The 57,671-nt window shown below is 68.2% G+C and carries 46 protein-coding genes (2 of these 46 only partly in view); 21 read left to right on the plus strand and 25 right to left on the minus strand.

Annotated features, from left to right (window positions below):
* Positions 1–259, minus strand: the start of a protein-coding gene (gene sapR, locus ACSHSS_RS10845; protein WP_012216865.1) for a sap1 transcriptional regulator SapR. It extends 617 nt beyond the left edge of the window; the window shows 259 of its 876 coding nt (coding positions 1–259); the start codon lies at positions 257–259; the stop codon falls past the left edge of the window.
* Positions 260–296: 37 nt separating this feature from the next.
* Here sapR and ACSHSS_RS10850 point away from each other — a divergent pair, with 37 nt between their 5' ends.
* Entirely contained in the window at positions 297–623 is a 327-nt protein-coding gene (locus tag ACSHSS_RS10850; protein WP_445544952.1) for a hypothetical protein, read from the plus strand.
* On the opposite strand, the gene ACSHSS_RS10855 is transcribed toward ACSHSS_RS10850, so the two are convergent.
* The 5 genes from ACSHSS_RS10855 to ACSHSS_RS10875 all read right to left on the minus strand — a co-directional run bounded on the left by ACSHSS_RS10855 (position 586) and on the right by ACSHSS_RS10875 (position 6,626).
* Positions 586–2,175, minus strand: a complete 1,590-nt coding sequence (locus tag ACSHSS_RS10855; RefSeq protein ID WP_006413448.1) for an ABC transporter substrate-binding protein — start codon at positions 2,173–2,175, stop codon at positions 586–588. The two genes, ACSHSS_RS10850 and ACSHSS_RS10855, sit on opposite strands and share 38 nt — an antisense overlap.
* Before the next feature lie 100 nt (positions 2,176–2,275).
* The gene (locus ACSHSS_RS10860; RefSeq protein ID WP_006396861.1) at positions 2,276–2,608 is read right to left on the minus strand and encodes a sugar ABC transporter ATPase; all 333 of its coding nucleotides are present in this window, start codon (positions 2,606–2,608) and stop codon (positions 2,276–2,278) included.
* A 253-nt stretch (positions 2,609–2,861) separates the two neighbouring features.
* Positions 2,862–3,191 carry a hypothetical protein gene (locus tag ACSHSS_RS10865; RefSeq protein WP_006413459.1) on the minus strand — a complete coding sequence of 110 codons (330 nt, stop codon included), beginning with the start codon at positions 3,189–3,191 and terminating at the stop codon, positions 2,862–2,864.
* A gap of 177 nt (positions 3,192–3,368) precedes the next feature.
* The gene (locus ACSHSS_RS10870) at positions 3,369–4,289 is read right to left on the minus strand and encodes a bestrophin family protein (RefSeq protein ID WP_105814607.1); all 921 of its coding nucleotides are present in this window, start codon (positions 4,287–4,289) and stop codon (positions 3,369–3,371) included.
* Between the two features lie 12 nt (positions 4,290–4,301).
* Complete coding sequence (locus tag ACSHSS_RS10875) at positions 4,302–6,626, minus strand: FdhF/YdeP family oxidoreductase (protein ID WP_445544953.1); 2,325 nt, start codon at positions 6,624–6,626, stop codon at positions 4,302–4,304.
* Between the two features lie 152 nt (positions 6,627–6,778).
* Between ACSHSS_RS10875 and ACSHSS_RS10880 the strand changes: the two genes are divergently transcribed.
* Positions 6,779–8,200 carry an aminotransferase-like domain-containing protein gene (locus ACSHSS_RS10880; RefSeq protein WP_217257305.1) on the plus strand — a complete coding sequence of 474 codons (1,422 nt, stop codon included), beginning with the start codon at positions 6,779–6,781 and terminating at the stop codon, positions 8,198–8,200.
* 25 nt (positions 8,201–8,225) lie between these two features.
* On the opposite strand, the gene ACSHSS_RS10885 is transcribed toward ACSHSS_RS10880, so the two are convergent.
* The 7 genes from ACSHSS_RS10885 to ACSHSS_RS10915 all read right to left on the minus strand — a co-directional run bounded on the left by ACSHSS_RS10885 (position 8,226) and on the right by ACSHSS_RS10915 (position 14,471).
* Positions 8,226–9,500 carry a mechanosensitive ion channel family protein gene (locus tag ACSHSS_RS10885; protein WP_445544954.1) on the minus strand — a complete coding sequence of 425 codons (1,275 nt, stop codon included), beginning with the start codon at positions 9,498–9,500 and terminating at the stop codon, positions 8,226–8,228.
* 341 nt (positions 9,501–9,841) lie between these two features.
* The gene (locus ACSHSS_RS10890; RefSeq protein WP_445544955.1) at positions 9,842–11,296 is read right to left on the minus strand and encodes a DHA2 family efflux MFS transporter permease subunit; all 1,455 of its coding nucleotides are present in this window, start codon (positions 11,294–11,296) and stop codon (positions 9,842–9,844) included.
* Positions 11,293–11,856, minus strand: coding sequence for an isochorismatase family protein (locus ACSHSS_RS10895; RefSeq protein WP_105802492.1), 564 nt, complete (start codon positions 11,854–11,856; stop codon positions 11,293–11,295). The genes ACSHSS_RS10890 and ACSHSS_RS10895 overlap by 4 nt, the downstream gene beginning before the upstream one ends.
* 74 nt (positions 11,857–11,930) lie before the next feature.
* Positions 11,931–12,374 (minus strand): MarR family winged helix-turn-helix transcriptional regulator, encoded by a 444-nt coding sequence (locus ACSHSS_RS10900; protein WP_006396871.1) that lies wholly within the window; start codon positions 12,372–12,374, stop codon positions 11,931–11,933.
* Positions 12,375–12,564: 190 nt separating this feature from the next.
* On the minus strand, positions 12,565–12,813 hold the full coding sequence (locus tag ACSHSS_RS10905; protein WP_445544956.1) for a DUF7661 family protein: 249 nt from the start codon (positions 12,811–12,813) through the stop codon (positions 12,565–12,567).
* Positions 12,814–12,854: 41 nt separating this feature from the next.
* Positions 12,855–13,949, minus strand: a complete 1,095-nt coding sequence (locus tag ACSHSS_RS10910; RefSeq protein ID WP_445544957.1) for a serine hydrolase — start codon at positions 13,947–13,949, stop codon at positions 12,855–12,857.
* Between the two features lie 240 nt (positions 13,950–14,189).
* Complete coding sequence (locus ACSHSS_RS10915; protein WP_176157720.1) at positions 14,190–14,471, minus strand: hypothetical protein; 282 nt, start codon at positions 14,469–14,471, stop codon at positions 14,190–14,192.
* A 51-nt stretch (positions 14,472–14,522) separates the two neighbouring features.
* On the opposite strand from ACSHSS_RS10915, the gene ACSHSS_RS10920 reads away from it, so the two are divergent.
* Positions 14,523–15,410: a LysR family transcriptional regulator gene (locus ACSHSS_RS10920; protein ID WP_039217634.1), complete on the plus strand. Its 888-nt coding sequence runs from the start codon at positions 14,523–14,525 to the stop codon at positions 15,408–15,410.
* 87 nt (positions 15,411–15,497) lie between these two features.
* The gene (locus ACSHSS_RS10925; protein WP_012216881.1) at positions 15,498–15,782 is read left to right on the plus strand and encodes a hypothetical protein; all 285 of its coding nucleotides are present in this window, start codon (positions 15,498–15,500) and stop codon (positions 15,780–15,782) included.
* A gap of 53 nt (positions 15,783–15,835) precedes the next feature.
* On the opposite strand, the gene ACSHSS_RS10930 is transcribed toward ACSHSS_RS10925, so the two are convergent.
* From ACSHSS_RS10930 to ACSHSS_RS10940, 3 genes are all read right to left on the minus strand, one after another.
* The gene (locus ACSHSS_RS10930) at positions 15,836–16,576 is read right to left on the minus strand and encodes a transporter (protein WP_217117813.1); all 741 of its coding nucleotides are present in this window, start codon (positions 16,574–16,576) and stop codon (positions 15,836–15,838) included.
* Between the two features lie 58 nt (positions 16,577–16,634).
* Positions 16,635–19,403, minus strand: a complete 2,769-nt coding sequence (gene mgtA / locus ACSHSS_RS10935; RefSeq protein WP_445544958.1) for a magnesium-translocating P-type ATPase — start codon at positions 19,401–19,403, stop codon at positions 16,635–16,637.
* Positions 19,404–20,069: 666 nt separating this feature from the next.
* Positions 20,070–21,719 carry a S8 family peptidase gene (locus tag ACSHSS_RS10940; RefSeq protein ID WP_445544959.1) on the minus strand — a complete coding sequence of 550 codons (1,650 nt, stop codon included), beginning with the start codon at positions 21,717–21,719 and terminating at the stop codon, positions 20,070–20,072.
* Between the two features lie 267 nt (positions 21,720–21,986).
* Here ACSHSS_RS10940 and ACSHSS_RS10945 point away from each other — a divergent pair, with 267 nt between their 5' ends.
* The 5 genes from ACSHSS_RS10945 to ACSHSS_RS10965 all read left to right on the plus strand — a co-directional run bounded on the left by ACSHSS_RS10945 (position 21,987) and on the right by ACSHSS_RS10965 (position 27,628).
* Entirely contained in the window at positions 21,987–22,883 is an 897-nt protein-coding gene (locus tag ACSHSS_RS10945; RefSeq protein WP_060151839.1) for a glutamate/aspartate ABC transporter substrate-binding protein, read from the plus strand.
* Between the two features lie 479 nt (positions 22,884–23,362).
* On the plus strand, positions 23,363–24,205 hold the full coding sequence (locus ACSHSS_RS10950; protein WP_006396886.1) for an ABC transporter substrate-binding protein: 843 nt from the start codon (positions 23,363–23,365) through the stop codon (positions 24,203–24,205).
* A gap of 94 nt (positions 24,206–24,299) precedes the next feature.
* Positions 24,300–25,802 (plus strand): amino acid ABC transporter permease/ATP-binding protein, encoded by a 1,503-nt coding sequence (locus ACSHSS_RS10955; protein WP_445544960.1) that lies wholly within the window; start codon positions 24,300–24,302, stop codon positions 25,800–25,802.
* Between the two features lie 19 nt (positions 25,803–25,821).
* Positions 25,822–27,168, plus strand: a complete 1,347-nt coding sequence (locus ACSHSS_RS10960) for an amidase family protein (protein ID WP_445544961.1) — start codon at positions 25,822–25,824, stop codon at positions 27,166–27,168.
* 61 nt (positions 27,169–27,229) lie between these two features.
* Complete coding sequence (locus ACSHSS_RS10965; RefSeq protein WP_006415710.1) at positions 27,230–27,628, plus strand: ectoine synthase; 399 nt, start codon at positions 27,230–27,232, stop codon at positions 27,626–27,628.
* A gap of 66 nt (positions 27,629–27,694) precedes the next feature.
* Here the strand turns inward: ACSHSS_RS10965 and ACSHSS_RS10970 are convergent, their stop codons facing one another.
* The 3 genes from ACSHSS_RS10970 to ACSHSS_RS10980 all read right to left on the minus strand — a co-directional run bounded on the left by ACSHSS_RS10970 (position 27,695) and on the right by ACSHSS_RS10980 (position 30,078).
* Complete coding sequence (locus ACSHSS_RS10970) at positions 27,695–28,369, minus strand: GntR family transcriptional regulator (protein ID WP_035956097.1); 675 nt, start codon at positions 28,367–28,369, stop codon at positions 27,695–27,697.
* Positions 28,370–28,442: 73 nt separating this feature from the next.
* Positions 28,443–29,303, minus strand: a complete 861-nt coding sequence (locus ACSHSS_RS10975; RefSeq protein ID WP_060094799.1) for an urea carboxylase-associated family protein — start codon at positions 29,301–29,303, stop codon at positions 28,443–28,445.
* Between the two features lie 250 nt (positions 29,304–29,553).
* Positions 29,554–30,078 carry a hypothetical protein gene (locus ACSHSS_RS10980; protein ID WP_006396892.1) on the minus strand — a complete coding sequence of 175 codons (525 nt, stop codon included), beginning with the start codon at positions 30,076–30,078 and terminating at the stop codon, positions 29,554–29,556.
* A gap of 339 nt (positions 30,079–30,417) precedes the next feature.
* Here ACSHSS_RS10980 and ACSHSS_RS10985 point away from each other — a divergent pair, with 339 nt between their 5' ends.
* On the plus strand, positions 30,418–31,665 hold the full coding sequence (locus ACSHSS_RS10985; RefSeq protein WP_012216891.1) for a multidrug effflux MFS transporter: 1,248 nt from the start codon (positions 30,418–30,420) through the stop codon (positions 31,663–31,665).
* 13 nt (positions 31,666–31,678) lie between these two features.
* Here ACSHSS_RS10985 and ACSHSS_RS10990 read toward each other — a convergent pair whose 3' ends face one another.
* The 3 genes from ACSHSS_RS10990 to ACSHSS_RS11000 form a co-directional block, all read right to left on the minus strand.
* On the minus strand, positions 31,679–32,368 hold the full coding sequence (locus ACSHSS_RS10990) for a hypothetical protein (RefSeq protein WP_445544962.1): 690 nt from the start codon (positions 32,366–32,368) through the stop codon (positions 31,679–31,681).
* Positions 32,369–32,688: 320 nt separating this feature from the next.
* The gene (gene pbpC, locus ACSHSS_RS10995; RefSeq protein ID WP_445544963.1) at positions 32,689–34,941 is read right to left on the minus strand and encodes a penicillin-binding protein 1C; all 2,253 of its coding nucleotides are present in this window, start codon (positions 34,939–34,941) and stop codon (positions 32,689–32,691) included.
* On the minus strand, positions 34,938–40,979 hold the full coding sequence (locus ACSHSS_RS11000) for an alpha-2-macroglobulin family protein (protein WP_445544964.1): 6,042 nt from the start codon (positions 40,977–40,979) through the stop codon (positions 34,938–34,940). Before ACSHSS_RS11000 ends, pbpC begins: the two co-directional genes overlap by 4 nt.
* 275 nt (positions 40,980–41,254) lie before the next feature.
* On the opposite strand from ACSHSS_RS11000, the gene ACSHSS_RS11005 reads away from it, so the two are divergent.
* The 5 genes from ACSHSS_RS11005 to ACSHSS_RS11025 all read left to right on the plus strand — a co-directional run bounded on the left by ACSHSS_RS11005 (position 41,255) and on the right by ACSHSS_RS11025 (position 46,414).
* Positions 41,255–41,761, plus strand: a complete 507-nt coding sequence (locus tag ACSHSS_RS11005; protein ID WP_006396897.1) for a sugar dehydrogenase complex small subunit — start codon at positions 41,255–41,257, stop codon at positions 41,759–41,761.
* Positions 41,761–43,380 (plus strand): GMC family oxidoreductase, encoded by a 1,620-nt coding sequence (locus ACSHSS_RS11010; RefSeq protein WP_006396898.1) that lies wholly within the window; start codon positions 41,761–41,763, stop codon positions 43,378–43,380. Before ACSHSS_RS11005 ends, ACSHSS_RS11010 begins: the two co-directional genes overlap by 1 nt.
* A gap of 2 nt (positions 43,381–43,382) precedes the next feature.
* Positions 43,383–44,660 carry a cytochrome c gene (locus tag ACSHSS_RS11015; protein WP_060151834.1) on the plus strand — a complete coding sequence of 426 codons (1,278 nt, stop codon included), beginning with the start codon at positions 43,383–43,385 and terminating at the stop codon, positions 44,658–44,660.
* Between the two features lie 174 nt (positions 44,661–44,834).
* The gene (locus ACSHSS_RS11020; protein WP_006412656.1) at positions 44,835–45,254 is read left to right on the plus strand and encodes a DoxX family protein; all 420 of its coding nucleotides are present in this window, start codon (positions 44,835–44,837) and stop codon (positions 45,252–45,254) included.
* Positions 45,255–45,310: 56 nt separating this feature from the next.
* Entirely contained in the window at positions 45,311–46,414 is a 1,104-nt protein-coding gene (locus ACSHSS_RS11025) for a porin (RefSeq protein ID WP_006396901.1), read from the plus strand.
* A gap of 109 nt (positions 46,415–46,523) precedes the next feature.
* Here ACSHSS_RS11025 and ACSHSS_RS11030 read toward each other — a convergent pair whose 3' ends face one another.
* Positions 46,524–47,837, minus strand: a complete 1,314-nt coding sequence (locus ACSHSS_RS11030; protein ID WP_445544965.1) for an MFS transporter — start codon at positions 47,835–47,837, stop codon at positions 46,524–46,526.
* A 41-nt stretch (positions 47,838–47,878) separates the two neighbouring features.
* Positions 47,879–49,063 (minus strand): M20 aminoacylase family protein, encoded by a 1,185-nt coding sequence (locus tag ACSHSS_RS11035; RefSeq protein WP_060146262.1) that lies wholly within the window; start codon positions 49,061–49,063, stop codon positions 47,879–47,881.
* 181 nt (positions 49,064–49,244) lie between these two features.
* On the opposite strand from ACSHSS_RS11035, the gene ACSHSS_RS11040 reads away from it, so the two are divergent.
* Together ACSHSS_RS11040 and ppnP are read left to right on the plus strand one after the other, a co-directional pair.
* Positions 49,245–50,147, plus strand: a complete 903-nt coding sequence (locus tag ACSHSS_RS11040; protein WP_006403396.1) for a LysR substrate-binding domain-containing protein — start codon at positions 49,245–49,247, stop codon at positions 50,145–50,147.
* Positions 50,148–50,280: 133 nt separating this feature from the next.
* Positions 50,281–50,601, plus strand: a complete 321-nt coding sequence (gene ppnP / locus ACSHSS_RS11045; RefSeq protein WP_048804665.1) for a pyrimidine/purine nucleoside phosphorylase — start codon at positions 50,281–50,283, stop codon at positions 50,599–50,601.
* 86 nt (positions 50,602–50,687) lie between these two features.
* On the opposite strand, the gene ACSHSS_RS11050 is transcribed toward ppnP, so the two are convergent.
* Complete coding sequence (locus ACSHSS_RS11050; RefSeq protein WP_012216902.1) at positions 50,688–51,014, minus strand: hypothetical protein; 327 nt, start codon at positions 51,012–51,014, stop codon at positions 50,688–50,690.
* Positions 51,015–51,351: 337 nt separating this feature from the next.
* On the opposite strand from ACSHSS_RS11050, the gene ACSHSS_RS11055 reads away from it, so the two are divergent.
* From ACSHSS_RS11055 to ACSHSS_RS11070, 4 genes are all read left to right on the plus strand, one after another.
* The gene (locus ACSHSS_RS11055) at positions 51,352–52,767 is read left to right on the plus strand and encodes a circularly permuted type 2 ATP-grasp protein (protein ID WP_035956093.1); all 1,416 of its coding nucleotides are present in this window, start codon (positions 51,352–51,354) and stop codon (positions 52,765–52,767) included.
* 69 nt (positions 52,768–52,836) lie between these two features.
* Positions 52,837–53,778, plus strand: a complete 942-nt coding sequence (locus ACSHSS_RS11060) for an alpha-E domain-containing protein (RefSeq protein WP_006396908.1) — start codon at positions 52,837–52,839, stop codon at positions 53,776–53,778.
* Positions 53,779–53,786: 8 nt separating this feature from the next.
* Positions 53,787–54,800 (plus strand): transglutaminase family protein, encoded by a 1,014-nt coding sequence (locus ACSHSS_RS11065; protein WP_445544966.1) that lies wholly within the window; start codon positions 53,787–53,789, stop codon positions 54,798–54,800.
* A gap of 87 nt (positions 54,801–54,887) precedes the next feature.
* A protein-coding gene (locus ACSHSS_RS11070) for a transglutaminase family protein (RefSeq protein ID WP_445544967.1) crosses the window boundary here: on the plus strand, positions 54,888–57,671 show its 5' portion. It continues 657 nt past the right edge of the window; 2,784 of the gene's 3,441 nt are visible here — the first part of the coding sequence; its start codon is at positions 54,888–54,890; the stop codon falls past the right edge of the window.

Here is a 57,671-nt window from a genome sequence, read left to right on the forward strand (position 1 = left end):
CGAGACGGTCGGTGATCATCCATGGCCGGTCGCTCGCGCCGCGCAGTTCGCGCTTCAGGTCGTCGAGATTGCGATAGCCGACGCTACGCAGAAAGCGGCCGACCGAGATGCCGCTCGTGCCGGTCTGTTGCGCGATCTGGTCGGCCGTTTCGAGGCCGAGCCGGTCGACGTTCGCGAGCATGTAGCTCGCGATACGCTTCGCGGTCGGCGTCAACTCGGCGAAGCGCGACTCCACGGTACGGACGAACGTGCAGGTCATCGGATGTTAGATCGTTGTCGTGTGGCGTTCGAATGTCATGCATCTAACAAAGCCAAAAACATTCGCGCTAGTGGACAAAAACTATCGAGGGGCGGGGGCGATAGGGGCGGTCGAGGTCGAGGACCGTGAGGCGGCGCAGGGGCCGAAGGCGCAGACGGCGTTGCCAGTGTGCAACGGCGGCTACGTGGAGAAGCGTCGCGGGCATGACGAGCAGCGCACCGGCCGGGCGGATCTCGTGTTTCTCGAGATATTGAATATCGTCCAGCTACGCGACGCGGCCCGCATGCGATCGGCCGCGCCGATCCACGCGAGCCGCGTCGCGCGCCTTACTTCGCGAGCGTCCGGTACGACACGAGATCGTTGATCGGCCCGATCTCCGGGCCCGTTACGCCCGGTCGCGTCGCGACCTGCACGACCTTCTCGAACATGATGACGAACGGCGAGTTCGCGAGGACGGCCTTCTGCAGCGCCTCGTAGCGCTGCGCGCGCTTCGCGGGCGAGGGCTCGACGAGCGCGGCCTCGGTGTCCTTCGTCAACTGCGGAATGTCCCAGCTGTTGCGCCACGCGAGCATCTTCGTCTTCGCCTGATCCGAATTGTCCGGATTCCACGCGAAGCCGCGCGCGTTGCTGTTCGGGTCCATGTAGTCGGGCGACCATTCGCCGATGAAGATGTCGTGCTGACGCGCGCGGTACTTGCCGATCGCCTGCTTCGCATCGCCGGCGATCAGCTTCACGCGGATCCCGCCTTGCGCGAAGTTCGCCTGCAGCGCCTGGGCGATCTCGATGTACGGATAGTCGTTCGGCATGTCCATCGTCACGTCGAAGCCGTTCGGCAGGCCGGCCTTCGCGAGCAGCGCCTTCGCCTTCGCGACGTCCTGCTTGTAGGGCCGCGCGTTGAGCGTGCCGAGGAAGCCCTCGGGCAGGAAAGTTTGATGGACCTTGTACGTCGTGCTGACGATGTTGCGCTGGATGCCGTCGTAATCGACGAGCCACTTCATCGCCTGCTGCACGTCCGGCTTCGCGAGATTCGGATTCTTCGTGTTCAGGCTCAGATACAGCAGCGCGGACACCGGCCACGCGGTGACCTTGATCTTGCCGGCCTTCGTCAGCGCGGCGAGGCTGTCGGGGCTCAGATTGCGCGCGGCGTCGACGTCGCCGTTCTCGAGCAGCAGCCGCTGCGCGGATGCCTCCGGCACGTGGCGCAGCACGACGCGCTTCATCGGATACGGCGTGCGGTACTGATCGAAGCGCTGCAGCACGATGCTTTCGTTCGGCGTCCACTTGACGAGCCGGTACGGGCCGGAGCCCGCATCGTTGGTCTTCAGCCAGCCGCTGCCGAAGTCGTCGCCCTGCTGGTGCGACAGCAGCAGCTTCTTGTCGAGCACCGATGCCGGGCACGCGCTCAGCACGTTCAGCACGAAGCTCGGCGCGTACGCACGGTCGGTCTCGAGCACGAAGGTTTGCGCGTCGAGCGCGCGCACCTTCTGCATGACGTTCGCCTTCGTCAGGCCGAGATCGGCGAGCACGCCGGCCGGCCCCTTGTCGAGCAGCACGGTGCGCTGCAGCGACCACGCGACGTCGTCGGCGGTCAAGGGATTGCCGGAGTGGAACGTGAGGCCGGGGCGCAGCTTGAAGGTGTAGGTGCGCCCGTCGGCGCCGACCGTCCACGACTGCGCGATCTGTCCGTTGAAGCGCGTCGGGTCTTTCAGGTCGACGCGCACGAGCCGTTCGTAGGTGTTCGCGACATACTCGGACGGCACGAGCTCGTAGATCTGGCTCGGATCGAGCGTCGTGAATTCGCCGAGCTGCGTGGCGACGACGAAGATGCCGGGCGGCGTCGCCGCGTCGGCCGGCAGCGCCGGAACGAGCGCGACGAGTGCGGCGCTGACGAACAGCCGGGACAGCAGATGCTTCATGCGGGCTCCATCGGAAGGGAATCGTCGTGCGATTCTCTCATCGACCGTAGCCCGGACGAAAGTATTCGATGCCGCGCGTCTCGCGCCGGCACGGGCGCGCTCAGATCACGCAGCGCGCGATCGCGAAGCGCATCGCTTCTTCGGCGGGCTCGCTGCCGGAGCCGCGCACGACCTTGACGACCGAGCCGCTGCCCGACGGCGTCAGCGTGACGAAGTACGCGCGCGAACCGACCGTGATGTCGGTCACGCCGTTGTGCTGCGACTGTTCGGTGCTCGACAGGCGGTTGTCGAGACAGCTCGCGATCGCATGGGCCGGGCGCTGCGACGACACGTAGATCATCGGCGCCGCGCCGGACGCGGCCGAGTCGGACGAGGGCGTCGAGCCGCAGGCGGCGAGCAGGGCGGCGGGCAGGAGCAGCAGGAATCGTTTCATGGTCGGATCGTCGTGTCTCTCGTGTCGAGGCTGGGGCGCGGGGTAGGCGAAACGCGAAGCTTCGCGACGAAACCGCGGCGCATCGCGCTTTTTTGAAGCGCGATGCGCGCGGTTGACGACGGAGTATACCCGCAGCATCCGGCATGGATCGCGGGCTGAAACGATTCGATACAACAAGCACCCGCTGCCGCACCGGGCAGCGGGCGTTCAGGCGATGGCGACTGGGGCGGATCGATCGGTTTGTCGTGGACGCTTATTGACCGATCCGGTTGCTGACCGCGTTTTCCTGCCGGTTCAGCACACGCTGTTCGCTCTTGGTGATGTGGCCGCGATCCTGCGCAGCCATGTCCCGCTCTTCCTGGCGGATTCTGCGGTCGTCACGGTGCAGGCGCGCGGCCTGTGCGTGCGACATCTCGCCCTCCCTCACTTCGCGATGGATGCGGCGATTCTGGTTCGCGAGGCGCTGGTTGACCTCTTCGCGGCGCGGATGCGCTTGCTGCCACGGCGTGTCGGCGAAGGCGGTGCCGGTCAGCACCGACATCAGCGTGGCGGCGATCGCGAGATGGCGGGTAAGGGCTCGCATGATGTTTCTCCTGTCGTTGCGCGCCCGAATCGTGGGCGCTTGACGAAAAAACGCGCGGCCGGCGCCGCCTGTTGACGCTCGAAATGTGTCGATTGCAAGCGTTTATTACGTCTGGCGAATGCCGGCCGGCACCGGTTTGCATGAACCGGCTCGCTGCAACGATCGCGCGGTGCCGCCTCAGCTGAGCCGATACGCCTTGACGGGCGTCACTTCCGCCGGCAGCGGCTCGCGGTTCAGTTCGAGCAGCGTGCGCTCGATCTGCCGCGTGATCGCATCGAGCGCGAGATGGTTCGGCCCGTCGCCGAACGGCTCGGCGATCGCATGCGCGATCGCGTCGAGTGCGATCAGCGTATAGGCGACGAATACCGTGACGAACGGCGTCGCCGCGCCGATCGAATCGACGAGGCCGAACGGCAGCAGCACGCAGTATGCGTAGATCGTCCGATGCAGCAGGACGTCGTAGGAGAACGGGATCGGCGTCGACGCGATGCGCTCGCAGCCGCTCACCATCGAGACGAGATCGTCGAGACGCGCATCGAGCATCCACAGCCGCGTCTCGGCGAGCTGACCCGCATCGGCGCGCGCGGCGAAGGCGGCGCGCAGCTCGTGCACGATCGCGACGGGACGAAACCGCGCGGCGGCGACGCGCGCGTGCGTCGCGTCGTCGAGCAGCGGGCGCAGATCGTCGGCCGGATCGGTGCCGCGCAACTGGTGCTTGAGCGCATAGACGAACGCGATGACGCGGCGCACGAACGCGCGGCGCTCATGCGCGTCGGTCGAAACCGCGCCGTAGCAGAGCGCCTGCGACGTCAGCGTGCGCGCGGCGGTCAGCACGCCGCCCCACAGCTGCCGCGCCTCGCGGTAGCGATCGTAGCTCGCGTTGTTGCGGAAGCCCGCAAAGATCGCGAGCGTCAGGCCGATCAGCGTAAACGGCGTCGGGTTCAGCGGCACCTTTTCGCCGAGCACGCGGCCGCCGCCCCAGACCGCGACGAGGCTGATGACGAGCGTCAGCACGAGCTGCGGCAGGATCGTCGGCAGCACCGAGCCATTCCACACCAGCAGCATGCGCAGCCAGTGCTCGCGCGGACGAACGATCATCGCAGCACTCCGTCACGCGGCGGCCGGGACCGGCGCGGCGGCGCGATGCAGCAGCACCGGAATCGATTTCGAGGTCGGCGTGTTGCAGACGTCGCCGACGCTGTCGAGCGGCACGAGCGGATTCGTTTCCGGGTAGTACGCGCCGATGCAGCCGCGCGGAATGTCGTATTCGACGAGCAGGAAGCCGTTCGCGCGCCGCTCGATGCCGTCGTGCCACACGGTTTCCATGTCGACCCAGTCGCCGGCCTTCAGGCCGAGCATCGCGAGATCGTCGCGGTGCGCGAACACGACGCGACGCTGGCCGAACACGCCGCGATAGCGGTCGTCGAGCCCGTAGACGGTCGTGTTGTACTGGTCGTGCGAGCGCGTGGTCATCAGCGTCATCAGCCGCTCGCCGTGCAGGGCGCGTGCGCGCTGGATCGGCGTGTCGCTCGGCAGCGCGTGCGCGATGAAGTTCGCCTTGCCGTTCGGCGTCAGCCACTCGCGGTCGCGCGACGCGACGCGCAAATGAAAGCCGCCGGGCCGCGCGATGCGCGCGTTGTAGTCGTAGAAGCCGTCGAGCGTCGCTTCGATCGCGTCGCGAATCTTCGCGTAGTCGTTCTTGTACGCGAGCCAGTCGACCTTGTCGCTGCCGAACAGCGCATGGCCGATATGCGCGACGATCGCGGGCTCCGACATCAGGTTCGGCGACGCGGGCCGGTTCATTCCGTACGAGACGTGCACCATGCTCATCGAATCCTCGACGGTGACGCCTTGCGGCACGTTGTCCTGCAGGTCGACCTCGGTGCGGCCGAGCGTCGGCAGGATCAGCGCGTCGCGGCCGTGGATCAGATGGCTGCGGTTCAGCTTCGTCGTGATGTGCACGGTCAGGTCGCAGCGGCGCATCCCTTCCCACGTGCGCGGCGTGTCGGGCGTCGCCATCGCGAAGTTGCCGCCGAGGCCGATCAGGACCTTCACGCGGCCGTCGAGCATCGCCTCGATCGTCTCGACGACGTCGTACCCGTGTTCGCGCGGCGGCTCGAAGTCGAACACGCGGCCGAGCCGTTCGAGGAACGACAGCGTCGGCTTTTCCTCGATGCCGACCGTGCGGTTGCCCTGCACGTTCGAATGGCCGCGCACCGGACACAGCCCCGCGCCGGGCCGGCCGATGTTGCCGCGCATCAGCATCAGGTTCGTCAGCATCTGCACGGTCGCGACCGAATGCTTGTGCTGCGTGATCCCCATGCCCCACGTCGCGATCACGCGCTCGCTGCGCGCGTAAAGCTGCGCGAGCGCGTCGATCTGCTCGTACGGCACGCCGCTTTCGGCGGTCAGCGCGGCCCAGTTTTCGGCGCGCAGATCGTCGGCGAACGCGTCGAAGCCGGCCGTGTGCGCGTCGATGAACGCGGTGTCGAGCACGCGCGGCGCACCGGCGGCGCGCGCCGCGTCGTCGAGCTCGAGCACGCGTTTCGCGACACCCTTGATCAGCGCGAAGTCGCCGCCGAGCGTCGGCTGGATGAAGGTCGAGGCGATCCGCGTGCCCGACATCGTCAGCATCTCGAGCGGGCTTTGCGGATCGGCGAAACGCTCCAGCCCGCGCTCCTTCAGCGGATTGATCGACACGATCGTCGCGCCGCGCTTCGCGCATTCGCGCAGTTCGCCGAGCATGCGCGGATGGTTGGTCGCCGGGTTCTGGCCGAAGATCAGCAGCGTGTCCGCATGCTCGAAATCGTCGAGCGTGACGGTGCCCTTGCCGACGCCGACCGACGCCGGCAGCCCGCGGCTCGTCGCCTCGTGGCACATGTTCGAGCAGTCGGGAAAGTTGTTGGTCCCGTACATCCGCACGAGCAGCTGATACAGGAACGCCGCTTCGTTGCTCGCGCGGCCGGACGTGTAGAACGCGGCCTGATTCGGGTCGGGCAGCGCGCGCAGATGCCGCGCGATCAGCGCGAACGCGTCGTCCCACGCGATCGGCACGTAGCGGTCGCTCTGCGCGTCATACACCATCGGATCGGTGAGCCGGCCGTGCTGCTCGAGTTCGAAGTCCGACTGTTCGAGCAGCTCGGTGACCGTGTGTTCGGCGAAGAACGCCGGCGTCACGCGCTTGCTCGTCGCTTCGGCCGCAACGGCCTTCACGCCGTTCTCGCAGAACTCGAACGTCGACGCGTGCTGGCGGTCGGGCCAGGCGCAGCCCGGGCAGTCGAAGCCGTCGGGCTGGTTCTGACGCAGCAGCGTGCGGTAGTTGCCGCCGGCGACCTTCTCCTTGATGAGGTTGATCGTGACGGCTTTCAGCGCGCCCCAGCCGGCGGCGGGGTGGGTGTACGGCTCGATGCGCGCGGTGGCGGATTTCTTTCTCATGATGCGTCTGTCGGGATCGATGCGTGCAGAGTACGCGCCGCACCGCATGCGCTGTGTGTACACCTGTTCACTTCAAAAAAGAGTACAGTTGCGGCGATTCGCACAGTGCGCATCGCAACTGTGTTGTCGAAGGCGGATTGAAAGGGAGGCGAGTGAAGCGTTACGAACAACTGGCCGACGATCTGCACGCGCAGATCGAACGCGGCGTCTATCGGCCCGGCGACCGGATTCCGTCGGTGCGGCACGCGAGCCGCCAGCACCGGCTCAGCGTGACGACCGTGCTGCGCGCGTATCTGCTGCTCGAAAGCCGCGGCCTGATCGAAAGCCGGCCGCAGTCGGGCTATTTCGTGCGCGCGCGTCTCGACGCGCCGGTGCAGGTCGAGCTGCATGCGTCGACGCCGGCCGCCGAGCCGTCGGCGGTCGACGTGAGCCGGCTCGTGCTGTCGACGCTGCGTTCGATCGCGCGCGACGATGCGGTGCCGCTCGGTTCGCCGTATCCCGACGCGTCGCAGTTTCCGGTGCAGCGGCTCGCGCGCTACGCGCAGGCGATCGGCCGGCGCCGCACGCGCTGGGGCGTGATCGACGATCTGCCGCCCGGCAACCAGGAACTGATCCGCCAGATCGCGCGCCGCTACGCGGAGCGCGGCATCGTTGTCGAGCCCGGCGAGATCGTGATGACGATCGGCGCGACCGAGGCGATCAACCTGTGCCTGCAGGCGGTCGCGAAGCCCGGCGACACGATCGCGGTCGAATCGCCGACGTTCTACGCGATGCTGCACGCGATCGAGCGGCTCGGCATGCGTGCGCTCGAAGTCGCGACGCATCCGGCAGACGGAATCGACATCGACGCGCTCGCGCGGATTCTCGAACGCGAGCCGGTGGCGGCCTGCATGGTGATGCCGAATTTCCAGAATCCGCTCGGCTTCCGGATGCCCGACGAGCGCAAGCGCGCGCTCGTCGAACTGCTCGCAAAGCACGGCGTGCCGGCGATCGAGAGCGACGTCTATCACGAGCTGTACTACGGCGACGCGGCGCCGAGCGCGCTGAAGTCGTTCGATCGCGAAGGGCTCGTGCTGCACTGCGCGTCGTTTACGAAGAGCCTGTCGCCGCGCTACCGGATCGGCTGGGCGATGCCGGGCCGCTATCGCGACCGCGTCGAGAAGCTCAAATTCCTGAATACGCTCGCGACACCCGCGATCGAGCAGCTGGCGATCGCCGAGTATCTGCAATACGACGGCTACGATTTCCATCTGCGACGCATGCGCAAGCACTACGCGCAGCAGGCGAACCTGATGAGCTCGATGGTGCGGCGATTCTTCCCGGACGGCACGCGGCTGTCGCAGCCGCAGGGCGGCTACGTGCTGTGGGTCGAGCTGCCGCCGCAAGTCGACGCGATGAAGCTGTACGCGCTCGCGCTCGCGCAGCGGATCACGGTCGGGCCCGGCCACATGTTCTCGGCGGGCGCCGACTACCGGCACTTCATCCGGCTCAACTACAGCTATCCGTGGTCGCGGCAGATGGAGGAGGCGCTGAAGGTGCTCGGGCGGCTCGCGGCCGAATGCGCGGCCGCGTGAGCACGCCGCGCGGCGCGGCTGCCCGCTAGGCGGCGATCGCGGTTTCCGGATCGTCGGTCGATTCGGCGGCGGCGTGCCGTGCATCGGCGCGCACGGCACCCGTCATCTCGCGCATGTCGAAGCCCGACGGATGCTGGTACACGCGCAGCCCGAACTCCGGCAGGATCGCGATCAGATGGTCGAACAGATCGGACTGGATCGCTTCATAGTCGACCCACGTCGTCGTGTCGGTGAAGCAGTACAGCTCGAGCGGAATGCCCTCGGCGGTGAGCGGCAGCTGGCGCGCCATGCAGGTCATGTCGCGGCGGATGCGCGGATGCCACTGCAGATAGTTCGCGACGTACGCGCGAAACGTGCCGAGGTTCGTCAGCTGGCGGCGGTTCGCCGGGCACTCGGCCGCCGGGCCGAGCGCGCCGTTCCATTGCGCGATCGCGTCGACCTTTTCGTCCAGATAATCCTTCAGCAGCGTGAGCCGTTCGAGCCGGGCGATCTCGTCGTTCGTCAGAAAGCGCACGCTCGTCGCGTCGATGAAGAGTGCGCGCTTGATCCGGCGGCCGCCGGCTTCGGTCATCCCGCGCCAGTTCTGGTAGCTCTCGGTGATGAGCTTCCAGGTCGGCACGGTGATGATCGTGTGATCGAAGTTCGCTACTTTTACCGTGTTCAGCGTGATGTCGATCACCGTGCCGTCCGCGCCGGCGGACGGCATCGTGATCCAGTCGCCGATCCGCAGCATGTCGTTCGACGACAGCTGCACGCCGGCCACGAGCCCGAGCAGCGTGTCCTTGAAGATCAGCATCAGCACCGCCGACATCGCGCCGATGCCGGACAGCAGCAGGCCGATCTGCTTGCCGGTCGCGTCGCCGATCACGACGAGCGCGGCCGTGATGAACATCACGAGCTTGACGAGCTGCATCGCGCCTTTCAGCGACAGGCGCGGCTGTTCGCGGCGCGTCGTGCGGTACGTATGCTCGAGCGCGGACAGCGTCGCGCTGATCGTCATCGTGACGACGAACACGATCAGCGCGAACAGCACCTTGTCGGCGGCCTGCGCGGCGGCGTCCGGCAGGCCGGGCACCGCGCCGAGCCCGAGCTTGATCACGACGAACGGGACAATGCGGTTCAGCCACTTGAACGCGCCGAACTGGAACAGCGCATCGTCGATGCGCGTGGCCGAGCGCCGCGCGAGCCGTGCGACGACGCGAAACAGCAGGAAATGGACGGCCGCGGTGACGACGCCGGCGGCAGCGAGCAGGATGAGCGTGCCGACGAGCGGCGCAAACCAGGATTCATTCAAAGTCATAGCGGGTGGTGCGGTCCTTCTGTTGCATTGGAATCGGCGCCGCAATGCGGCGCGTGCCCGCTGAAGGGCACTTGAAAGGGACAGCGATTGTGCCATCGGGTTCCGGGCGTGTGCGGCGACGGTTGCGGTGGGCCGCGACTGGCTGCCGCGGCGGCCGGCCGATGCTGGCATGAGACGCGACGTCCGAACATCGCGCGGCGGCCGGCCGCGGTGCGACGCGACCGTGCATCGGCTGCAGGGATTCGTCGGCGGGGATGGATGCTCTCGCACGACCCGAAGGGCTTGGCGATGACGCTCGGCGCGGCCGCACAGGCCGCGCGACGTGGCGCGACCTGGCGCGTTCAGCGCGAGCCGCTTGACGCCGGTGCCGCGCGGCGGCCGCCTGCGCCGGCGGACCACAGCGGCAGGCGCAGCGCAGTGACGAAACTCGACGCGTGCAGCACGCAGAGCAGGCCGAACGCCCAGGCGTAAGCGGTCCCGTGCGTGTCGCCGCCCGCCGCGTGATCGACCTGCAGCCGCCAGGCGAGAAACAGCGTGCAGAGCGTCGTCAACGTCGGCCCGCCGAGGCGCTGCACGATATTGAGCGACGTGGTCGCCATCGGCAGGTCGCGGCGTTCGACCGATGCATAAGCGGCCGTAATGGACGGCGCGCCGATCGCGCTCTGTCCCATCCCGCGCAGGAATAGGGCAGGCACGAGCACGACGGGATCGTAGCCGCGCAGCGCGAGATAGACGAACGGCAGCGTCGCGAGCAGCGCGAGCATCGCGCCCGCGGCGGCGAGCCGCCGCACGCCGAAGCGGCCCGTCAGCGCGCCCATCGACGGATAGGTGACGAGCATGCCGAGGCCCATCGGCGCGAGCAGCCAGCCCATCTCGCCGGGCGAACGGTCGCATGCCTGGATCAGGAATACCGGGATCAGCATCTGACCCGCGAACAGCGCGCCGTTCGACAGGAACTGCGTCGAGGCCGCCGCGCCGAACACCTTGCGGCGAAACAGCGCGAGATCGAGCAGCGCGCGATCGCCCTTGCGCGTTTCGACGCGCAGGAAGGCAACGAGCAGCAGCGCCGCGGCGGCGAGTGCCGCGAAGCCGAGCGCCTCGCCGATGCGCTCGACGCCGTACAGGAACAGCACGAGCCCCGGCGACAACAGCGACAGCCCGATCCAGTCGAGCGCTCGCGGCTGCGTTTCCTCGCGATCGCCGGGCAGGAACCAGGCAGCGAGCGCAAGCGCGAGCACGCCGACCGGCAGGTTCACGAGAAACAGCCAGCGCCACGACATGTGCTGCAGGATCGCGCCCGCGACGACGGGGCCGAGGATCGGCGCGAGCAGCACGGGCACGGCCGCATAGCCGATCACGCGCGCCATCTGCTGGCCCGCGACGCCCGCGATCATCATCTGCGCCATCGGGGCGAGCAGTCCGCCGCTCATGCCTTGCAACGCGCGAAACGCAATCAGCGACGGCGCGGACCACGCGAGCCCGCAGAGCGCCGACGTCAGCGTGAACGCGGAGAAGCACCACAAGTACAGCGCCTTTGCGCCAATCCGGTCGACGAGCCAGCCGTTCAGCGGCAGCACCAGCGTCAGTGCGAGCAGATAGCCGCTCGTGACCCACTGGATCGTCGACAGGCTTGTCTGCAGATCCGTCGCGAGGCTCGACAGCGACACGTTGACGATCGTCGCGTCGAGCTGCGACAGCAGCGAGCCGAGCATCGCCACCGCGCTGACCTTCCAGATCGACGGATCGAGTCCGCCACCCGCGCGGGCCGGCGCCGGTTGCGTACGTTCGTCGCTCACGCGCCGCGCCGGTCGAGCAGCGCGACGATGTCCTGCGTCGAACCCGTCTCGCCGAGGCGCGGGAACAGGCGCTCGACACTGTTCGCATGGGCGTCCGCGTTGAGGTCGGTCATCGCGTCGACGGCGAGCGTCACGTTGTAGCCGAGTTCGTGCGCCTGCCGCGCGGTCGATTCGACGCCGATGCTCGTCGCGACGCCGGCCAGCACGATCTGCGTGACGCCGGCCGCCTTCAGGTAAGCGTCGAGATCGGTGCCGGTGAACGCGCCCCAGGTTTTCTTCGTGACGAGATGGTCGCCGGGCTGGCGGTCGAGTTCGGCAATGAGTTCGGTCCAGTCGGCCGGCAGCGCGTCGAGGCGAACCTGCTGCTGCGTGCGGCCCGGTGCGCCGCCCGCGACGTTGACGAGCACGACCGGCAGGCCGCGGCTGCGGAATGCGTCGAGCAGTTTGCGCGTGCGCTCGATCACGCCGCCGACCGGATGCGCGGTGGGCAGCGCGACGATGCCTTTCTGCAGGTCGATGACGACCAGCGCCGTGTTTGTGTCGAGACGGGTTGCGCTCATGATGAGGACTCCATGGAACGGACGGGGGACGGGAAAGGCGCGCGAACGGATGCGGCCGCATCGCCGCGCGCGGGTCACTTGTCGCCGATCCGCCTGATCAGCGGGATCGCGGCGGCGAGCGTGCGGATTTCTTCGGGATCGAGTTGCTCGATCGCGGCGCCGAGCCAGCGGTGCTTGGCGGCGCTGCGCTTGCGGCGCGCCTCGCGCCCGGCCGCGGTCAGCAGGAACAGGATCTGGCGACCGTCGGTCGGATGCGGCTCGCGTTCGACGAGACCTTCCTCTTCGAGACTCGCGAGGATCGCCTTCATCGATTGCGGCTTCATCGACTCGGCGCGGGCGAGATCGGCGGTCGTCATCGGGCCGTTCGATTCGAGCCGCGCGAGCGCGCTCGTCTGCGACATGCCGAGCCCGTCGGACGCGAGTTCGGAGCGCAGCCGGCGGATCAGCTGTCCGACGGCGAGCGTCAGCTCGGTGGCAACGGCGTCGGCGGTAAGGTTCGGTTTGCGTGCGGCGTTCATGAGGCGGATCTTAGGACAAGACAGTTAGACTTGCAAGTTTGGCTGTCGAATTGTCGACGATACAGTTCAAATGCGCGTTGCGACGAAGGCATGCGGCAGACAGGCGGGTTCAGCGATTGAAGCGGTCAGGGGCGCGCAGACGTTGATCCATCGACGACTGCAACGACAGCGGGCGGGCGCCGCGATGCCTTCAGCCGGATTCGCCGTCGCGATCGGGCGGCGCGATCGGCACGACCTCGCTGTTGCGCGGCGTGGCGGCTTCATGCAGCGGGTCGCCGAGATACTGCGCGAGTTCGTCGGCGGCGAGCGTGGGCGGGATATGCAGGTCGGCCGGCCGCCGCTTGCCTTCGACGCCGAGATCGAACACGGCCCAGCGGTCGTTATGACGCGCGACGGCGAGACGGCGCCCGAATGCATTGAAGCGGTATTCATGCAGCATCGCATCGCTCCCGAAGATGCATGCGCCGGCCGCCTGCGCGCTTACTGGATCGAGCAGGCCAGCCAGCGGTGGATCCTGATCGCGTCGCTCGAGACGCCGGCGCGCGTCGGTGCGCCGAGCAGCACGACGGTCGTGCGGCGACCTTTCACGCGCATGCGCATCACGACGCCGTGACCCGATTCGTTGATGAAGCCGGTTTTCTGCAGGCGGATCGGCAGGCGGCGATAGCGGACGAGCGGATCGGAATTCACATACAGCAGTTCGCCGTCGCCGGGGCGCACGGTCGTGGACGTGTCGGTCGAGAAGTAGCGGATCAGCGGATCCCGTGCAGCCGCGTCGACGAGCCGCGCGAGATCCTCGGCCGTCGACACGTTGTGCGGCGACAACCCGGTCGGTTCCCTGAAATGCGTATGGCGCATGCCGAGCCGGCGCGCTTCGCGATTCATCGCCTTGACGAAGGCGGCGCGGCCGCCCGGATAGTCGCGGCTCAGCGCGGCGGCCGCGCGGTTCTCCGACGACATCAATGCGATATGGAACATGTCGCGGCGCGACAGCTCCGAGCCGACCTGCAAGCGGGAACCGGTGAACTTGATCGTGTCGCGATCGTTCGCGGTGACGCGCAACACGCCGTTCAACGGTCGATCGGCATCGCGTGCGACGACGGCCGTCATCAGTTTCGAGATCGACGCGATCGGCCGCACCGTGCGCGCATTCCGCGCCAGCAGCGGCGTGCCGGAATCGACGTCGAGCACGTAGGCGGCGCGCGAATGGAGCGATCGAACCGCGCGCGGGTTGTACCCGCAGCTCGCCAGCAGGCGCGGTTTCGCGGCCGGCTGCGGACGAGCGGCCGTCGTGCGTTTCGCGCGACGCTGCTGCGGAGCCGGTGCCGCGTGGCGCTGGATTGCGTGGTGCTTCACGCGCGGGCGGCGATGCTTGACGGCCTTTTTCTTGCGCTGCGCAGGCTTTTTCTTGACCGTTTTCTTGACGGCTTTCGCGTGCGGCACGGCATGCGCGGCACGCTGGGGCGGGTGGCGTTGCGCCGACGATGCGTTCGTCGCAAATGCGAACGTGAGGATCGACAACGCGATGAGCAGGGTGGTCCGGGCGAGAGGCAGGCGCGCGATGAGGCCGGTCAAGCGAAAAGCTCCTTTTCACGCGCGACGACGCAGCGTGGCATGGTTGAGCGGTCAGGGGAGCGGAAAATTATACGGTCGATCGCGGCGCGATGACGACGGACAGCGGGAAAACGCGGCGATTTTTCGCAGGGATCGGGCGTTTTTACTGCCGTGCGGAGGACGAGGGCGGCGCTATGCGGGCGAACGCGCGCGCGATATGGAGGCGCGCGACGCGATCGTGGTGCGATCGCGCGCCCGGCCTTAACGCGGCCAGTTGCGCCGCGACACGATCGCGAAGCTGACCGCAATCGATCCCGTCACGATGCGCGGCCGTGCCTCGTCCGGTGGTGCGTCGTCGAGGCGAAAGCGGCCGCGGCGTCCTTCAGCGCGCCGGGCTTCGCGCGCGGGCGCCGGCACATCGGGTGCGGTCGCGCATTCGTTCGCGACGATCGGCTCGCACGATTCATCGTTCGGGTACGCGGACGCAGGATGAAAGGTCATGACGGGATAGTCCGGAAAGGGATTGCCTCCATTGAACGTCAAGCGGTTCAATCAGTAAAATGAATATTTCGATCGTTACGATTCCCTTCAAGAATGGAACTGAAGCTGCTGAGAACGTTTCTGACCGTCACCGAGCTGAGCCATTTCAGTCGTGCGGCCGATGCGCTGCATATGAGCCAGCCGGCGCTGAGCAAGCAGATCGGCGCGCTCGAAGCGAGCCTCGGCGGCAAGCTGTTCGAGCGCGGGCGGCATGGCGCGGAGCTCACGCCGTTCGGCGAGCGCTTCCTGCCCGATGCACAGGCGCTCGTGCGCGATGCCGACGAGATCGTTGCGCGCGCAAGGGAAGCGGCGAGCGGGCAGCGCGGCCATCTGCGGCTCGGCATCTGTTTGTCGGTGCTGACGCTGGTGCCGCGGCTCGTGGCCGAGTTCCGGCGGCTGAATCCCGGCATTGCGGTGACGCTGAGCGACCTGTCGTCGGCCGAGCAGACGCGCCGCTTGCGCGCGGGCAAGCTCGACGCCGGTTTTCTGCGGCTGCCGGCCGACGACGGATTGTCGTCGTGCCGCGTGATCGACGAGTCGCTCGCGCTCGCGGTGCCGCCGCAGCTCGGCTTCAAGCGCGTGCCGGCCGATCTCGACGTGCTCAACGAACTCGGTTTCATCGCGTTGCAGCGCGCACGCGGGGCCGGGCTCGCCGCGCAGATCGACCGATGGTGCATGGCACGCCGTTTCGTGCCGCACGTGACGCAGCAGGCGGAAGACGTGCAGTCGGTGCTGACGTCGGTGGCGGCCGGTGTCGGCGTCGCGTTCATTCCGTCGGGCGCGCAGTATCTGCTGCGTGACGCGACGGTGCTGCCGCTCGACGGCCGCGACGCGAAATGGCGCGTCGGGCTCGCGTGGCTATCCGGGCGCGACGATCCCGTGACGACGCGTTTCGTCACGTTCATGCGCGCGGCGATCCAGCCGCCGCGCGGTCGCGTATGAACGAAGCGGTATAGTGTGCGCGACCGGCGCGAACCGGCCGGTCGCCTGCCGAACGACTTTGCCGGCCGCGCCGCCGCTCACGAACCGATGACTTCCGAATCCGACGACACCCCGCTCGACCCCGCATTCGTCGCGACGCTCGCGACGCTGAACGATGCCGCTGCCGATCCGTCCGGCAAGCGATGGTCGTTGCCGAAGATCGCGAAGCGCGCGCAATTGCCGATGAGCACGCTGCGCCGCGTGCTCACGCAGCTCGACGCGGCCGGCCTGACCGCGACCGACGTACACGACGACGGCACCGGCAGCGCCGCGCTGACCGACGAGGGGCGCGCGGTGTGCGCGCAGCTGTTCGGCGCGAACGACGCGCAATGAAGGGGCAGGCCGCACGCGCGGTCCGCGTGCGGCAGGGCGACGTCGCGCGCGCGTCACCAGCGAGCGGTCACGCCGGCCATCACCGCGTGCTCGGTCTGATCGTTCAGCCCGCGTCGATAGCCGATGTCGACATCGAGCCACGACGTCGGCGAATAGATCGCGCCGGCGATCGCGAACGCGGGATTCGCGCCGGCGCCACGCGTCGGATTGCGCGACGTGCCGACGTCGAGCGCGAGTTGCAGCCGGTCGGTCGCATGGTAGATGGCCGCACCGGACACGGCCCAGATCGACGCGAGGTCGTGCTCGCGCGTCGGCTGATACGTGAGCCCCGCGTTCGCGAGCAACGAGAACCGCGCGACGTCGACCTGCGCGAGTAACGTGGCGCCCGCGCCGAGGCGGTCGGTGCCGAGCCCGCGACGGCCGTTGCCGATCGGCACCGTGAACTTCGGCTTCAACGCGAGCGCGAACGGCCCGCGCTCGACGAAGCGCCATTTCATGCCGATTTCGACGTCGCCGAAACCGGAGCCGTTGTTGTCGGTGCGCGTCTCGAGATGCGTATAGGGCGCGTTGACGTAGACGTCGACGCGCTCGCCGAAGCCGCGCGTGAGCGTCGCGTTCCAGAGTTGCCGGTAGCCGGTATCGGCTTGTCGCGGCGTCTGCTCGGCATTCAATTCGAACTGCCAGTTCCCGTTGCCCTGCGTGCCGGGATCGTCGCTGACGAGCGGATGCGCGGCCATCGCGCCGAGCGGCGCGAGCAGGGCGCCCGCTGCCGCGTACGGAAGGATTCTTTTCATTGGAACACCTGTTAGGGGTGGCGGCCGGCGCCTGCCGGCCGCATCGATGCGAGGAAATTCAGAACCACTGCTTGTAGCGCCGCACGTAGATCGTCTTCACGATCTGCGCGAGCACGATGTAGCCGGCCATCGTCGCGGCGAGCCACAGCCAGTAACTGCCCGGCAGATGGATGAAGCCGAGCGCTTCGGCGAACGGAGAGAACGGCAGCCAGCAGCCGATCGCGATCGCCGTGATCGTCGACAGCAACACCGGCAGCGAAGCGGTGCTCTGCAGGAACGGGATCTTCTGCGTGCGCAGCAGATGCACGACGAGCGTCTGCGATACGAGGCTTTCGACGAACCAGCCGGAATTCATCACGATCTGGCCGCCGTCGCCGCCGTGCAGGTGATACATCGCGCCGGCGCCGAACACGGTCCACATCAGTACGTACGTCGTGATGTCGAACACCGATGAGGTCGGCCCGACCCACAGCATGAAGCGGCCGATGTTGCCTGCTTCCCACTTGCGCGGCTTCTTCAGGAACTCGGGATCCATCCGGTCCCACGGCAGCAGCATTTGCGACGTGTCGTAGATCAGGTTCAGCACGAGCAGCTGCGTCGCGAGCATCGGCTCCCACGGCAGGAAGGCACTGGCGACGAGCACCGAGAACACGTTGCCGAAGTTCGAGCTCGCGGTCATGTTCAGATACTTCAGGATGTTGCCGAACGTCTCGCGGCCCTTGATCACGCCTTCCTCGAGCACCATCAGGCTCTTCTCGAGCAGGATGATGTCGGCGGTTTCCTTCGCGATGTCGGCGCCGGTGTCGACCGAGATGCCGACGTCGGCGTCGCGCAGCGCCGGCGCGTCGTTGATGCCGTCGCCGAGAAAACCGACCGTATGGCCGTTCGCCTGCAGCGCCTTCACGATGCGCGCCTTCTGCAGCGGCGTGAGCTTCGCGAACACGGTCGTGCGTTCGACCGCATCGGCGAGCGCCGTGTCGTCGAGCGCATCGATCTGCGGGCCGAGCAGCGGCGTGCCGGGTGCGAGGCCGACCTGCCGGCAGACCTTCATCGTGACGATCGCGTTGTCGCCGGTCAGCACCTTCACCGCCACGCCGTTCTCGCGCAGCGCGGCGAGCGCCGGCGCGGCCGATTCCTTCGGCGGATCGAGGAAGGTCAGAAAGCCGCGCACGACGAGATCGCGTTCGTCGGCGGTGCGGTACTGGTCGCGTTCGTCGCCGCGCGCGATCGCGCGCGTCGCGAGCACGAGCACGCGAAAGCCGTCTTCGTTGTACGCGTTGGCCTGTTCGATGAGCCGCCGGCGCGCGGCGCTGTCGAGCGGACGCAGGCCGTGTTCGTCCTGCACGTGCGTCGATACCGCGAGCATTTCGTCGACCGCGCCCTTGCAGATCAGCAGATGGGCGCCGTGCGCGTCCGCGACGACGACCGACAGCCGGCGGCGCACGAAGTCGAACGGCAGCTCGTCGATCTTGCGGTAGCCGTGCGGCTTCACGCTGTCGCCGATCTCGTCGGCGCGCGCGACGATGGCGGCGTCGATCAGATTCTTCTGCCCGCTCTGATGGAAGCTGTTCAGCCAGCCGAGGCGCAGCACGTCCTCGTTCCGATAGCCGGACGCATCGAGATGATGCTCGAGGATGATGCGGTCCTGTGTGAGCGTGCCGGTCTTGTCGGTGCACAGCACGTCCATCGCGCCGAAGTTCTGCACCGCATTGAGCCGCTTGACGACGACCTTGCGGCGCGCCATCGCGACCGCGCCGCGCGCGAGGTTCGCGCTGACGATCATCGGCAGCATTTCGGGCGTCAGGCCGACCGCGACTGCAAGCGCGAACGTGAGTGCGCTGAGCCAGTCGCCTTTGGTCAGCCCGTTGATCATGAACACGACCGGCACCATGACGAACATGAAGCGGATCAGCAGCCAGCTCACGCTCGCGACGCCGCGGTCGAAGCTCGTCTCGATCCGCTTGTGGCTGACGACGTTGCGCGCGAGCGAACCGAGGTACGTGTCTTCGCCGGTCGCGACGACGACGGCGGTCGCCGTGCCGCTGACGACGTTGGTGCCCATGTAGCACACGTTGCCGAAGTCGAGCGGCGATGCGGGCACTTCGTCGTCGGCATCGTTCGCTGCCGCCTGCGCGTGCGCCGATTTGCCGGCGACCGCGCCGAGCGTGTCGTATTTCTCGACCGGCAGCGCCTCGCCGGTCAGCACGGCCTGGCTGATGAACAGGTCGCGCGAGGCGAGCAGCCGCACGTCGGCCGGCACCATGTCGCCGGCCGACAGATGCACGACGTCGCCGACGACGACGTTGCGCATCGGCACGTCGCGCCGCGCCGGCTCGGCCGTCGCGGTCGTCGCGCGCTGCACGGTGGCCGTCGTGCGCACCATCGCCTTCAGCTTCTCCGCCGCGCGCAGCGAGCGGAATTCCTGCACGAAGCGCAGCACGGCGCTGATCACGACCATCGTCAGCAGGATCGTGGTCCCGACGTAATCGCGATCGTCGGGCGCCGCGAACCACACGTCGGTCATGAAGCCGATCGCGGCCAGGACCAGCAGCACGTAGACGAACGGATTGTGGAATGCGTGCAGCAGCTGGATGGTCCAGTGCGGCGGCTTATCGTGGGCGATTTCGTTCGGACCGTCGTTCTGCAGACGCTCGGCGGCCTGCGCTTCGGTGAGACCGTGCGCGGTCGTGTGCAGCGTCTTCAGCAACTCGTCGAGCGGGCGCGCGGCATGCTGCGCGGCGCGTACCGTCGGCGTATCGCGGCGCGCGGCGGCGCGGGCCGCGACGAAGCCGCGCTGTTTCTTCTTGGTTGGATTGCGTTGTGTCATGGGTCGCTCCTGGCGCGCGGCGCGGCGGCGGGAGCGACCGTGACGTCAGCGACGCACGCGCGCAGCCCGCCGCCTCGCGTCGCGCGCGATTCGGGGGAATTCGGTAACGGCGGAAACGCTCGCCGGCGCGCGTGGCGCGACCGAACGGACGGTGCGCCACGGCGCACCGGCGAGCGGTAATCGACTACTGTCGTCGGCGTTCATTGGCACTCCTGTCGGTAACGGGTCAACGGCACGGCCGCACGACGGCCGGCACGCGCGAACGCGTGCGGCCGGTCGGCGCGCGAACGGAAAACGCACGCAGCGGCGCTGCGCGCGGCACGAACGCACGCGCGCGACGGCGCACGCGTGTCGTTCGACATCATCGAAAAATTCGGCGGGGAATCGGGCCGGTCAGGCCGGAAGGGCGCCGCATCCTGCTTCCCGGGATGCGGCAGAAGACGAGGCTCTGCGCAGTTTCCTCAGGCAGCAGTCAAGTTGGTCGAGCGCCAACTACAACTCGCATCGGTGTTCACAGAACACTCCATGTAATCAGACGGGGGCGATGGTAATGGCTCGTGCTGCCGAGCGTCAACCCTTTTTGCCGATCGCTTGAAGCATCGCAGCGGGCTCGGCGTCGCCACGCAGCCGCGCGACGCCGATGCGTGCGCGGCTGCGTAACGTGCATCACGGGGCCGCGGAAGCGACGGCCGCGCCCGCGTCGAGGATGCCCGAACCGGCAGGCGCCGCCGTGCACGACGTGCCGGCCGCGAGCTTTGCCGCGCGCGTGCCGCCTTGCAGCTTCTGCTGGATCTGCGCGGGCGTCAGGTTGCCGTTTATCGACAGCATCAGTGCGGCGACGCCGCTCACCTGCGGCGCGGCGAAGCTCGTGCCGTTCGCGGGGCCGTACGTGTCGGTGCCGGGCGTCGTCGTGCCCGAATTCGCGGTCGACACGATGCCGACACCCGGTGCGCTCAGTGCGACGTCGGAGCCGAAGTTGCTGAACGACGCGCGGCGGCCCGTCGAATCGGTCGCGCCGACCGCGATCACGCCGCGGCAGTTCGCGGGCTGATCGAGCGCCGTCGACTGGCCGTCGTTGCCGGCCGCGACGACGACGGTCACGCCCTTCGCCGTCACGTCGTCGATCGCCTGCTGGAACGTCGTGCTGCAGGCGCCGCTGCCGCCGAGGCTCAGGTTGATCACCTTCGCGGGCGTCGGATTGTTCGGCGCGCCGTTCACGGGGATGCCGGCCGCCCAGCGCATCGCATCGGCGATGTCGCTCGTCGAGCCGCCGCATTTGCCGAGCACGCGCACGGGCAGGATGCGGCCGAGCCACGACACGCCGGCGATGCCCTTGCCGTTGTTCGCGTTCGCGCCGATCACGCCCATCACGCGCGTGCCGTGCCACGTGCTGTTGCTCGGCTGGCTTTCGCAGTGGTAGTACGGGCCGTTCGGATCGTCGAGTTCCTGCTGCGTGACCCAGTCGCCGGGATCGGTCGCGTCGCTGCCGCGCGTCTTGCCGTTGTTGCTGACGTTGACGTCGGAGATGAAGCTGTAGCCGGGCAGCAGGTTCGCGTTGAGATCCTCGTGCGGCCGATAGCCGGTGTCGAGCACGGCCGTGACGACGCTCGGCGAGCCCTTCGTGCGATCCCAGGCGGCCGGCAGATTGACGCCGCCGGTCTGATCGAACAGATACCACTGCTGGTTGTAGTCGGGGTCGGTCGGCGTGTCGCGCACGTTCATCCGGTGATCGGGTTCCGCGTAGTCGACGTCGGCATCGGCCGCGAACGCCTGCGCGAGCGCGTCGGCGTCGGCCGCGGCGATCCGCTGGCCGAGCGCGAGCACGGCCGCGCCGTTCGAGATCGTGCGCTCGACCTGCACGTTCAGCGACGTCTGCGCGGCGGCGCTCGCATAGGCGCGCGCGGTGCCGACCGGCGCGTTCCAGCGTGCGATCGAGCGCTGGATCACGGCGTCGAAGCGCGATGCGGTATCGGTGGCCGCCATCGCATGCGTGGCGGTCGACGTTTTCAGCCGGACGATCAGATGATCGACCGGCGGTTCGGTCGGCGCGACGCTCTGAGCGGCCATCTGCGCGGCGGCTTGCGAGGTCGTGCACGCGCCGTTGCTCGACGACGCCGGCGGCGCGCTCGGTGCCGGCGCGGGCGCCGGCGTCGGCGTCGGTGCCGGCGACGCGTTCGACGGCGGCGTCGTGCCGCCGTCGCCGCCGCCTCCGCCGCAGCCCGCGAGAGGAAGGAGGGCGGCGGCCGACAGGATGCCGGCGAGCATGCGCGCGTGGCCTGCGCGTGCCACGGCAAGGTTGAGACGTTTGGCGCTCATGTTGAAACTCGATCCTCGTTAGGAAGCCGTCGTGCCGGCGTGGAACCCGGGCCGGCCGTGCCGGACCCGTTGCTGCGGGCGCGGCGGCCGGATGCCGCGTGCGCCTTGCTGTGGGTAACGGCCGCGGCGGCGGCTTCTTGAGGCGATTCGCGCAGAAATGCGTGCGGGACGGCAAACGGTTGCGTTTCCTTACGCTTTCCCTGATGCGACGCAAATTTTGTCGGGCGTACGATCGCGATTCGATCAACGTTTCGTCAGGAGAAAAGCATGGACCGCCGCTTTCGTTGGGCCGCTGTCGCGTTGTCGTGTGCGCTGGCCGGCGCCGCGCATGCGCAGGCGCTGACCGGCACGCTGAAGAAGATCAAGGACACGGGCGTCGTGTCGCTCGGCATCCGCGAGTCGTCGGTGCCGTTCTCTTACTCGGACAATCAGCAGAAGAATATCGGCTACTCGCGCGACATCGCCGCGCGGATCATCGATCAGCTGAAGACGGACCTGAACCTGCCGGGCCTCGCGGTGAAGGAAATTCCGATCACGTCGCAGAACCGAATTCCGCTGCTGCAGAACGGCACGATCGACTTCGAATGCGGATCGACGACGAACACGCTCGAACGGCAGAAGCAGGCCGCGTTCTCGAACAGCATCTTCCTCTACGGCATCCGCTTCAGCACGCGCAAGGATTCGGGCGTGAAAGACTTCCCGGACCTCGCGGGCAAGACGGTCGCGACGACGGCGGGCACGTCGGACGAGCGGCTGCTGCGCAAGCTGAACGAGGAGAAGGGGATGAACATGACGATCATCAGCGCGAAGGATCATGCTGAAGCGTTCATGAACGTGACGACCGGGCGTGCCGTCGCGTTCGTGATGGACGAGCCGCTGCTGTACGGCGAGATCGCGAAGGATCGCAATCCGGGCGCCTATACGGTGACCGGCACGCCGCTGATGCACGAGAACTACGCGTGCATGATGCGCAAGGACGATCCGGCGTTCAAGCGCGTCGTCGACGGCGTGATCGCGAAGATGCAGACGTCCGGCGAAGCGGAGAAGCTCTACGATCGCTGGTTCACGCAGCCGATCCCGCCGAAGGGCGTGAGCCTGAATTACCCGCTGTCGCCGGAGATGAAGCAGCTTTTCAAGAATCCTACCGATCAGGCGCAGTACTGATTCGCACGCGCCTCGGCGCGTCGTATCGCGTGCGTGCGCCGTTCGGCGCGCACGACGCATGCGCCGTTTGACCGGCGAAACATCGCGGCCGCCCGGTGTCGGTGCGGCCGTCTCCCGATCCGTTGCATAGCCTGCAACGCGGCTCGCGCAGCCCGCGCGACGTCGCTTGCCGATGCACGCGTCGTTCCCTCCGCGCGACGCGACTGAACGCCGATCCGCGTCGCGCTCGCCCATCGTTGATTCCCTTTTTGTCCCCACGCGCGCCCGCCCGCCGGACGATCGCATGCGTGCGCGCACGCGCTGCATGCCCGCATCGTGTCCGGGCGTAAACCCGGATTCAGATTTCAATTTGAACTGGTCAGAATCGGCCGAAATTGTTCAACAATTTTCGGCGGAAAAACCTGCGGAGCCGCATGGGGCGGCGCGCAGGCGCAGTTGCGAGCTGTTTGCGCGATAGCCGAAAAATCGGGAGTCACGTCATGTCCGGTCAGTCTTCGCTTCGACGTTTCCTTCGCGGCGCGCTCGTGCCGCTGGCTTTCGCGGCTTCGCTCGCATCGGCGTCGCCGCTGCAGACGGTGAAGCCCGGCACGCTGCTGATCGGCTCCGATCTCACCTATCCGCCGTACGCGTATCTCGACGGCGGCAAGCCGGCCGGCTTCGATGCCGAGTTCTCGCGGATGCTCGCGACGCATCTGAAGCTCGAGCCCGTCTTCCTCGACACGCGCTTTCCCGATCTGATTCTCGGCATGAAGGCACGCCGCTTCGATGTCGTCGCTTCCGCGCTGTACGTGACGCCCGATCGCGTGAAGCAGGTCGACTTCGTGCCGTACCTGAAGACGGGCGCGTCGCTGCTCGTCGCGAAGGGCAGCGCGTATCGGCCGAAAACGCCCGACGAACTCTGCGGCAAGCGCGTCGGCACGATCAAGGGCGCATCGTGGACGCCGAAGCTGCGCGCGATCTCGACCGACACCTGCAAGCCGGCCGGCCGCGGCGAAATCGCGATCCTCGAGTTTCCGACGTCGCCGGAGGCGACATCCGCGCTGATGTCGAAGGCCGTCGACGTGCAGATCGAGGACGCCGCCGTCGCGCAGGGCATTCCGAAGCAGACGAACGGACGTGTCGAGCCGAGCTCCACGACGCTGCTGTACCCGATCGTGATCGGCCTCGGCGTGACGAAGGGCGACGGTGGGCTGCAGCACGCGCTCGAAGGCGCACTGAACGACGCGAAGCGCAGCGGCGAATACGGCAGCCTCGTGAAGAAGTACGGACTGCAGGAGCCGACGGCCGCCGACGTCGCGGCCGCACTCGGCACCGCGAAGTAGCCGCGCGCGTTCGCGCCCGCGCCGCTGCGGCGGCCGTTCGCCTCGCGCGATGCGCGAGCGGCCGCCTTTCCTTCCGCTGGTTGAGGAGTCTCCGATGCAGTTCGATTGGCACTATGCGTTGCAGCTGTTGTGGGACAAGGATTTCTGGCGCGCGTGCGTCGTCGTCGTGAAGCTCAGCGTGTCGGTGTGGGTGCTCGGCGTGCTGCTCGGCTTTCCGGTCGCGCTGGCGCGGCAGTCGCATCAGCCGGCGCTCAAACGCGCTGCGGCCGTGTATATCTGGTTCTTCCGGAGCCTGCCGCTGCTCGTGCTGCTCGTGTTCATCTACAACCTGCCGCAGGTGTTTCCCGCGACCAGCACCGTGCTGTCCGATCCGTTCACGGCCGGCCTGATCGCGATGGTGCTCAGCGAAACCGCGTACTTCGCGGAGATCCATCGCGGCGGGATCCTCTCCGTGCCGCGCGGGCAGCTCGAGGCCGGCCGTGCGCTCGGCATCCGCTTCACCGGCATCCAGCGCATGATCGTGATGCCGCAGGCGATCCGCATCGCGCTGCCGGCGCTCGCGAACGAGTTCATCACGATCGTGAAGCTCACGTCGCTCGTGTCGGTGATTTCGCTCGCCGAGATTCTGCTCGTCGGCCAGCGGCTCTACACGCAGAACTTCCTCGTGTTCGAGACGATGCTGGCTGTCGCGTTCTACTACGTGCTGATCGTCACGGTATTCAGCCGCTTGCTCGGCTATCTCGAACGGCATCTCGACGTCAGCCGCCGCACGTCGACGCAGCCGGCGCCGGCGAGTGCGGCGCTGCCGACATCGGCGGCGGCCGCCGCGCCGCGGCCGCGTGCGACCGCCGAGTTCGCACTGCGACTCAAGGGCATCCAGCAACGCTACGGCCGCCATGAAGTGTTGAAGGACATTCATCTCGACGTCGCGCCCGGACAAGTCGTGTCGATCATCGGGCCGTCGGGGTCCGGCAAGACGTCGCTGATCCGCACGATCAACGGGCTCGCGCCGCTGAACGCGGGCGAGATCGAACTGTACGGCGCACCGTTCATTCGCGCGGCAGGCGCGCATCCGCCGCGCGTGCCGAACGATCGCCTTCTCGATATCGGCATGGTGTTCCAGAGCTTCAACCTGTTTCCGCATCGCACCGCGCTGCAGAACGTGATGATGGCGCCGTGCTATCACCGGCAGGCCGATACCGATGCGATCCGCGTGCAGGCGCTGTCGCTGCTGTCGAAGGTGGGCATGCTCGAGCACGCGAACAAGTATCCGCATCAGCTGTCGGGCGGCCAGCAGCAGCGCGTGGCGATTGCGCGTGCGCTCGCGACGCGGCCGTCGATCATGTTGTTCGACGAGCCGACGTCGGCGCTCGATCCGGAGCTGGTCGGCGAAGTGCTGAAGGTCGTGGAGACGCTCGCGAAGGAAGGGATGACGATGATCATCGTCACGCACGAAATGAACTTCGCGTTCAAGGTGTCCGACCGCATCGTCTTCATGGAGAACGGCCGCATCCTCTACGACGTGCCGCCCGAGCGCATACGGGCGAGCGGCGACGCGCGCGTGAAGGAGTTTCTGCGGCATGTTCACTTCGCATGATCGGGCACGAGGCTCACGCATGAACGGCTTCGATTTTCCGCAGGACGAACGGCGCGACGCGCGCCCCTGCGTCGACCGGCTGCGCGCATGCATTGCCCGTGCGGCCGCACATCCGGACGACATCGGCACCGCATGGCTTGCGCGCCGCGACGCGGCGGCGCTCGCCGAGGCGCAAGAATGGGACCGGCGCGCGCGCCACGGCGGCGCCGCGCCGCTGGCCGGTGCGGTGCTGACGGTGAAGGCGTGTTTCGACTGCGAAGGCTGGGTCATGCATGCAGGCTCGCGCGTACTCGCCGGCGATCCGCCGGCACGCACCGACGCGGCGCTCGTCGCGGCGCTGCGACGCGCGGGCGCCGTGCTCGTCGCGCAGACCGCGATGACGGAGTTCGCGTACGGCGCGCTCGGTGTGAACCGCACCTACGGCACGCCCGCGACGCCGCTCGACGCGCATCGCGAGCGCGTGGCAGGCGGGTCGAGCTCGGGCGCCGCGGTGTCGATCGCGCTCGGCGTCGCCGATCTGTCGGTCGGCTCGGACACGAGCGGATCGGCCCGCATTCCGGCCGCATTCTGCGGCGTGGCGGGGTTCAAGCCGTCGCGCGGCCGCTATCCCGATGCGGGCATGCAATTCCTGTCGACGACGTTCGACGTGCCGGGCCTGATCGCCGCGACGGCCGCGCGATGCCGCGACGCGGACGCCGCGCTGCACGGCCGTGCGGCCGCTGCCGCGACACCGGTGCGTGCGCGCATCGACGATCTGCATTTCGTCGTGCCCGAACGCTTCGCGACCGACGACACCGATGCGGCCGTCGCACACGCGTTCGACGCGTGGCTGTCGCAGCTATCGGCCTGCGGTGCGCGCATCGAGCGCAAGCGGCTCGATTGCATCGTCGAGGCCGGTGCGGTTGCGCGCGAGGGCGGCATCATCGCGGCCGAGGCGTTCAGTCTGCATCGCGCGCGACTCGCGACATGCGCGGATCGCTACGACCCGCTCGTCGCCGCACGTATTGCAGCGGGCGAGCAGGTGCGCGCGCACGACTATGCGGCGGCGCTCGCGCGTCTGCGCGCGCTGGCCGCTTCGTACGACGCGGCGCTCGGCGAAGCGGACGCGGTGCTCACGCCGACGGTGCCGATGCTGCCGCCGCGTATCGACGAGCTGGCCGACACCGCCGTGTATCTCGCGCAGAATGCGCGCGCCTTCCGGCTCACCGAGTTCGCGAACCGGCTCGATCTGCCGAGCATCAGCGTGCCGGCGGAGCGCCGGCGGAACCGGCCGATCGGGCTGCTGATGACCGGACGCCGCGGCGGCGATGCAAGCCTGCTCGATGCGGCCGTGCGCGTCGAACACGCGCTGGACGCATGCAGATGAACCGTTTTCCGTCGGCGGGGCACGCCCTGCCGTTTTTCACCGTCACCATTCCGAGGTGCTCATGATCGTCGTAAGATCGGCCGACATTGCCCACACCGAACGCCACGCAAGCGGGCCCGGTTGGGACAGCAAGCGGATGATCGTCAAGCAGGACGGCGTCGGCTATTCCGTTCACGAAACGCGCGTGCACGAGGGCGCGGAGCTGCATCTGCATTACAAGCATCACTTCGAAACCAACTATTGCGTCGCAGGCGAAGGGGAGGTAGTGGATACGGCGACGGGCGACGTGCACCGCATCACGCCGGGCACGATCTACGCGCTGAACCGCAACGACGCGCACATTCTGCGCGCGACGCGCGGCGACTTGCATCTGGTCTGCGTGTTCAATCCGCCGCTGACGGGGCGCGAAACGCATCGCGAAGACGGCAGCTATGCGCTGCCGGCCGGCGACGACGTGTAAGGCCGGCCCGCCGTCGTCGCATGCGTGCCGCATCGCGCGGCATGCATGCGGCGTGCGCTGCGTGCGCTACGCGGCGTCGCGCTGGCTGCGGCGGATCGCGTCGACGAGCATGCGCTCGGAATCGTCGAGATAGCGTGCGAGCACCGTCACGGCTTCGCTTCGGCGGTTCTGCGTGAGCAGATCGTAGATGCGGTATTCGCGTTCGATCCAGTCGGGCGTCTGCACGCGTTTCTCGTCGGGATCGGACGCGAACACGAGGCGCAGCTGCGCGGAGATCGTCCGGAAGAATTCGTCGAGCAGCGCGGACTTCTGCAGCGCGACGATATGCTGATGAAACCGCAGGCTATGCGTGCCGACGGCCTGCCAGTTCTCTTTCGCGAGTTCGCGCTCGGCCGCGCGGATCGCCGACTGCATCTTGTCGAGCAGCGCCGGTTGCGCGAGCTCGGCCGTATTCAGCGCATGCAGTTCGAGCGTGCGGCGCGCGACGTACAGATCGCGTACGTCCTGGCGATTCAGCGTGCGCACGACCACGCCCTTGTGCCGCACGAACGTGACGAGTCCTTCGCGGCCGAGCAGATGCAGGACTTCGCGGAGCGAATTGCGCGACGTGCCGTATTCGGCGGCGAGGTCCATCTCGATCAGCGCGGTGCCGGGCGGCAGCTTGCCGCTGATGATGTGCTCGCGCAATTGATGGCTGATCCGGTCGGCGACCGATTGTCCTCTCGCTTTTTCGCTTGCCATGCTGTCCGTTCGCTCCTGTCCGATCGCCGCCGGCGTGGCCGGCCGGCGGCGTTTCGCCATTCTACGGGCTTCGTCACGCCTTGCCGTCGTGCTGCCAGCTCGCCTGCGGCGGCTGCATGCCGTGCTGGCCGCGATACGGCGCGACGGCAGGCGACGACCAGCCGGCGAGCAGGCCCGGATCGAGCCGGTAGATCTCGACGCCGAGCGGACGGCACACGTCGATCGGATCGCGCGCGTCGGGCCCCCACATCGGCACCGACAGATCGCCGCCCGGGCACGTCGACATCGCGCACAGCAGATCGATCTCGGCGAAGAACTCCAGATAGTCGCCCGGTTTCGCCGGGCAGGCTTTCATGAAGTATTTGTCGTCGTCGTTCAGGCCCGTGCACTGGAACACGTTCAGCACGTCGTGCACGTCGAATTCGGTCAGCCCGTACGGCGCAACCGCGCGCACGAGATTCGAGTGACAGTGGAAATGGAAGTCCTCGCCCGTCAGCAGCTTGTTGACGTACGGATCGCAGCGCGTGCCGAGCAGGTCGTGCACGCGGCCGCCGTCGCCGTCGACGCCGTAGTTGGCGAGCGTGTCGTCGGTGATCGTCGCCATCGGACGCAGATACGGCAGCGTCGACCACAGGCGATCGAACGTCGTCACGTGCGCCGCCTGCAGCTGACGCGTGCGCGATGCCCACATCCGCTCGCGCGGATTGTGCAGGTTCCACATGTTCAGATCGGCGACTTGCGGCCCTTCGAGCGTGACGATCCGGAACACGTGGCCGGCCGGAACGGTCCAGGCGAACCCGCTGCGGATCGGCACGACGTGCGATTCGATGCGCTCGCGCGCGTCGCGACGCTGCGCGATCGCGGCATAGAACGATTTGTCGACGTTCAGGACGGAGCCTTTGGTGACCTGGTAAGCGGCGGGATAGCTGGACATGACGCGTTGCTCTCGACGAAGGTGGCGGATACGGACGGTCGGCCGGAAGCCTTTGCAGTGGCCGGTCAGGCGTCAATTCGGATGGTGGATTGTTCAACAATCCGTTGGCGCTGCGGGGAGTATAGGCGGAGGGCGGGGCCGCGTGTCAACCGGCGGAAAGTACCGAGAAGTCCCGCGCTCGCTGCGGGAGGACATAAAAAAACCGCCGGCACGTGCCGGCGGTTCTGGCATGCGAGGCGTACGCAGTGCGTCAGATGTTGACCTGCGGGCCGCGCGCGGCCGGCACGGCGGGTGCGGCCGGGCGTTTCGCGGGCGGCTGCGCCGGCACGAGCACGACGACGGGCTCCGGCATCGCCCACATCGGCATCGCGAAGGCGACCGGCTGCGGCATCGGCATCGCGAACGCATTCGCGAGCGCGACATGCTGGAGCGCCATCATCTGCTGCTGCATCGCGACCATCTGCGCCTGGGCGGCGCGCATCTGCAGCTCGGCGGCCTGGATTTGCCGGAGCGCGGCGGCCGGCGGCATGCCGCCGGTCGAGGTCTGCATCTCGAAGCTCGCACTGCCGTTCGGGCTATGCCAGCTCCACGTGCTGACCTTCATCGGACCGGCGGCCGTTTGCACGACGCGCGTCTCGGCCTTCACGGGCACCGCCTGCCCGTTCACATTGACGAACATCGGTTGCGCGGCGGGGGCCGTTGCTGCCTGACCGGCCAGAGCGAGGACCGGCATCAGTGCCAGCGCGCCCGCCGCCATGTACGAACGGAATCGCATAGTTGTTTCTCCATCGAGCGAAACTGATCGAATGACATTCCACTTCATCGTGCGGCTCGCGCAGCGAGCCACCGTGACTATGCGTCGAGAAGCTTAAGTCAGAATTAAAAATCGGGACAGGCGCCGGGCCGCGGCGGCACGGCGGGCGGGGCGGCGGCGGGCCGGACGACGCACACGCGGCCGGTCGCGGCAATCCGGGTTCAACCGCACCCGTGCCAGGGAGAATCGCATCGTGTCGCGCAACAACAGGCACAATACGCACCCACGCGCCGCGCACACGTGTTCGCATTTCGAACGACGTGGCGATGCGTCGCCGCCGTTCGAATCGTTCCCGTCGTCATGAATCCCACACTCGCTTCCGCGCGCGAGTCGAACTCGCCGCGCTTCCTGCTGTTCCTGATCTGCCTGTTCGCTTCCGCCGGCCAGCTCGCGATCGACATCTACGTGCCCGCACTGCCCGACATGGCACGCTCGTTCGCGACGACGCCGCAGGCGATCCAGTCGAGCGTGTCGGGCTACATGGCCGCATATGCGCTCGGTCAGCTGATCTTCGGCCCGATCGCCGACGCGTACGGCCGCAAGCGCGTGCTCGCGTTCGGTCTCGTGATCTATACGATCGGCTGCCTGCTGTCGCTCGGCGCGCCGAACCTCGAGACCTTCGTGCTCGCGCGCTGTCTGCAGGGTTTCGGAATCGCAACGACGAACCTGCTCGCGAAGGCGATCATCACCGATTCGTTCTCGGGGCAGGCGCTGATGCACGCGTTCACCTACATGTCGATCGCCTGGGGGCTCGCGCCGATCATCGCGCCGGTGATCGGCGCGCATCTGCAGACCTGGTTCGGCTGGCGCGCGTGCCTCGTGTTCCTGCTCGTCTATTCGCTCGTGATGTGGGCGCTGCTCTGGCGCTACCGCGAGACCTTGCCGAAGCCCGTTCATCTCGAGCCGCGCACGCTGATCGCGAATGCGGGCAAGGTGCTGGCGAGCCCGGTATTCCAGAGCTGCTTCCTCGCGCAAGGGCTGTGCTACAGCATCCTGCTCGTGTTCAACATCGTCGGCCCGTTCATGGTGCAGAACACGCTGCACCAGCCGCCGACGTTCTTCGGCTATCTCGCGCTCGGCATCGGGCTGATGTATTTCCTCGGCGGCCTGTCGAACCGGATTCACGGACGCGGCCTGCCGAGCGCCGAGCAGCGGCTGCGCATCGGCGCGCGCGTGATGGCGTGCGCGGCCGTCGCGATGCTCGTGCTCGCGCTGACCGTCGGCCTGCGCGTCTGGACGCTCGCGACGCCGGTGCTCGTGATGGGCTTCTGCGCAGGCGCGATGTATCCGACGCTGATGGCCAAGGGCAATTCGCTGTTTCCGCATATCGCGGGGCTCACGAGCGCGATTCTCGGCTGCGCGCTGCTGCTCGTATCGTCCGCGATGATGGGGCTCGCCGGCTTCGTGTCGGTGCAGGTGCTGACGCCGCTCGCGCTGTTCTTCGTCGCGCTGTCGTTCGTCGTCGTCTGGATGGTGACGAAGCTGCTGCGCTATCTGACGCAGCAGCAGGCTGCGAGCGTCGCATGCGGGAGCGGCGAGACCGCGTAAGCGCCCGCGGCGTTCAGAGCGGATGGGCCGCGCCGGCCTGCGTCAGCAGCGCAACGGCCGCCGCAGCCGGCATCCCGTTCGAGTCGATCGCGCCGGCCTTTGCGAGCGCGTCGAGATCGCCGTCGACGCCCGGTTGACCGACCGTGAACGGTGTCGTCAGGAACGCCGGTGTCGAGAGCGTGGCGGTGTATTGCTGCTGCAGATTCGCGACCACGACCGATTGCGCGGCCTGCACCGCGTCCGCCCTGCCCATTGCCTGCCGATAGCGCGCGGTGCCCTGGAAATTGCCGATCACGCCGGCCGTATTCGTGCCCAGTTGCGCGGCGAGGTAGACGAGCAGCAATTCCGTTTCGGGCGTCGTGTTGAAGGTGCCGCCCGCATAGGTGAGCGAATGCAGCGTCGTGCCGCCCGACGTCACGGCGATCACGCAGGGCACCGTCGCGTCGACGGTGACGCGGTAGTGGCCGCCGCCGTCGGTCAGCGTCGTCGCCGAGCCTTGCGCGCAACTGACGGTCACCGGTGCGCTGGCGAGCGCATGGCCGGTCGCGGCCGTGCCCGACACCGTGACGGGCTGCGTGCCGTCGTTGAAGCAGACGTCGAGGCCGAAGCACGCGTCGCCGTTGCAGGCCGCGAGCGCCGTCAGCGCGGCGGCGCAGCCGGTGCTCAGCGCGAAGCGGATGAAGCGCAGGGCGAGAGGGTTCATGGTCGCGGACGCTCGGAGAAAAGGGGCAACCGGAGTCGGGCGCGCGGGGCGCCGCTCCTATTCTATGTCCGGGATTTGCGCGGTGCTTGTCGGTTGTGGCGACGGAACGGGGAGGTGCACGATGCGGCGTCGGGCACCCGAAGCAAGCCGTACTGTCGCATGCGCCGAAACCCGGCTTCCGCGGGCGGCGTGCGAGCGGGCAGGGACGAAACGCGGCGGCGACGCGCGACGCGGCGTCGGGTAACTGAAACAAGCGGGACTGTCGCCCACGCCGGCCCGCGGCTTCCGCGCACGGCCAGCGAACCGACGCGCGCCCGCCGTTACGGCTTGCGCGCGTTCGGTTTGGCGAACGCGCCGCGCACCTCGAAGCCGATCGCATCGGCGACGTTGCCGCGCGCATCGACGAGTTCGAGCCGGTGCCGTCCCGGCCACGGCATCCATGCGATGCGATCGCCGTGCCCGATCACCTTGTCGTCGAGCCGCCACGCGAACCGCGTCGCGCGACCGGCCGTGCGCTCGAACCAGATCCGCTGGTGCTGCGGCGGAATGTCGGGATCGATCGCGAAGATCGTACCGTCGGTCGGCGCGCCGATCGTCAACGGCGCACGCGTGCCGTTCTTGTCGGGCGTGACCGGCGCCGCGAGGCGGATCGTGTCGAGCGCGGTGCCCGCGACGAACCATTCGTTGCGCGACGGTTCGACGTCGCGCTCGAACGCGATGCGGCGCGCTTCGACACCGGACGGCGCGCGCGGCGCGCGGCTCGGCACGTCGCGGTGCAGATAGCCGACGATCGCCGACCAGACCGGCGACGCGCCCGTCACGCCCGACACGTCCCACATCGGCGAGCCGTCCGCATTGCCGACCCACACGCCGACCGTATAGCGCGACGTGTAGCCGACCGTCCAGTTGTCGCGCATGTCCTTGCTCGTGCCGGTTTTCACCGCCGAGAAAAAGCGCGTCGCGAGCGGGTTGTCGAAGCCGAACGTGCGCACGCGCGCGTTGTTGTCGGCGAGGATGTCGGTGACGATGAAGCTGGCCGCTTCGCTGAACACGCGCGTGCCCTCCGTTGCCCGCGCGGGCGACGCGGCACCGGACGCCGGCGCCGGCACGGGCAGGTCGACGACCTTGCGCGCGACGCCGCCGTTCGCGAGCGCGCGGTAGGCGTTCGTCAGCGACAGCAGCGTGACGTCCGCGCTGCCGAGCGCGAGGCTGAAGCCGTAGTAGTCGCCTTCCTGCGCGAGCGGCAGGCCGAGCGCGGTCAGCGTGCGCGCGAAGCGGTGCGGCGTGACGAGCACGAGCGTGCGCACGGCCGGCACGTTCAGCGAGCCGCCGAGCGCGCTGCGCACGCTGACCCAGCCCTTGAAGTCCTTGTCGTAGTTTTGCGGGATGTACAGCCCGCCGCCGGCCGCGAGGTTGATCGGTGCGTCGTCGAGCAGCGACGCCGCGGTCAGCCGCTTCTCGTCGATCGCCTGCGCGTACAGGAACGGCTTCAGCGTCGAACCGGCCTGACGCGGCGCGAGCACGGCGTCGACGTCGCGTGTGCTCGACAGCGCGCCGGACGAGCCGACCCACGCCCGGATTTCACCCGTCGCGTTGTCGAGCACGACGACCGCGCCGTCCTGCACGTTGCGCCGGTGCGCGGGCGCGTTCAGCTCGGTGAGCGCGCGCGTCAGCGTATCGCGCGCGAAGCGCTGCAGCGACGCATCGAGCGTCGAGCGCACGCGCGCGCCGGCGGCCGGCCGTACTTCGGCGGCGATGCGCCGCGCGAAATGCGGTGCGAGCGCCGCGCCGTCGTCGCGGACGGCGGCGGCAGGGCGCGCCGTGACGAGCTGCACGTAGCCGTCGAGCGACGCGCAAGCGTCGGCGGCGTGCATGTCGCGCAGGATCCGGCACGCGCGTTCGGCGACCTTCGCCGGCGTCGCATTCGGCGCGCGCACGAGCGCGGCGGCGATCGCGGCCTCGCGCGTATCGAGGCCGGACGGCGCCTTCGCGAACAGCACCTGCGACAGCGCGGCGAGCCCGACCGTCTCGCCGCGAAACGGCACGAGGTTCAGATAGGCCTCGAGAATCTGGTCCTTGCGCCAGCTGCGTTCGAGGCGCAGCGCGTCCATCGCCTGCACGGCCTTCTGCGGCAGCGAGCGCTGCCCCGAACGACGCGGCGAATCGCCGAGCAGCCCCGCGAGCTGCATCGTCACCGTCGACGCGCCGCGCGTGCGCTCGTTCCAGAGATTGCCCCACGCCGCACCCGCGATCCCACGCCAGTCGACGCCGCTATGCGCATAGAAGCGCTTGTCCTCGGACACGACGATCGCTTCGCGAAACGCGGGCGAGACGTCGGCGAGCGACACCCAGTCGCCGCGCCGCTCGGTCAGATCGACGCGCGTGCGCTGCAGCGGTGTGCCGTCGCGGGCGAGCAGCACCCAGTCGGTGCTGCGCCACGCGCCGCGTACGTCGTCGTAGCTCGGCAGCGCGTGCGCGACGGCCGGCGCGGCGAGCGCGATCGCGATCGCGAGCAACAGGCGGCCTGCGGCCCGCGCGGGCCGCGCCGACTTTGGCGCGGGCGTCGCGCTCACGGCCGGCTCGCGGCGGCCGGCTTCACGGTGACCGGCGGATTCGGCCACAGCCCGTACACCGACGGCGCGTACAGCGCCTCGACGCGCGTCGGCGGCAGCCCGAACGTGCCGACGTTGTTCAGCCGCACCGTATATTCGACCGAGAATTTGCCCTTCGGCAAATAGTCGTAGTACGCGCGGTAGCCGTCGAAGTCGCGTTCGACGAACGCGGGCCAGGCGCCGTCGGGCCGCTTCTCGTCCTGCGTCGCGACTTCGGAATCGCGGGCGAGGCCCGAGCCGAGGATCGTCGCGCCGGACGGAATCGGATCGTTGACGACGACCCACGTCATGTCGCTCTGCGCGTCGATGTCGAGATGCACGCGCACGACGTCGCCGCGCGTCAGCACGCCGCTGACGGCCGGCTGCACGGGCGTGACCGTCTTCGTGATCCGGTAGCCGGCCGCGAACGGCGCGCGCAGCGGCACGGCCGCGAGGCTTTCGACGGTCGCCCACGGACGGCCCGTGCCGTCCTGCGTGACGGACAGCGTGGCGGGCGCCTGCGACGTGCGCGGCCACGGCATCAGCACGCTGCGTGCGGCGGCCGCGCGCGTCGCGGCGGTGGCCGATGCCGGTGCGTCGCCGGCCGCGGGCGGCTGCGACCACGCGATCGTGCGCTCGTTGCCGCCGAGCGCGACCTTCGTCGTGCCGGCGACGGGCGCGCTCTCGTAAGTGCGCGAGAAGCGCTCGACCGCGAGCAGGCCGAGCGCGTTCGACGTCGTCGTCTGCCAAGCCCCTTGCCGTTGCAGCGCGAGCAGGCCGGCCGTCACGCGCGGCATCTCGTCCTTCCACGCCGGATCGCCCGCGAATTCGAGCGCGAGGCGTGCTGCGTTGGTCTCGTTGCTCGTCATCAGCCACCACAGATCGTCGTCGCGCGCCGTCGAGAACACGAGCTGCGTGCCCTGATAGGTGAGGCGCGCGCGCAGGATCTGCTCGACCTGCGCGCGTTTCTCGTCGCGCTGCGGGATGTCCTTCACGCGCGTGAGGATCGCGTGATAGTCGATCAGCGCGGACGTCGGCCATTGGTTCGGCGCGATCTCGATCGATCCGAGCATCCGGCCTTGCGCGGCGCCGTAGCGCGACAGCGCCTCGATCGCCGCGAGCTTGCGCAGGTCGCGGTCCTGGCGCGGCGCCCAGCTGTTGCGCTCGATGCGTCCGTCGACGAAGCGCGCGAGCCCGGCCTCGAGCTGCGTGCGCAGGTCTTCCGGCAGCGCGAAGCGCGGATCGAGCCGGCCGGCTTCGTCGGATACGACGAGCAGATAGGACGACAGCGTGGGGCTGCCCGAGTGCGCGTCGTCGGACGCCGGCGGGAAGTAGCTGGCGAGCCCGTCGCCGTCGAGATAGACGGGCATGCGCGCGACCAGCGCCTGCCATTGCGCGGCATCGCGCAGGCCGATCGCGCGCGAGGTCTGCTGCTCGAGGCAGCGGTACGGATAGCGCTCGAACCAGCGCCGCACGCCGGGCAGGCCGTCCGCGAGCTTCGACTGCAGCGACACCGCGATGCCGCCGCGCGGCGCACCCTGCGCATTGGCGACGGCGCCGGCCGGCGCCGAAACGGGCACCGTCAGCGTGCCGTCGACCTGCGCGAGCGTCGCCTGCTGCACGGTCACCGGCAACGCGGGCACGACCTTTTGCGCGACGGCCAGCGCATCGGACGCGCGCTTGCCGCCTTGCTCGGCCGCTTCGATGCGCCAGTTCAGCGCGCCCGTCGCGTCGAGCGCCTGCTCGGGCACGGTCACGGTCCAGCCGACCTCGGCGGCCGCGTTCGCCGCGATCGAGACGGTCTGCGGTGCGAGGTCGAGCCCCGTCACGCGCGGCGTCACGGCGACCTGCATCGCGCGGTCCGTCGTATTGCGCAGCGTGATCTGCGCGCGGAACGCATCGCCTTCGCGCACGAGCGGCGGCAGCCCGGAGATCAGCTGCAGATCCTGCGTGCTGCGGATCGACGTGCTGCCGGTGCCGAAGCGATCGGCGCCGACGGCCGCGATCGCGACGATGCGAAAGCGCGTGAGCGCATCGTTCAGCGGCACGTTGACGGTCGCGCTGCCGTTCGCGTCGAGCGTCACGCGCGGGTTCCACAGCAGCAGCGTGTCGAACAGCTCGCGCGTCGGTGCGCTGCCGCCGCCGCCGCCCGCCGGCACGGCCTTGCGCCCGAAGTGCCGGCGGCCGACGATTTCCATCTGCGCGGTCGCGGTCTCGACGCCGTATGCGCGACGCCGCAGCATCGCGTCGAGCAGATCCCAGCTCGCGTTCGGCATCAGTTCGAGCAGCGCCTCGTCGACGGCCGCGACCGCGATCTGCGTGCCGGCCGGCGCCGGCTGCCCGTTCGGCAGCGTGACCTTGACCTGCGCGCGTGCGGTGCTGCGCACCGTATAGCGCGTCGCGTCGGTCGTCACGGTGACGCCGAGCCGGTGCACGCCGGTGCCGACCTTGATCTCGCCGAGACCGTAGCGGAACGCGGGTTTCGACAGATCGACGAACGCGGTCGGCGCCTCGTAGTGGCGGCCTTCGCGCCAGAACGCGCGCGCCCATTCGACCGGCGCCTTCCAGCCCCACGTGAAGAACGAATACCACGGCACCTCGCGAATCCGGCCGCGCAGCGCGAGCACCGACACGTAGACGTTCGGCCCCCAGCTTGCGTCGACCTTCAGGTCGACCGTCGGATTCTTGCCGTTCAGTTCGACGACGTGCGTTTCCATCACGCCGCCGCGCTCGACCGCGACGAGCGCGGTCGCGTAGCGGAACGGCATGCGCACCTGGAAGCGCGCGGTCTCGCCGGGCTCGTACGCGGTTTTCTCCGGGATCACGTCGATGCGGTCGGTGTTGTCGCCGCCGAACCAGAGTTCGTCCTCGCGCGTGACCCATACCGACGTCGAGGCGTTCGACGAGCGGCCGTCGCCGTCCTTCGCGACGGCGATCAGCTGCACGTTGCCGGCCTGATCGAGCGTCGCGTCGCAGGCCATGCGGCCCTTGTCGTCGGTCTTGCCCGAGCACAGCACGCCGAGGTCGCGCGTGTCGCTCTTGTTGTCGTACGCATAGAAGCCGCCGACCATGCGCTTGCGCGACGACGTCGTGATCCGTGCGACGCCCTTGATCTCGATCGGCACCGATGCGCGCGGCTTGCCCTGCAGGTCGACCGCGAGCGCCTGCACCGGCACGCGCTGGCCGACCGACACCCAGCGGCCGGCCTTGATCCCGGCCACCACCGCGGCGGGCCACAGCATCGTGTCGCCGCGGATCGTCTGCACTTCGCCGTTCGGATCCGCGAAGGTCGCTTCGAGCGCAATGCGCTTCGGCGCGTCGATGTCGGGCAGCCCCTTCAGCGTGATCGCGCCGGCGCCGTTGCGGTCGAGCGTCAGCGGCAGCTTGTCGGCGATCAGCTTCGTCGCGTCGGGGTCGCTGTTCGCGGACGATCGGCCGTCGCCGTCCTGTTCGTCGTCGTCGGCCATGCCGTCGCCGGTGTCGGGACGATGCGGCGTGAAGCTGAAATCCTCGAAGCGGTCGGCGAACGGCGGCGAGGCCCATTTCATCAGCGCCGACACCTGCACCGGCAGGTTCGATGCGCCGCCGCCCGACACGTAGTCGATCTGCACCGCGAGCGGCGCTTCCTTCGCGGCGACGAGCGGGCTCGTCTGCGCATCGCGCGCGCCGATCGTGCCTTTCAGCACCGGCAGCCGGAACGCTTCGACGCGGAAGCTGCCGCTGTAGAGACTGCTGGTCGGCGCATCGTCCGGGCCGTCTTCGAGCTCGACGCTGTATTCGCCGAGCTTCGCGGCGGCCGGCAATGCGAACTGCGTGTCCGCGCTATGGTCGGCGGCCCACGTGAGCGGCAGCTTGTAGGTCTGGCCGCTGCCGAGATGGCGGATCGTCACGCGCGCCGGATACTGCGACGGGAACGCGAGGCTCTGCAGCGTCTCGGTGCGCACGAAATGCTTCATCGAGACGGTTTCGCCCGCGCGCAGCAGCGTGCGGTCGAACGCCGTGTGCGCGCGCACGGTCGGCGCATGGTCGGTGTCGGTCGGCACGTTGAAGCGCCACGCCTCAATCCCGCGGTTCCAGTTCGAGCTGACGAAGGCCATGTCGCGGCCCGTCTTCGGATCGTCGACGCGCGCCGACACGAAGTAGTCGTTGAAGGTCTCCGACGACTTGCATTCACGGTTCGGCTCGAACGGCCCGTCGATCTTCAGCAGGCCTTGCGCATCGGTCTTGCCGGACGCGATCTCGTCGCCGTTGCAGTCCGACACGCGGATCTGCGCGTTCGGCACCGGCTTGCCCTTGTCGAGCGTCGTCACCCAGACGAGGTTGTTGTCGCGGCCTTGTTTCAGATGCACGCCGAGGTTCGTGACGAGCACCGCGGTGCGCACGTACATCGTCGACGGCTTCGCAAGCAGCGAGCGGCCGAGCGCCGGCGACGCGAGTTCGAGCACGTAGAAGCCCGGCTTGTCGATCGGCACGCCGACGACCTCGAACGGGCGCAGCGTCTTCGGGTCGGCCTTCGGCAGCGTGAGCGTCTGCACGCCGCGCTCGCCGCCGAGCAGCGACAGCGAGCGCACGTCGATGCGGCGATCCTTCGGCGCCGGCATCCGCTCGCCGGCCGCGAGCGGCACGTAGACAGGATGCTGGCCCTTGCGCGTCAGCAGGCCGGGCATCCGTTCGTCGATCGCGCCGGCCGTCATCGCCCAGTTGTCGAAACGCTCGACGTTGCGCATCCATTCGCGGATCGCCGTGTCGTCGTCGACCCTCAGGTTCGAGAATTGCGCATCGCCGGCGTTCAGGCCCGCGACGTGCAGGTCGGCTTCGACGTTGCGCAGCGTGACGGGCACGAGTGCCGGCGTATCGGGCTCGGCGAAACGCTCGACGATGCCGAACGTGCCCGACGAAAACTTCGCGAGCGGCGGCATCGGCGCGGTGCGTGTCGCGAGCGGGAACAGATCCGCGTTCGCGAGCGGGCGGTCCGTCACGTCGTGCAGCCGCGAGGGCAGCTCGATCGTCAGCGCGGCCTGCGCGGGCAACGGTGCGGCGAACGTGACGGTCGTCACTTCGTCGCTGCAATCGTCGGCTGCGAAGGTCGGCGACAGGGCGCCGTCCGGCCCGCGCAGCCGGATCGCTTCCGCGTCCTTGCGCGCGATCGGCGCATTGAAGGTCAGCGTCAGCGGACGCAGCGGCGTGCAGGGCGCGTTCGCGTTCTCGCGCTCGCACGAAAAGCTCGCGGCGAACGGCGCGCGCACGGTGAAGTCGAAGCGCCGCTCCGTCTCGTTCGCGATGCCGCTCGGGCTCGCGACGCCCTTGCCGTACACGAGCTGCATCTTCGCGCTGGCCGGCAGCGCCTGCGCGCATTGCAGCGTCAGCACGCGCGCGGCGTCGCGCTTCCAGCCGAAGTGGTCGAGCAGCGCGGTGCGCGTCGCGCCGTCCGCGGCCGCGACGGGGATCCGGTTGCCGATGCCGGCCGCTTCGCACCAGATGTTCGCGAGCGCCGAGCGCTCGTCGGCCGGGCCGTTCAGCTTCAGCACGAACACCTGCCGCTCCTCGATCTCGCGCGCGCCGGGCCGCACCGATACCGGGAACGGTCCGCCCGTTTGAAACGCGAAGCGATGCGGGCCGCCGAGCGCGTTGCCTGCGACCGAACGCAGCGTGTCGTTCAGTGCGACCGCGCACCGAACGCCGGGCGGCAGGTCGTTTTCGAAATCGTAGACCCACGTCTTGTCGTCGAGCCAATGGCCCTGGCCGCGCGCGGCGGCCGCGTCGGTGCAGGTCACGCGCGCCGGATTCGGCGCGGACGCCGAGCCGAACGCGACCATCGCTTCGTCGAACTTGACGACGGCCTGCCGGACTTCGGTGACGGTGCCTTGCGGCGAGACGCTGACGGTGCGCGCCGCGCCTGCCTGCAGCGACAGCGCCGCGGCGCCGGCGAGCGCCGCGAGTGCTGCGGCCTGCCAGAGACGACGAGCGCGATCGGGATGATGGATTCGCTCAGGTTTGTTATCGTGTTTGCGTTGCTTCATCGCTCGATGCCCTCGGAGGGAAGCTTTCTGTTTGATTGCACGCGATTCTAACCGAGCGTCTGTGAGGCGGAACGCGACATGCTTCGTGTCGCGCGCGTGTCGCGCCGACGACACAAAAATGCAGCGAAATGGCGATCGTTACGAATGACGACACATTGAATGGACTATAAAAGCATTGTCCGTTCCGGAATGTGCGCGTACATTTCAGGTCCGCGCCGATTTTTGAGAAATATCAAGCGTGGTTTTCCCGAATCCGGTGTTCGAGAGAAGGAAACATGCACAACGACAACACTCCCCACTCGCGTCGCCACGGCGACGCAGCCGCATCAGGCATCACGCGGCGTCAATGGTTGCAAGGCGCGCTGGCGCTGACCGCAGCGGGCCTCACGGGTTCGCTGACATTGCGGGCGCTTGCAGACAACCCCGGCACTGCGCCGCTCGATACGTTCATGACGCTTTCCGAATCGCTGACCGGCAAGAAAGGGCTGAGCCGCGTGATCGGCGAGCGCCTGCTGCAGGCGCTGCAGAAAGGCTCGTTCAAGACGGCCGACAGCCTGCCGCAGCTCGCCGGCGCGCTCGCGTCCGGTTCGCTGACGCCTGAACAGGAATCGCTTGCACTGACGATCCTCGAAGCCTGGTATCTCGGCATCGTCGACAACGTCGTGATTACGTACGAGGAAGCATTAATGTTCGGCGTCGTGTCCGATACGCTCGTGATCCGTTCGTATTGCCCCAACAAACCCGGCTTCTGGGCCGACAAACCGATCGAGAGGCAAGCCTGATGGCCGATACCGATACGCAAAAGGCCGACGTCGTCGTCGTGGGATCGGGTGTCGCGGGCGCGATCGTCGCGCATCAGCTCGCGATGGCCGGCAAGGCGGTGATCCTGCTCGAAGCGGGCCCGCGCATGCCGCGCTGGGAAATCGTCGAGCGCTTCCGCAATCAGCCCGACAAGATGGACTTCATGGCGCCGTACCCGTCGAGCCCGTGGGCGCCGCATCCCGAGTACGGCCCGCCGAACGACTACCTGATCCTGAAGGGCGAGCACAAGTTCAACTCGCAGTACATCCGCGCGGTGGGCGGCACGACGTGGCACTGGGCCGCGTCGGCGTGGCGCTTCATTCCGAACGACTTCAAGATGAAGAGCGTGTACGGCGTCGGCCGCGACTGGCCGATCCAGTACGACGATCTCGAGCCGTACTATCAGCGCGCGGAGGAAGAGCTCGGCGTGTGGGGCCCGGGCCCCGAGGAAGATCTGTACTCGCCGCGCAAGCAGCCGTATCCGATGCCGCCGCTGCCGTTGTCGTTCAACGAGCAGACGATCAAGACGGCGCTGAACAACTACGATCCGAAGTTCCATGTCGTGACCGAGCCGGTCGCGCGCAACAGCCGCCCGTACGACGGCCGCCCGACTTGTTGCGGCAACAACAACTGCATGCCGATCTGCCCGATCGGCGCGATGTACAACGGCATCGTGCACGTCGAGAAGGCCGAACGCGCGGGCGCGAAGCTGATCGAGAACGCGGTCGTCTACAAGCTCGAGACGGGTCCGGACAAGCGCATCGTCGCGGCGCTCTACAAGGACAAGACGGGCGCCGAGCATCGCGTCGAAGGCAAGTATTTCGTGCTCGCCGCGAACGGCATCGAGACGCCGAAGATCCTGCTGATGTCCGCGAACCGCGATTTCCCGAACGGCGTCGCGAACAGCTCGGACATGGTCGGCCGCAACCTGATGGACCATCCGGGCACCGGCGTGTCGTTCTATGCGAGCGAGAAGCTGTGGCCGGGCCGCGGCCCGCAGGAGATGACCTCGCTGATCGGTTTCCGCGACGGTCCGTTCCGCGCGACCGAAGCGGCGAAGAAGATCCACCTGTCGAACCTGTCGCGCATCGACCAGGAGACGCAGAAGATCTTCAAGGCGGGCAAGCTGATGAAGCCCGACGAGCTCGACGCGCAGATCCGCGACCGTTCCGCACGCTACGTGCAGTTCGACTGCTTCCACGAAATCCTGCCGCAACCCGAGAACCGCATCGTGCCGAGCAAGACGGCGACCGACGCGATCGGCATTCCGCGCCCGGAGATCACGTATGCGATCGACGACTACGTGAAGCGCGGCGCCGCGCACACGCGCGAGGTCTACGCGACCGCCGCGAAGGTGCTCGGCGGCACGGACGTCGTGTTCAACGACGAATTCGCGCCGAACAATCACATCACGGGCTCGACGATCATGGGCGCCGACGCGCGCGACTCCGTCGTCGACAAGGACTGCCGCACGTTCGACCATCCGAACCTGTTCATTTCGAGCAGCGCGACGATGCCGACCGTCGGTACCGTAAACGTGACGCTGACGATCGCCGCGCTCGCGCTGCGGATGTCGGACACGCTGAAGAAGGAAGTCTGACCGTGCGGAAATCTACTCTCACTTTCCTCATCGCCGGCTGCCTCGCGTTGCCGGGCCTCGCGCGCGCGGCCGACGCGGCCGATCCGGCGCTGGTCAAGCGCGGCGAATATCTCGCGACGGCCGGCGACTGCATGGCCTGCCACACCGTGAAGGGCGGCAAGCCGTACGCGGGCGGCCTCGGCATGCCGGTGCCGATGCTCGGCAAGGTCTACACGAGCAACATCACGCCCGATCCCGATACGGGCATCGGCAAATGGACGTTCGAGGACTTCGAGCGCGCGGTGCGGCACGGCGTGTCGAAGAACGGCGACAACCTGTATCCGGCGATGCCGTACGTGTCGTACGCGAAGATCACCGACGACGACGTGCGCGCGCTGTACGCCTACTTCATGCACGGCGTCGAGCCGGTCAAGCAGGCGCCGCCGAAGAACGAGATTCCCGCGCTGCTCAGCATGCGCTGGCCGCTGAAGATCTGGAACTGGCTGTTCCTGAAGGACGGCCCGTACCAGCCGAAGCCGTCGCAGAGCGCCGAATGGAATCGCGGGGCGTATCTGGTGCAGGGTCTCGCGCACTGCAGCACGTGCCACACGCCGCGCGGCATCGCGATGCAGGAGAAGTCGCTCGACGAAACCGGCGGCAGCTTCCTCGCCGGGTCGGTGCTCGCGGGCTGGGACGGCTACAACATCACGTCGGACCCGAACGCGGGGATCGGCAGCTGGACGCAGCAGCAGCTCGTGCAGTATCTGCGCACCGGCAGCGTGCCGGGCGTCGCGCAGGCGGCCGGGCCGATGGCCGAAGCGGTCGAGCACAGCTTCTCGAAGATGACCGAAGCGGACATCGGTGCGATCGCCACGTACGTCCGCACGGTGCCGGCCGTTGGCGACAGCAACGCGAAGCAGCCGCGGTCGTCGTGGGGCAAGCCGGCCGAGGACGGGCTGAAGCTGCGCGGCGTCGCGCTCGCGTCGTCGGGCATCGATCCGGCGCGGCTGTATCTCGGCAACTGCGCGACGTGCCACCAGATGCAGGGCAAGGGCACGCCGGACGGCTATTACCCGTCGCTGTTCCACAACTCCACGGTCGGTGCGTCGAACCCGTCGAACCTCGTGCAGGTGATCCTGAACGGCGTGCAGCGCAAGATCGGCAGCGAGGATATCGGGATGCCCGCTTTCCGCTACGATCTGAACGATGCGCAGATCGCCGCGCTGACGAACTACCTGACCGCGCAGTTCGGCAATCCGGCGGCGAAGGTGACGGAACAGGACGTCGCGAAGCTGCGCTGACGCAGTCGGTCGCGCCGACACGGCGCAACCTATGGGAACAGGAGGAGCACAGCACATCGGGCGGGCCCGATGCCGGTTGTTGCAGAGCGGGGCGGGCGGCACAGGCGGCCGCCCGCTCCGGTTCGTTCGCAATGCGGTGCGCATCGCGCGCATCGTCTTTCGTTGATCAATACCATGACACCGAACCAACCGTTTCTCGCGTCCCAGCGCGATGTGCTGCTGCTGCTTGCCCGTATCCTGCTCGTGATCCTGTTCGTGATGTTCGGCTGGAAGAAGATCGTCGACTTCTCCGGCACGATCGCATTCATGGGCACCGAAGGCGCGCCCGCGCCGATCGTGTCCGCCGCGATCGCGGTCGTGATGGAACTCGTCGTCGGGATCGCGATCCTGGTCGGCTTCCAGACGCGGCCGCTCGCGCTGCTGCTTGCGCTGTACACGATCGGCACCGCGCTCATCGGCCACCGCTACTGGACGATGACGGGCGGCGAGCAGATCAACAACATGATTCATTTCTACAAGAACATCGCGATCTCGGGCGGCCTGCTCGCGCTGTGCGCGGCGGGGCCCGGTCGGTTTTCGATCGATCGCGGATGACCGGGCGCGCGCATGGGGCGCGCGTCGGACGGTCGAGACTCCGAGGGGGCATCACTTTGCGACTCACATACTTCGCATCGCTGATCGCGGCCGCCGCACCGGCGGTGGCGATCGCGCAGACCAGCGTGACGCTGTACGGCCGTATCGACGGCGGCGTCGAATACCTCAACCACATCGCGACGCCGAACGGCAGCGCGACGCGCTGGAGCGCCGAAGGCGGCGACTGGGGCACCAGCATGTTCGGGCTGAAGGGCGTCGAGGATCTCGGCGGCGGGATGTCGACCGTGTTCAACCTCGAGACCGCGTTCCAGGTGATGAACGGCCGCACCGGCGGCGGCCGCCTCTGGTCGCGGCGCGCGTACGTCGGGCTGAAGAGCGACACGTGGGGCCAGCTGCAGGCCGGTCGCAACCTGTTCATCGACAGCGACGGCGTGTGGGAATTCGATCCGTTCGTGCAGCAGGCGTTCTCGTCGGCCTCGCTCGTGCGCGGCCGCAACTGGCAGCAGACGAGCAACAACATCGAGTACCACAGCCCCGTGATCGGCGGGTTCGACGTGCAGGCGCAATACGCGTTCGGCAACCAGTCGCGCGGTTTCAATTACGGCGCGGCCGACGATTTCGGGCGCTCGGACGGGATCATGATCTCGTACCACTCGCCGGTGCTCGACGTGCGCGGCATCTACGACGAGCTGCGCGACAACAACGGCAAGTTCAGCAACATCTTCACGGCATCGCGCGAGTATTTCGTCGGCGCGAACGTCAAGATTTCGAAGTTCAAGATCCAGGGCGCCTATACGCACTACCAGGCGCCGGACAGCCCGGCCGGCGTCGCCGATCGCGCGGATCACTACTGGCTCGGCGCGACCTATGCGGCGACGCCGCAATGGGCGATGACGGCGGGCGGCTACTACGTGAAGGTCGGCGACGGCGGCGGCGATGCGTCGCACGATCCGTCGGGCCACGCGATCATGTACGTGCTCGGCACCACGTACAACCTGTCGAAGCGCACGTTCCTGTACGGGACGGTCGCGTACGTGCGCAACGGCGGCAACTCGAATTTCTCGCTGCTCGCGACGCCGCGCGACGCGTCGCCGAACACGAGCCCGATGACGGGCGAGTCGCAGACGGGCGCGTACGTGGGGATGATGCATACGTTCTGAGCGGTACATGCCGTAAAAGACACACGTGCCCGGCGGGCCCGTGTCGTTGGCATGGCAGCGCGGCGCGCTGCGTGCCGCACGTGTCGTGCGGCCGTCGTGCGCTCGATCCTCAGTCCAGCGTGTGGCCCGCCTTTTCGTCCATACACCGCACCGCGATCAGCGTCAGCACGCCGCAGCCGATCGCATACCACGCCGGCGCGTTCGGGTTGCCGGTCGCGGCGATCAGCCAGGTAACGAAGAACTGCGCGAAGCCGCCGAAGATCGCGACGCCGACGCTGTACACGAGTGCGCCGCCCGTCGCGCGCACCGCACGCGGGAACAGCTCGCCGAGCATCGCACCGGTCGCGCCGATGTTGATCGCATGCACGACCGACAGCGCGGCGATGATCGACAGCAGCGACACGGCGCCCGGCCAGCGGTTCAGCGCGATGAAGGCCGGGTAGATCGCGACCATCAGCGCAACGCGCGTCCACCAGACGATCCGGTTGCGGCCGACCACGTCGGACAGGTAGCCGCCGATCGGCGTCGCGAGCATCAGGATCGCGCCCGCGACGCAGCCGGCCGTCATCGACAGCCAGGTCGGCAGATGCAGCACCTGCACGCCGTAGATCGCCATGTAGAACACGATGATGTAGTGGATCGACGTGCCGCCGATCGTCACGCCGAGCCCCGCGAACACGGCCTTGCCGTGATGGCGCAGCACGTCCGCGAGCGGCAGCGACGCGACCTTCTCGGCGGGCGCGTGCGCGGCCGACGGCACTTCCTCGACCGTGCGGCGCAGCCAGTAGCCGAGCGGCACGAACAGCGTGCCGATCACGAACGGCACGCGCCAGCCCCAGCTTTCGAGCTGCGCGGCGTTCAGCGTCGAGGTCAGCGCGACGCCGGTCAGCGCGCCCGCGAGCGCGGCGAGCCCCTGGCTCGAGAACTGGAACGACGCGTAGAAGCCGCGACGATGCTGCGGCGCCTGTTCGAGCAGCAATGTCGTCGATGCGCCGACTTCGCCGCCCGACGCGAATCCTTGCAGCAGACGCGCAAGCACGAGCAGCAGCGGCGCCGCGATGCCGATCTGCGCGAAGGTCGGCGCGACGGCGATCGTCGCGGTGCCGAGCGCCATCAGCAGCAGCGTCAGGATCATCGCTTTCTTGCGGCCGACGCGATCGGCGTACATGCCGATCACGAGCCCGCCGAGCGGCCGTGTGACGAAACCGACGCCGAAACTCGCGACCGCGAGCATCAGCTGCCCGAACGACGAATGGACCGGAAAGAACAGCTTGCCGATCAGGATCGCGAAGAAGCTGTAGACCGTGAAGTCGTAGAACTCGAGCGCGTTGCCGACGGCGGCCGCCGCGATCAGGCGGCGCTTTTTCGCGGCGGTCAGTGCATCGGCCGGCGTGCCGGCGAACGAAAGGGTAGACGTTTCCATGGGATTTCCCGATAAGCGCACAGCGGCGTGAGGACAGGCCGTCAGGCCGCGAGCCAGCCTTCGGCGACGCGCACCCAGTAACTCGCGCCGATCGCCAGGATGTCGTCGTTGAAGTCGTAGCCGGGGTTGTGCACCATGCAGCCGCCCTTGCTGCCGATTCCGTTGCCGATGAACGCATAGCAGCCGGGCCGCGCTTCGAGCATGAACGCGAAGTCCTCGCTGCCCATCAGCGGCGGCGCGTCGAGCTGCACGCGATCGTCGCCGAGCATGCCGCGCGCGATGTCGGCCGCGAAGGCCGTGGGCTCCGCATGATTGACGAGCACCGGATACCCGTAGTCGTAGTCGACGTCGGCCGTCACGCCGAAGCTCTCGGCCTGGCCCTTCACGAGCGCTTCGATGCGGCGTGCGAGCAGCGCGCGCACGTCGGCGTCGAGCGCGCGCACCGACAGCTTCATCACGACCGTTTCCGGAATCACGTTGAAGGTCTCGCCGGCCTGCACGCTGCCGACCGTGATCACCGCCGCGTGCTGCGCATCGACTTCGCGCGCGACGATCGTCTGCAGCGCGACCATGATGCTGCCGGCCGCCGACATCGGATCGCGCGCGTAGTGCGGCATCGCGCCGTGACCGCCGACGCCGCGCAGCGTGATCGTCACGCGGTCGGCCGACGCCATCGTCGCGCCGCTGCGGAACGCCATGTCGCCGGCCGCGCGGCCGGGCATGTTGTGGATCGCGAAGATCGCATCGCACGGGAAGCGGTCGAACAGCCCGTCGTCCATCATCGCCTTCGCGCCGCCGAAGTTTTCCTCGGCCGGCTGGAAGATCAGGTTCAGCGTGCCGGAGAAGCGGCGCGTGGCCGCGAGGTGGCGCGCCGCGCACAGCAGCATCGCGGTATGGCCGTCGTGACCGCATGCATGCATCTTGTTCGCGTGGCGGCTCGCATACGGGAGCCCGGTCGCTTCGGCGAGCGGCAGCGCGTCCATGTCGGCGCGCAGGCCGACCGTGCGCGTACCCTGGCCTTCGCGCAGCACGCCGACGACGCCGGTCTTGCCGATCCCGCGATGCACGTCGTAGCCCCAGCCGGCGAGCAGCTCGGCGACGAGATCGCTCGTCAGCGTTTCTTCGAAGGCGAGTTCGGGATGGGCGTGGATGCGGCGCCGCACGTCGATGAGTTCGGGCGCGATCGCGGCGATGCCGGGGATGACGGGGTTCACGGCTGCGGACATGGTGTCTCCGGTGGGGCGGGTGAGGCGTTTGATGCGCTTATGACCCGCAAGCATATAAATTTCTTTTGCGTACCAGAAGCTGATAAATTGCTTCGGTGCTTACCGCCGGTTGCCGCCGGGAATACCCTGAGGCGGCAAGGCCGGACGGGCTTCGGGTTTCCACGAATCGCGCGTTGCCGCCATGAAATATCACCAGTTGAAAGCGTTCGTCACCGTCGCGGAAGAGGGCAGCATTCGCGCGGCCGCGCGCCGGCTGAACGTGTCGCCGGCCGCGCTGACGAAGGCCGTGAAGGAGCTGGAGATCGCGCTCGGCGTGTCGCTCGTCGTGCGTACCGCGCGCGGCGTGCAGCTGACCGCGTTCGGTCAGCAGCTGCAGGTGCGCGCGCGGCTGATCGTCGCCGAGATGCAGCGCGCGCGCGACGACATCGAACAGGCGCAAGGCGCGATGACGGGCTCGGTCGCCGCGGCGATCACGCCGGCCGCGGCGGTCACGATCCTGCCCGACGCGTTTCGCGCGTTTCGCCGGCGCTTTCCGGTCGCGCGCGTGAGTTTCGTCGAAGGATTTCCGGGCGTCGCGCTGCCGCGGCTGCACGACGGCTCGCTCGATTTCGCGGTGGCCGTCGTCGTGCCCGAACTGCTCGCGGCCGAATTCGATCATGCCGAGCTGTACGCGAGCCGTTCGCTGATCGTCGCGCGCAAGGAGCATCCGCTCGCGTCGGCGACGTCGCTCGCCGATCTCGTCGACGCCGACTGGCTGATGAACCCGTCGCCGGAAAGCTCGACGCAGGTGCTGTTCAATTCGTTCGTCGCGTACGGGCTGCCGGTGCCGACGCGCGTCGTCGAATGTCCGAGCTTCGGTCTCGCGCACAGCCTGATGACGGGCGCCGATCTGCTCGCGTCGATGCCCGAGCAGCTGCTCGAGGTCGAATGGGCGCGCGACCGGCTCGCGGTGCTGCCGATCCGCGAGCGTCTGCCGGCCGTGTCGGTGCAGGTGATCACGCGCCGCGACAGCCCGCTGACACCGGCCGCCGCGATGCTGCTCGACTGTCTGCGCGATTCCGCGCGTCGCAAGGGATTGCGCTAGGGCGCGATGCGTATGCGGGTTCCACGAACCGGCTGCGACCGCGAGCCGGTATCATGACGGCCGGCCCGCCGTCGCGGCCGGCCTGCGATTCATCGCCGTTCAGGCGTTTCCATTCAGCAACGAGAGACATTTCATGACCAGTGCTACCCAATTCGACAACGTGTCGGTCGTCAAACGCGCGAACGTCTATTTCGACGGCAAGTGCGTGTCGCATACCGTGCTCTTTCCGGACGGCACGCGCAAGACGCTCGGCGTGATCCTGCCGTGCGCGCTCAATTTCGGCACGGACGCCGCCGAATTGATGGAAGTGCAGGCTGGCAAGTGCCGCGTGAAGCTCGACGGCAGCGACACATGGCAGACCTACGGCGCGGGCGAATCGTTCTCGGTGCCGGGCAAGAGCCGCTTCGACATCGAGGTGATCGAGACGCTCGATTACGTCTGCAGCTATCTGTAAGCGCGCATCGCACCGCAAAAAAAGCCCCGCCGAAGCGGGGCTCGTTGTTCGTGCAAGGACGGCGCAACGCCGTCCCGCACCGGCCGTTACAGGCACGCGTTGATGTCGCCGGCGGCCGCTGCGTCGCCGCGCAGGCCCACCCACGTCTTCGCGCCGGCCTGCCACGACGGACGCACCATCGCGGCGGCGCCGTTCGGCGGCTGCTGACCCGGCACGTACACGTCGGTCGCGAGGCCGTTCGCGAGCACGTTCTGCGAGATCACCTGCTGTTGCGACTTGTCGGCCCACGTCTTGGCGATACAGGCCGACACGTCTTCTGCCGGCTTCTGGCTTTGTCCCACATTCTGCACGGCAGGGCCGGCTGCATGAGCAGAAATTGCCACGGTCAATGCGATGAGCGGTAAGTATTTCACGTTCGTTATCTCCCTCGAGTCGTGATTGATTGAGTGGGAAGCGCAGCGACGCTGCGTGGAAGTGAGAGTCGCCGTCATGGGACGCGGTTCCGACAATTCCGAAACAAGTTGTTAACGCGCTTGCAAAATGCCGGCCGCGATGCACGCGCTCCTGCGCGATCGCGGCGCATCGATGCGGCGCTTCGCGGCGAACGCTGCACCGCCGTGGTGCGGCAGCGTCGCGCGCCGGCGCCGACTCGGCGCGAAAGCGGGGGATTCGCAAGGCACGCTCCTTGCAGGGCACTGTGTACGCCGGTCCGGCATGCGCAATGCCGGCAGAACGATGGAGAACAAGTCGATGAAACCGTTCGATGAAATGCTGCAATCCGGCGACACGGTCAGGCTGCCTTATGCGCGGCTGAAGCAATGGCTCGACACGCAGAACCCCGCGAGCCTCGCCCAGAAAGCCCACGACGCGGAAGGCGTGTTCCGCAGGACGGGCATCACGTTCGCCGTCTACGGCGACGCGGAGGCCGCCGAGCGGCTGATTCCGTTCGACATCGTCCCGCGCATCATCTCGGGCGCGGAATGGAACAGGCTGTCGCTCGGCATCGAGCAGCGCGTGATGGCGCTCAATGCGTTCCTCGACGACATCTATCACCGCCAGGAGATCGTTCGCGCGGGCATCGTCCCGAAACACCTGATCGCGCACAACGATGCGTTCCTGCCCGAGATGATCGACTTCCGGCCGCCGGGGAACGTCTATACGCACATCATCGGCGTCGACATCGTGCGCACCGGCGAGAACGACTTCTACGTGCTCGAGGACAACGCGCGCACGCCGTCCGGCGTGTCGTACATGCTGGAGAATCGCGAGACGATGATGCAGCTGTTTCCGGAGCTGTTCCAGCAGGTGAAGGTGCGCCCGGTCGAAACCTATCCGCAGATGCTGCGCCAGTCGCTGGCGGCCGTCTGTCCGCCGGGCGGCAACGCCGACAACCCGACCGTCGCCGTGCTGACACCCGGCATCCACAATTCGGCCTACTACGAGCATTCGTTCCTCGCCGACCAGATGGGCGTGCATCTCGTCGAAGGCAGCGACCTGCAGGTGCTCGACGGCCGCGTCGCGATGCGCACGACCGAGGGCTTCCAGCCGATCGACGTGCTCTATCGCCGCGTCGACGACGCGTTTCTCGATCCGCTCACGTTCCGCGCCGATTCGGTGCTCGGCGTCGCGGGGATCATGGACGTCTACCGCGCCGGCAACATCACGATCGCGAACGCGCCCGGCACCGGCATCGCCGACGACAAGGCGATCTATTCCTACATGCCGGAGATCGTCGAGTTCTACACGGGCCGCAAGGCGCTGCTGCAGAACGTGCCGACCTGGCGCTGCGGCGACGCCGACAGCCTGAAGTACGTGCTCGATCATCTCGACGAACTGGTGGTCAAGGAAGTGCACGGCTCCGGCGGTTACGGGATGCTCGTCGGGCCGTGCGCATCGAAGGCCGAACTCGATGCGTTCGCAACCAAGCTGCGCGTGCGTCCCGCGAACTACATCGCACAGCCGACGCTCGCGCTGTCCACAACGCCGATCCTCACCGAAGCGGGGCTCGCACCGCGGCACGTCGATCTGCGCCCGTTCGTGCTCGTGTCCGACCGCATCCGCATCACACCGGGCGGGCTCACGCGCGTCGCGCTGAAGGAGGGATCGCTGGTCGTCAATTCGAGCCAGGGCGGCGGCACCAAGGACACCTGGGTGCTGGCCGACTGAGCGACGCAAGCACGCGCCGAACGCGCCGAACGCGCCGCGCGAACCGAACGAACACGGAGTGGACACGAGATGCTTCTGGGACGGACTGCGAGCGGCCTCTACTGGATGTACCGCTATATCGAGCGCGCGGAGAACATCGCGCGCATCGTCGATGCCGGGCTGAGGATGGCGCTCACGCGCACGTCGGACGCGCCGGCCGAATGGTCGTCGGTGCTCGTCAGCTCGGGCGCCGACCACGGCTACCGGCAGAAATACGACGCGTATGCGGCCGATACGGTCACCGACTATCTGCTGCGCGACCGCGACAACCCGTCGAGCGTGCTGTCGTGCATCGACGCCGCGCGCTCGAACGCGCGGATGGTGCGCACGGCGCTCACGCGCGAGGCGTGGGAGAGCGTGAACGGCGCGTGGCTCGCGCTGCGGCGTGCCTTCGCGCAGCCGGTGCCGGAAAGCGCGCTGCCGGCGGTGCTGGACGAGGTGAAGCGCGAAACCGCGATGATCCTCGGCAGCTTCTACAGCACGATGCTGCGCAACGAGATCTTCGATTTCGCGCAGATCGGCGCGTTCGTCGAGCGCGCGGACAACACCGCGCGGATCCTCGACGTCAAGTACCACCTGCTGCTGCCGTCGGTGTCGCACGTCGGCACGATTCTCGACAACTACCAGTGGGAGACGATCCTGCGCTGCGTGGCCGCGCACCGGTCGTACCGCTGGGTGTACGACGTGCAGTACAAGCCGGTGAACATCGCCGACTACCTGATCCTGAACGGCCGCATGCCGCGTTCGCTGCGCTATTGCTACGGGCGCGTCGTGTCGAGCCTGAACCTGCTCGCGAAGGATTACGGCGTCACACACCCGTGTCACGACACGGCGGCGAAGATTCTGCAGATGTTGTCCGACACGTCGGTCGAGCGGATCTTCAAGAGCGGGCTGCACGAATTCCTGACCGATTTCATCGGCCGCAACAACAACCTCGGCGTCGACATCGCCGAGGCATACAACTTCGATTGAGGCTTGCCATGCGACTCGCGATCCGACACATCTCGCGTTACCAGTTCGACGAGCGGGCGACGCACGCGCTGCAGCGCCTGCGGCTGCGCCCGCAATCGGGGCCCGGCCAGACGGTGCGCGCCTGGCAGGTCACGATCGACGGCGCCGAGCCGACGCTGTCCTACGCCGACGGCCTCGGCAACCGCATCGATCTCGTGCGGCACGATCGCGGCGCGAAACCGGAGATCGTCGTGGTCGCGGCCGGCGTCGTCGAGACGCAGGACCGGGCCGGCATCGTCGGCGATCCCGACGGCTATGCGCCGCCGTGGCTGTTCGAGCGCGACACCGTGCTGACGAAGGCGGGCGACGTCGTGCGCGCGCTGGCCGGCGCGCTGCCGCTCGAGCCGCGCAGCCTCGACGCGCTGCACTGGTTGATGACCGCCGTGCACGAGCGCATCGCCTATGCGCCGGACGGCACCGACACGCCCGTCGATGCGGAGACCGCGCTGCAAAGCGGCGAGGGGACGAGCCGCGACCATGCGCATGCGTTCATCGCGGCCGCGCGCGCGCTGAAGATCCCGGCGCGCTTCGTCTCCGGCTATGTGCTGGCCGACGGCGCGATGCAGCGCCTCGCCGACGCGAAGCAGAACGCCGGCGGCGAGCGCGAAAAGGCGCTTGCGCTGCAGATCGGCGACGGCATGCAGCAGGTGCTCGGCGCATCGCACGCCGGCCAGTCGCAATCGCAGTCGCAATCGCAATCGCAATCGCAATCGCAAGGCCCGGCGCATGCGCAGGCGGCGCTCGATGCGCGGCCGCAGCCCGTCGCGCTGATGCAGCCGCCGGCCGGTCACGCGTGGGCCGAGGCGCACGTCGACGGGCTCGGCTGGGTCGGCTTCGATCCGTTCATGAACCGTTGCCCGGACGAGCGCTACGTGCGCATCGCGGTCGGGCTCGACTGCCGCGACGCGCAGCCGGTGACCGGCATCGGCGCGATCGCCGTGGGCGTCGACATCAGCGTCGCGCAGTCTCCGGAACTTGTCTGACGCACCCGCGCGTCGCCACCGCCGTGCCGCGCGCGCCGCGTCGCGGCGGCGCGACGCCGGCCCGACCCAACCCCGATCCGAGCTCCCATGCCCATCCACGTCGCGCTGCACCACGCCACCCGCTATCGCTACGACCGGCTCGTCAACCTCGGCCCGCAGGTCGTGCGGCTGCGTCCGGCGCCGCACTGCCGGACGCCGATCGTCGCGTATTCGATGACGGTCGAGCCCGCCCGGCACTTCATCAACTGGCAGCAGGACCCGTTCTCGAACCATCTTGCGCGGCTCGTGTTTCCCGAACGCACCGACCATTTCGACATCACGATCGATCTGGTCGCCGAGATGTCGGTGTACAACCCGTTCGACTTCTTCCTCGAAAGCAGCGCGGAGCAGTATCCGTTCAGCTATGACGAGGCGCTGAAGATCGAACTCGCGCCGTATCTCGCCTGCGATCCGCAGACGAGCGCCGCGCCGGCGTTTCGCGCGTATCTCGACGGCGTCGATCGCACGCCGGCCGGCACCGTGAATTTCCTGGTCGCGCTGAATCAGCGGCTGCAGCGCGACATCCGCTATCTCGTCCGGATGGAGCCCGGCGTGCAGACGCCCGCGCAGACGCTCGAGCTCGGCTCGGGATCGTGCCGCGACAGCGGCTGGCTGCTCGTGCAGCTGTGCCGGCATCTCGGCATTGCCGCGCGCTTCGTGTCCGGCTATCTGATCCAGCTTGTGCCGGACCAGAAGTCGCTCGACGGCCCGAGCGGCACGTCGGTCGATTTCACCGACCTGCATGCGTGGTGCGAGGTCTATCTGCCGGGCGCCGGCTGGATCGGCTTCGATCCGACGTCGGGCCTGCTGGCCGGCGAAGGGCACATTCCGCTCGCCTGTACGCCGCAGCCGACGAGCGCGGCGCCGGTCGACGGGCTGATCGACGAATGCGAGGTCGCGTTCGAACACGAGATGACCGTGACGCGCGTGTACGAATCGCCGCGCGTGACGAAGCCGTATACCGACGCGCAGTGGCAGGCGGTGCGCGCGCTCGGCACGCAAGTCGACGATGCGCTCGCGGCCGGCGACGTGCGGCTCACGCAGGGCGGCGAGCCGACCTTCGTGTCGATCGACGACCGCGACGGCGCCGAATGGAACACCGACGCGCTGGGGCCGACCAAGCGCGGCTATGCGACGGCGCTCGTGCAGCGGCTGCGCGCCGAATACGGCCGCGGCGGCTTTCTGCATGTCGGACAGGGCAAGTGGTATCCGGGCGAGCAGCTGCCGCGCTGGGCGATGTCGATCTTCTGGCGCGCGGACGGCGAGCCCGTGTGGGACGACCCGTCGCTGTTCGCGGACGAACGCGAGCCGTCCGCGCTGAGCACCGCCGACGCGAAGCGCTTCATCGACGCGCTCGCGGCACGGCTCGGGCTGAGCGGCGAGTTCATCCGGCCCGGCTACGAAGACGTCTGGTATTACCTGTGGCGCGAACGCCGGCTGCCCGTCAACGTCGATCCGTTCGATTCGCGCGTCGACGACGAGCTCGAACGCGCGCGGCTGCGCAAGGTGTTCGACCAGCGGCTCGACAGCGTCGTCGGCTACGTGCTGCCGATCCGGCGCGCGGACGGCCCGCCGCCGCTCGACGGTCCGCGCTGGCAGACCGGCCCGTGGTTCTTCCGCGACGAGCGCATGTATCTGGTGCCGGGCGATTCGCCGATGGGCTATCGGCTGCCGCTCGATTCGCTGCCGTGGGTGGCGGCCGGCGACTATCCGAATCTGTACGAACGCGATCCGTTCGCGCCGGCCGAGGCATTGCCCGATGCCGCCGCATTGCGCGCGCGCTATGGCGGCCCGGCCGCGTCGGCCGCGTCGGCCGCGTCGGCCGCCGCGCCGCGCTACGTGCCGGGCGTGCATCGCGAAGCGCCGGCGCAGACGGTGATGCAGTGGCGCGACGACGGCAAGCGCGGCGACGCGCAGGACGCACACGACACCCACGCATCGCGCTACCCCGACCGCTTCGAATCGGCCGCGTGGGTCACGCGCACCGCGCTCTGCGCGCAGGTGCGCGACGGCATCCTGTATCTGTTCATGCCGCCGCTCGCCGCGCTCGACGATTACCTGCACCTGCTCGCGGCAATCGAGGCGACCGCGCAGGCGCTCGGCGTCAAGCTCGTGCTCGAAGGCTATCCGCCGCCGCGCGACGCGCGGCTGAAGATGCTGCAGGTGACACCCGATCCCGGCGTGATCGAGGTGAACGTTCATCCGGCCGCGAATTTCGACGACCTCGTCGCGCAGACCGAATTCCTGTACGACGCCGCGTGGCAGTCGCGGCTTTCGAGCGAGAAGTTCATGGTCGACGGCCGCCACGTCGGCACCGGCGGCGGCAACCACGTCGTGCTCGGCGGCGCGACGCCGGCCGACAGCCCGTTCCTGCGCCGCCCCGATCTGCTCGCGAGCCTGATCGCGTACTGGCTCAACCATCCGTCGCTGTCGTATCTGTTCTCGGGGCTTTTCATCGGGCCAACGAGCCAGGCGCCGCGCGTCGACGAAGCGCGCAACGATCAGCTCTACGAGCTCGACATCGCGTTCGCGGCGATCCGGCGTCACGTGCAGGGCGGCGAGCCGCCGCCGCCCTGGCTCGTCGATCGCGTGCTGCGCAACCTGCTGATCGACGTGACCGGCAACACGCACCGCAGCGAGTTCTGCATCGACAAGCTGTATTCGCCCGATTCGCCGACGGGCCGGCTCGGCCTGCTCGAACTGCGCGCGTTCGAGATGCCGCCGCATGCGCGGATGAGCATCGTGCAGCAACTGCTGCTGCGCGCGCTGATCGCCCGCTTCTGGGCCGCGCCGTATACGACGCCGCTCACGCGCTGGGGCACCGCGCTGCAC

It is taken from the genome of Burkholderia sp. BC1, assembly GCF_052683555.1.

Excerpts from the sequence above, each read along its gene's own strand:
- ACSHSS_RS10850 (WP_445544952.1), top strand. The coding sequence starts at position 297 with ATGCATCTAACAAAGCCAAAAACATTCGCGCTAGTGGACAAAAACTAT.
- ACSHSS_RS10855 (WP_006413448.1), bottom strand. The coding sequence starts at position 2,175 with ATGAAGCATCTGCTGTCCCGGCTGTTCGTCAGCGCCGCACTCGTCGCG.
- ACSHSS_RS10860 (WP_006396861.1), bottom strand. The coding sequence starts at position 2,608 with ATGAAACGATTCCTGCTGCTCCTGCCCGCCGCCCTGCTCGCCGCCTGC.
- ACSHSS_RS10865 (WP_006413459.1), bottom strand. The coding sequence starts at position 3,191 with ATGCGAGCCCTTACCCGCCATCTCGCGATCGCCGCCACGCTGATGTCG.
- ACSHSS_RS10870 (WP_105814607.1), bottom strand. The coding sequence starts at position 4,289 with ATGATCGTTCGTCCGCGCGAGCACTGGCTGCGCATGCTGCTGGTGTGG.
- ACSHSS_RS10875 (WP_445544953.1), bottom strand. The coding sequence starts at position 6,626 with ATGAGAAAGAAATCCGCCACCGCGCGCATCGAGCCGTACACCCACCCC.
- ACSHSS_RS10885 (WP_445544954.1), bottom strand. The coding sequence starts at position 9,500 with ATGACTTTGAATGAATCCTGGTTTGCGCCGCTCGTCGGCACGCTCATC.
- ACSHSS_RS10895 (WP_105802492.1), bottom strand. The coding sequence starts at position 11,856 with ATGAGCGCAACCCGTCTCGACACAAACACGGCGCTGGTCGTCATCGAC.
- ACSHSS_RS10900 (WP_006396871.1), bottom strand. The coding sequence starts at position 12,374 with ATGAACGCCGCACGCAAACCGAACCTTACCGCCGACGCCGTTGCCACC.
- ACSHSS_RS10905 (WP_445544956.1), bottom strand. The coding sequence starts at position 12,813 with ATGCTGCATGAATACCGCTTCAATGCATTCGGGCGCCGTCTCGCCGTC.
- ACSHSS_RS10920 (WP_039217634.1), top strand. The coding sequence starts at position 14,523 with ATGGAACTGAAGCTGCTGAGAACGTTTCTGACCGTCACCGAGCTGAGC.
- ACSHSS_RS10925 (WP_012216881.1), top strand. The coding sequence starts at position 15,498 with ATGACTTCCGAATCCGACGACACCCCGCTCGACCCCGCATTCGTCGCG.
- ACSHSS_RS10930 (WP_217117813.1), bottom strand. The coding sequence starts at position 16,576 with ATGAAAAGAATCCTTCCGTACGCGGCAGCGGGCGCCCTGCTCGCGCCG.
- mgtA (WP_445544958.1), bottom strand. The coding sequence starts at position 19,403 with ATGACACAACGCAATCCAACCAAGAAGAAACAGCGCGGCTTCGTCGCG.
- ACSHSS_RS10940 (WP_445544959.1), bottom strand. The coding sequence starts at position 21,719 with ATGAGCGCCAAACGTCTCAACCTTGCCGTGGCACGCGCAGGCCACGCG.
- ACSHSS_RS10945 (WP_060151839.1), top strand. The coding sequence starts at position 21,987 with ATGGACCGCCGCTTTCGTTGGGCCGCTGTCGCGTTGTCGTGTGCGCTG.
- ACSHSS_RS10950 (WP_006396886.1), top strand. The coding sequence starts at position 23,363 with ATGTCCGGTCAGTCTTCGCTTCGACGTTTCCTTCGCGGCGCGCTCGTG.
- ACSHSS_RS10955 (WP_445544960.1), top strand. The coding sequence starts at position 24,300 with ATGCAGTTCGATTGGCACTATGCGTTGCAGCTGTTGTGGGACAAGGAT.
- ACSHSS_RS10960 (WP_445544961.1), top strand. The coding sequence starts at position 25,822 with ATGAACGGCTTCGATTTTCCGCAGGACGAACGGCGCGACGCGCGCCCC.
- ACSHSS_RS10965 (WP_006415710.1), top strand. The coding sequence starts at position 27,230 with ATGATCGTCGTAAGATCGGCCGACATTGCCCACACCGAACGCCACGCA.
- ACSHSS_RS10970 (WP_035956097.1), bottom strand. The coding sequence starts at position 28,369 with ATGGCAAGCGAAAAAGCGAGAGGACAATCGGTCGCCGACCGGATCAGC.
- ACSHSS_RS10975 (WP_060094799.1), bottom strand. The coding sequence starts at position 29,303 with ATGTCCAGCTATCCCGCCGCTTACCAGGTCACCAAAGGCTCCGTCCTG.
- ACSHSS_RS10980 (WP_006396892.1), bottom strand. The coding sequence starts at position 30,078 with ATGCGATTCCGTTCGTACATGGCGGCGGGCGCGCTGGCACTGATGCCG.
- ACSHSS_RS10985 (WP_012216891.1), top strand. The coding sequence starts at position 30,418 with ATGAATCCCACACTCGCTTCCGCGCGCGAGTCGAACTCGCCGCGCTTC.
- ACSHSS_RS10990 (WP_445544962.1), bottom strand. The coding sequence starts at position 32,368 with ATGAACCCTCTCGCCCTGCGCTTCATCCGCTTCGCGCTGAGCACCGGC.
- ACSHSS_RS11000 (WP_445544964.1), bottom strand. The coding sequence starts at position 40,979 with ATGAAGCAACGCAAACACGATAACAAACCTGAGCGAATCCATCATCCC.
- ACSHSS_RS11005 (WP_006396897.1), top strand. The coding sequence starts at position 41,255 with ATGCACAACGACAACACTCCCCACTCGCGTCGCCACGGCGACGCAGCC.
- ACSHSS_RS11010 (WP_006396898.1), top strand. The coding sequence starts at position 41,761 with ATGGCCGATACCGATACGCAAAAGGCCGACGTCGTCGTCGTGGGATCG.
- ACSHSS_RS11020 (WP_006412656.1), top strand. The coding sequence starts at position 44,835 with ATGACACCGAACCAACCGTTTCTCGCGTCCCAGCGCGATGTGCTGCTG.
- ACSHSS_RS11030 (WP_445544965.1), bottom strand. The coding sequence starts at position 47,837 with ATGGAAACGTCTACCCTTTCGTTCGCCGGCACGCCGGCCGATGCACTG.
- ACSHSS_RS11035 (WP_060146262.1), bottom strand. The coding sequence starts at position 49,063 with ATGTCCGCAGCCGTGAACCCCGTCATCCCCGGCATCGCCGCGATCGCG.
- ACSHSS_RS11040 (WP_006403396.1), top strand. The coding sequence starts at position 49,245 with ATGAAATATCACCAGTTGAAAGCGTTCGTCACCGTCGCGGAAGAGGGC.
- ppnP (WP_048804665.1), top strand. The coding sequence starts at position 50,281 with ATGACCAGTGCTACCCAATTCGACAACGTGTCGGTCGTCAAACGCGCG.
- ACSHSS_RS11055 (WP_035956093.1), top strand. The coding sequence starts at position 51,352 with ATGAAACCGTTCGATGAAATGCTGCAATCCGGCGACACGGTCAGGCTG.
- ACSHSS_RS11060 (WP_006396908.1), top strand. The coding sequence starts at position 52,837 with ATGCTTCTGGGACGGACTGCGAGCGGCCTCTACTGGATGTACCGCTAT.
- ACSHSS_RS11065 (WP_445544966.1), top strand. The coding sequence starts at position 53,787 with ATGCGACTCGCGATCCGACACATCTCGCGTTACCAGTTCGACGAGCGG.